The sequence below is a fragment of the Kitasatospora sp. NPDC023176 genome, from assembly GCF_055560495.1.
This window is the reverse complement of the sequence record NZ_JBVHIP010000005.1, coordinates 55823-110653: the sequence shown is the minus strand read 5'-3', so window position 1 is coordinate 110653 and position 54831 is coordinate 55823. Positions and strand designations below refer to the sequence as shown.

Sequence of the window (54831 nt, the reverse complement as noted above, 5' to 3'; positions counted from 1 at the left end):
CAGCACGTTCAGGGTGCCGGTGACGTTGGTGTCCACGTACGAGTGGGGGGCGCGGTAGGAGTACGGGATCGCGATCAGCGCGGCCAGGTGGTAGACCGCCTCGGTGCCCTTGACCAGGCCGTTGACCGAGCCCGGGTCCCGGACGTCGCCGAGGACGATCTCGACCGAGTCCAGCACCTCCGCGGACAGGGTCTCCAGCCAGCCGAAGGAGGAGAAGGAGTTGTACTGGACCATCGCGCGGACGTGGTGCCCGTCGGCGACCAGGGTCTCGACGAGGTGGGAGCCGATGAAGCCCTCGGCTCCGGTAACCGCGACGCTGCTCATGCGTATTCGCTTTCTCGATTTCGGGAGCAGCCGGACGTGTGGTCACGACCGGCCGATGGTGCCTCGGGAGAGGCGGATTCTCAGCGGTGTTGGGTGGTGCGGCCGAGCGCGGGCCCGGCGGTTGCGGTGAGGACGAGTGCGGCCGCCCCGCAGCCGATCAGCTGCAGGACGATCGGGTCCGCACCGGTCAGCAGCCCGACGCTCTCGGCGATCGCGGCGGCCAGACAGATGAGGGCGGTGCTCCAGCTGAACCCGAAGGCGTTCAGCAGCAGCGCCAGCCAGAGCGAGCCGCCCAGGAGCAGCATCGCGCCGAGCTGCGGCACGCCGAGCGACGGGGCGCCCGGCCACAGCACGGTCGCGGCGGCGTCCAGCGCGGCCACGGTGGTGAGGTAGATGAACAGGCAGCCGAGCAGGATCCCGCCGGTGCGGCGGGTGAACTGCCCGCTGGTGTGGCTGATGCGCAGTGCGGCCACGGCCATTGCCCGGTAGCGGAACAGCAGCCACTCGGCCAGGCCGAGACTGAGCGTCAGCGCGATCATGGCCGGGCCGGTCGGAGCCGTCTGGACGTGCGCGCCGTGGGCCGGGGTGTGCACCGCGTGCGAGGCGGCGTGCACGGCCTGGTGGATGGTCTCGCCGAGGCCGGCGATCAGCGTGAGCGCACCGCAGGCCAGCCCGAACAGCAGGTGCGGGACCTCCTGGCGGATCGGCAGCCTCAGCTTCACGCCGCCCCGTTCGCCGCCGCGGGCCGCGACCAGCAGCTCCCGGACGGCCAGGCCGACCGCCAGTGCCACCGAGGCGAGCAGCACCGCCGTACGGACCGGCTGCGGGACGTCGACCGCCAGTACCACGCCCGCGCCGACCGAGGCCGGGGCCAGCGCCAGCAGCAGGAACTTCTCCCGCCCGAGCACCAGCAGCGCGGTGGCCGCGGCCAGGTAGCAGGACTGGCCCGCGGCGAACCAGAGCGCGCCCAGCGGCCCGCCGATCACGTACGCGCAGCCGGAGGCCAGCAGCGCGCCGATCGGGGCGCCCACGGCCAGGCAGACCGCCGCGTCCCGACGGCGCAGCCGGCTCAGCCAGCGGTACGAGCGGTGCGCCAGCGCCTGGTTGAAGCCCCAGCTGACCAGCGTGGCGATGGACAGCGCGAGCATGCCCGAGGGCAGGCCGAATCGCATCCGGGCGGTCGCGAACAGGTTGGCGCCGAGCAGGTAGCCGAGGCCGGGCAGGGCGAACACCAGGCCGCGCACCACGCAGCGCCACGGGTCGGCCCGCCAGGGGTTGGCGAACTCGGAGCTCGGGCCGGGGTAGCGGCGCTCGACCTTCTCGAACAGCTCCTCGGCGACGGTGAACGCGTCGGGGCGGCCGTACAGCAGGGCCGCCTGCTCGTCGGAGAGGCCGTCCGACTCCAGGAAGGCCGCGATCTCGTACGGGTGGACGGCGTCGGCGCAGACGTCCTGCAGGCGCTCGGCGAGCTCGTCCAGCGGGTCGTCGGAGAGGTCGAGCTGCTCGGCGGGGTCGGGCTCGGTGGGCGGGGCGGGGCGGCGGCGCTTCAGCGGCAGGGTGCGCAGCTGCATCGTCCGCTCGGCGCCGCCCTCGTCCGGGACCAGCCTGATCGGGCCACTCATGCGCCCACCTCGCTGCGCTCGGCGGCCCCTTCGCGGTACGCGCGCCTGCTGATGGTTCTCTCGCTTCGCTCGTTCACGCGCCCACCTCGCTGCGCTCGGCGGCCCCTTCGCGGTACGCGCGCCTGCTGATGGTTCTCTCGCTTCGCTCGTTCACGCGCCCACCTCGCTGGGCTCGGGCCGGGCGGCGGTCAGCTGCTGGTCCCAGTCCGGGCTGGGGACCTCGTCGGTGACGGTGACCATCCCGCCGGGCATCCAGCGGGAGGTGCCCAGGAGTTCGGTGTAGATGCCCCGGAAGCCGTCGATGTTCTGGCGGAGCGTGAACTGTTCGATGACCCGCAGCCGGGCGCCTTCGCCGAGCCGGGCGCGCCGCGCGGGGTCGCGCAGCAGCTCGATCGCGGCGGCCGCCATCGGCTCGGGCTCGCGCGGCGGGACGACCAGTCCGGTGTCGCCGACGGCCTCGCGCACGCCGCCGACGTCGGTCGAGATGGTCGCGCGGCCGCAGGACATGGCCTCGATCAGGGTGAACGGGAAGCCCTCGCTGATGCTGGAGAGCATCACCACGTTGCCCGCCGCGTACGCGTCGGTGATGTCGGCGACGCGGCCTTCGAAGGCCACCGAGTCGGCCACGCCGAGCTCGGTGGCCAGGGCTATGCAGCCGTCCCGGTACGCCTCGCCGCCCTTGGGGGTGCCCCCGAAGAGCCGCAGCCGCGCCTCGGGGATCTCCTGGTGGACGATGGCGAAGGCCCGGATCAGCGTCTCCAGGTCCTTGATCGGGTCGACCCGGCCGGCCCAGCTGAGGGTCGGCGTCTCGGGCTCGGGCCCGGCGGGCGGGAAGGCGGCCGGGTCCACCCCGTTGTAGACGGTGCGGATGTGCGTGGACGGGGTGCCGCCGCGCTCCTCCCAACGCCGGTTGTACCGGTTGCCGGGGGTGACCAGGGCGGCCTGCCGGTAGCTCTCCTCGGCGAGCATCCGGTAGAAGCCGAGCAGCAGCGCCTTGACCGGCCAGCGGTACGGGCCGGTGCGGTAGCCGAGGTAGCGCTCGCGCAGGTAGATGCCGTGCTCGGTGAGCAGAAACGGTACGCCGAACTGCTGGGCGGCGATCAGCCCGGGCAGGGTGGCGAGGCCGCCGCTGGCCGCGTGGGCGACGCCGTCGGTCGGCGGGTCGACCGAGAGCGGCCGCAGCGCGTGCTCCAGCAGGTCGGTGGCGTTCAGCGCGTCGTGCATGGTGGGCCGGGAGACCGCTGTGGGCAGGTAGTCACGGGTCCACACGTGCTGGAGGGTGCGCAGGGCGCGCTCGCTGCGCAGCGCCGGGCTGAGCAGCCCGCGCCGGGCGAGGTCGGCGAAGCCGTACAGCTCGGTGCCGAAGTGGGTGGTGTAGACCGGGTCGAGGATGGAGTGCAGGAAGCGCTCGTACGCGTTGAGGAAGCGTCGCATCTCCTTGCCGCGCGGCGGCCGGGCCTCGGAGGCCGGGCCCCACAGCGGTGCGGTGGTGACCGACCGTACGTTGGCGGGCAGTTCCCAGGCCAGTGGTTCCTGGCCGGTTCCGGTGACGGCGATGATGTCGAAGTCGACGTCCGGCATGCCCTGAACGAGTTGGTCGCACCAGACGCTCACGCCGCCGTGCTGGTGCGGGTACGTCCCCTCGGTGAGCAGGGTGACGCGCATCTCCTGTCCCCCCTCCTGTTCTTGCGTCGTTGTCCGGACTGGGTGGCCGGCGCGGGACCCGTGGCGGGGTCGGACCGGGAGACCGGCCCGACCCCGCTACGAGGTGCTAAGGGTTACCGGTTGCCGGAGCGTCCGGTGGTGGCACCGTTGCCCTGGGGCTTGGCGCCCTGGACCACGTCCTTGCCGGGCACCGGGGTGCCGCTGCCGGGGACGAGGGACTGGGCGGGCTTGCGGGTGACGTCGCTCGGGCCCGCCGGGACGGGCGTGGCCACGCCCTGCGGCACGACCTTCTTGTCCGCCGGCGCCGGTGCCGGGACGGACTTGGCCGCCACGTTCGGCGCGACGGCGGCCGGGGCGGCCGGCGCGCTGCCGGAGGGGAGTTGCAGGGTGATGCCGCTCTGCAGGGCGCCCGGGGACGCCCAGCCCGAGAGCGTACCGGCGTAGGCCGAACCGAAGGCGGCCGTCCCGATGGCCATCTTCTGAGCAGTTCCGGTCGGCATGGTGGCCTGGACCTGAACACCGGCCGGCGCGCTGACGGTGACGGTGTTGCCGATCTTGTAGGCGGTGACCTGCCCGGCGGCGACGGCCTTGTTCCAGGCCGCGCGCTTCTGGAACTCCTGGCCGATCTCGCGCTCGCCGAGGTTCACGATCGGGGTGCTGTCGGCGAACAGCGAGCGGTAGTTGCCGAGGATCTTCTCCAGCACCGGGTACAGGATGCGGTCCTCGGAGAGGTTCGACTGGTGCACGAAGTGCGGCCGCGGGTCGTTGTTCAGCACGTGGCCGAGGTCGATCCGGGCCTCCAGCGGCACGATGTACGACTGGTAGCCGGTGGCGGTGTCCAGCGGCTGGGGCAGGCAGGTGGAGTTGGCGTTGTTCTCGCAGACGCCGCTGCCGCCGTTGGCCTTGCTGGTGTAGATCCAGTTGTACTCGTCGGCCTCCTCCTTCGCCGAACCGGCGTTGTAGAAGACGTTCATCGGGTACCGCGGCACCGTCAGCGTGGAGGAGCCGACGGCCCGCTGGCCGGGCTCGCGGGAGGCGTCGCTGCCGGTGAACTTGATGCCGTTGGCGGCCAGCGCCGGCGCCAGGTTCGGGTTGTCGCTGGTCTCCTGCGGGGCGGTGAGCAGACCGGAGTGCTCACCGGTGACGAGCGCCTGCGGGTCGGGCTTGAGGCCGTTGGCGGTGGCCCAGTCGAAGTTCTGCTTGATCTGGGTGGAGATGGTGTTCTGGTCGGTCCAGACGGTGTTGCCCGTCGCGTCCTTGGTGCACTTCCACGGCACCACGGTGACGTCCTGCACGCAGCCCAGGTAGGGGTGGGTGTAGGTGTGGTTGATCCAGCGGTAGCTGTTCTGGTCGGCGATCATCTGGCCGGCGGTCGGGTCCACCGTGGTCTGGTGGTCGGCCTTCCAGTCCTCGCTGCCGCCGCCGTTGAACACCATGTCCAGCGTGAAGTTGTTGGCGGTCTGCCACTGCTTGAGGTACTGCGCGTCGGCCGGCGTCATCCGGATCGGGTTGGCGGTGTCCGGGGTGCCGGGCGGGCAGGTGACGTCACCGGGGGTGCACTTGAGCACGGTGTCCCAGCGGTCGTCGGCCAGGAACACGTCGTCCACGTGGGTGGCGAAGTAGTTGCGGTCGTAGCCGAGGTGGACACCCTGGGTGATCCAGTCGACCATGCCGCGGGCCAGCAACCGGTACTGCTGCTGGTACTGGTTGTAGACGAAGGTGACTACCAGTTCCTTGCGGCCGTCGTGGGTGTACTCGCCGACCAGCGAACCGCGGTTGGTGGTGTTGGGTATCGCCGCGTCGACCAGCGGGACGAAGGAGGCACCGGACGGCAGGTTGGCGAGCGGGGTGGCCAGGTAGCCGTAGCTCTCACTGACGTTGGGGTCGTTGTCCTCGAACGGGACGCTGCCCTTGAGGTACCCGAAGGGACCCGAAGTGCCGGCCGTCGTGGTGGCCGCCTGGAATCCGTCGAGGGTTCCGACGAATCCCGGATTCTGGGCGTAGTTCAGACCCACGGCCGGGCTGGCCCAGGTGTACGCGTCGATCTGCCGGACGTTGAAAGCCGCCTCGTAGGTGGCGATCGCGGTCATCTCGGCGGCGCTGTTGGGGAAGGGGTTTTCGTTGGGCAGCACGATGCCCTGGTACTTGCCCCGGGGCAGTCCGTTCACCGTGTCGCTCAGGAAAGCGGAGTTGATGACGGGGCGGCTGGGGTCATTGAGGCTGACGACCTTGTACGGCGTGCCCTGGCTCTTGAGCTCGGCGGTGATCGCCGCGACGGACGGGCCCCCGTCGTCGATGACCAGGATGGTGAGGTCGATCCTGGGCGGCGTGGTGTCGCCGTGGGCCAGGGTGGTCTGCAGGCCGCTGGCCAGCAGAACTGCCGCTGCGCAGGCGGCAACTCTTCGGGTCGCTCGACCCATGTCTGATCCTCCCCTTGGGCCAGGCGCCGCGCTGTTTCGCGCTCGCCTGCCCGTGTAGCTGTTCGCGGGCAGCAGGCTGCCCGGCGCCCATCCTGGTCGAGGGTCGGCGGTGCGAGGGACCAATTGGGCGAGAGTGCAGCGAACCTGTTACCAACGTTCATGGTGAAGCCATGGAGGCGCTGATTGTGACCGTAACCGGACCGCCCGCGCAAATAATGAATTGAAAATGAAAAACCGGAAGCCGAGTGCTACACCTGGTTACCGACTGTGCGGCTCACACGGCTCTGGGGGGCACCTACACTGTCGTCGTTGCGCACGACACTCTTGCACATCTTGCCGCTCCAATGGGCAGGTTCATGCAATATCAGGCACCGCTGTGCCATGTGACAGTCCGAATATGCAATGGAGGCCTCTGGTGGCTGATCGTCAGATCGCATCCGAGCGAATCGGGAACGTACGGAATGCGCTCCCGGAACCGGACGGAACTGTCCTGGTCGGCCGTAGTCTGGGCCTGCGCGGAGCGGTCAACGCCCGGGATCTGGGCGGCTATCGGACGGTCGAGGGGGCCGCGGTCCGCCGTGGAGCGGCCCTGCGCAGTGATGGCCTGAACCATGTCACCGCCGAGGACCTCGGCCCGCTGGGCGCGCTCGGACTGCGCGCGGTGGTCGACCTGCGCGGCCCCGAGGAGGTCCGCGAGGCCGGTCCGGACCGGCTGCCGGACGGCGTTGCCGTCCATCATCTCCCGCTGCTGGCAACGGACTTCGACATCCACCTGACGCTGCGCGGAGCCCTCGCCGACCGCAGCCCGGACAAGCAGCGCGCCGTGCTCGGCGACGGCCGGGCGGCCGCCATGATGACCGGGCTCTACCGCTGGTTCGTCACCGACCCGGTGGCCCGCGAGCGCTTCGCCGCCCTGCTGCGGCTGCTCGCCGCCCCGGACGGCGTGCCGCTGCTGTTCCACTGCTCGGCGGGCAAGGACCGCACCGGCTGGGCGGCGGCGCTCGTGCTGACCGCACTGGGCGTGGACCGCGAGACGGTGCTCGCCGACTACCTGCTCACCAATGCGCGCTCCGCCGCGGTGGTCGAGCGGGTGCTGGCCGACTTCGGCGGCCGCGGCCTGATGCGCGAGCCCGAGCTCCTCCTGCCGGTCTTCCGGGCCGACCGCGGCTACCTGGACGCGGCCTTCGCGGAGGTCGAGGCCGGCTGGAGCGGCTTCGACGCGTTCTGGCGGGAGGGGCTCGGGCTGGACGCGGACGTGCTGGCCGGGCTGCGCGCCAACCTTCTAGAAGACGGCGGCAGTTGAGCCGGACGGTGGCGGCGGTCAGCCCTCGCTGATCAGCCCCGCGCGGAGCTGGGTGAGCGTCCGGGTGAGCAGCCGGGAGACGTGCATCTGGGAGATGCCGATCTCCTCGCCGATCTGCGACTGGGTGAGGTTGCCGAAGAACCGCAGCATGATGATCCGGCGCTCGCGCGGCGGCAGCTTGGCCAGCAGCGGCTTGAGCGACTCCCGGTACTCCACGCCCTCCAGCGCGAGGTCCTCGTAGCCGAGCCGTTCGGCCAGCGGCCCCTCGCTGTCCTCCTCGCCGGGGCTGGAGTCCAGCGAGCTGGCGGTGTAGGCGTTGCCCACCGCGAGGCCCTCGACCACGTCCTCCTCGCTGACCCCGAGGCAGGCGGCCAACTCGGCGACGGTGGGGGAGCGGTCCAGCCGCTGGGACAGTTCGTCCCCGGCCTTGGTGAGTGCCAGCCGCAGCTCCTGCAGCCGCCGTGGCACCCGGACCGACCAACTGGTGTCCCGGAAGAAGCGCTTGATCTCGCCGACCACGGTGGGCATCGCGAAGGTGGGGAACTCCACCCCGCGTTCCGGGTCGAAGCGGTCGATCGCCTTGATCAGCCCGATCGTGCCGACCTGGACGATGTCCTCCATCGGCTCGTTGCGGCTGCGGAAACGCGCCGAGGCGTACCGGACCAGCGGCAGGTTGAGCTCGATCAGGGTGTCCCGGACGTAGGTGTGCTCCTCGCTGCCCGCTTCCAGTGCGGCCAGCCGCAGGAACAGCGAGCGGGAGAGCGTCCGGGTGTCCAGCCCGGCGCCGGGCGGCGCCTGGGTGGACGTCACCGGGCCGGGCGCCCCGGCGCCGGGCCTTTCGAGAGACGTGGCCCGCTGGAGCGGGATCCGGTCCTCGGCGACCGCCGTACCCTTGGCCTGACCAGCGTGGATCTCCGCAGTGCCCAGCTCTCCGGACATGCACCCACCCCCTTGTGACTGACAGTTGAACGGGGGCCGTCGCACGGAGGTTCCCGGCAGGGGCCCAACCCCCTCCATACCGGAACACGGTCCTCGGCAAACCCGAACGTCGCAAGATGTCACGTCGGAGTAACGCGCTGCAATCTCACTCTTCCCAGGAGTTGCCGGTCCGAAGCCTGGTCAGGATCCGGGAGAGCAGCCGGGAGACGTGCATCTGGGACATCCCCAGTTCGGTGCTGATCTGCGACTGGGTGAGGTTGGCGAAGAACCGCAGCATCACGATCCGCCGCTCCCGCTCGGGGAGTTGGACCAGCAGGTGGCGGACCATGTCGCGGTGCTCGACCTCGACCAGTGCGGCGTCCTCGTAGCCGAGCCGGTCCAGCAGGGCGAGCCCGCCCTCGTGCTCCTGGGCGGCCTCCAGGGAGGCGGCGTTGTAGGCGCGCCCGGCGTCCAGGCAGGCCCGGACGTCCTCCTCCGGGATCCGCAGGCTGGCGGCGATCTCGGGCACCTTGGGGGTCCGCCCGTGCTGCACCGTCAGCTCCTCCATGGCGCCGCTGACCTGGACCCACAGCTCCTGGAGTCGGCGCGGGACGTGCATGGTGCGGACGTTGTCCCGGAAGTAGCGCTTGATCTCGCCCAGGATGGTCGGCAGCGCGTAGGTGGGGAACTGGACGCCCCGGGTCGGGTCGAAGCGGTCGATCGCGTTGATCAGACCGATGGTGCCGACCTGGACGACGTCCTCCATCGGCTCGCTGCGGCTGCGGAAGCGGGTGGCCGCGTAGCGGACCAGCGGGATGTTCACCTCGATCAGGGCGGCCCGGACCCGCTCCCGTTCGGGGGCGTCCGGCGGCAGCTCGGAGAGTCGTTCGAACAGCACCCGGGTGAGTGTCCGGACGTCCATGACGGGGCGGCCGCCGGGGCCGCGAAGCCCGTCCGGACGGAGCTCACCGGCCGGGCTGATGATCGCAGCCAACACGTCGTCCACGGACACGTCACCCCTCCCAAATTCAACAATGGTGGGCCCTGCGGATCGGGTGTCGCGGCTGGTTCGCACCTCGCCATGTCCGGCAAAACCGGTCATAGCATCACAAGGTGGGCACAGGTCGGGCAAGCACCCGGTGGAGGTGTGTTGGTGGGGTGCCCGGGCTTGGCCGGTCCCGCCGGCGAGGCGCCGCAAGGATTGTTCCGGGGCAGACCAAGACGCCCCGTCCGGGGACCGGACGGGGCGGGCGCGGGCCGTCCGGGGGACGGCGGCGGGGTCAGACCTCGATGTCGGCGATCACCCAGGTCGCGAACTCGCGCCACTGGCCGGCCGCGGCCTGGTGCGCGGGGTGGGTCAGGTACGCCTGGAGGGCCGTGCCGTCCTCGACCAGGCTGTTGATCGCGTAGTCGTACGCGATGTCGCGCTCGGTGGTGTTCCAGCCGCACTCCCACTCGCGCAGCTCGGGGATCAGCGAGCCGAGCTCGGCGAACGCCTTGGCACCGGACAGCACGCGCTGCTCGTCCTTGGCGACGCCCTCGTTGAGCTTGAACAGGACCAGGTGGCGGATCACGATGTGCCGCTCCTTACTTGATCAGACCGGTCATGAAGGTGCCGACCGCCTTGGCCGCGTTCGAGATGCCCTCGAAACCCAGCTGGACGAGTTCGGCGGACCGGGCCGGCGAGGTGATGATCGAGTAGAGCACGAAGATGAGCAGGAGGGCCATGCCGATCTTCTTCGCCTGCGCCATCGTGACCTTCCTCCCTGCGGTGGGCCGCCGTCATCCGGGTCCCCGAGCGGCCCTGCAGGGCAGCTTATCCACCGGACGGGCTATCAAGTGTGCGGCGCGTTCGCCCGGCGGGACGAAGGTCCCCGCGAGTGGGGCCTTTCTCCGGATGTCCCGGCGCGGCCCGGACGGCAGGATGGTTGACGTGCCGAGGATCTGGCAGGAATCCCCGGCGTGTGGATCCGGAGCCCCCGCTGTGGGACCGGTGGTCGCGGCTACCCCCCTCGCGGCGCCGGTTGTGGGACTCCGCCGGGGGAGCGGTCAGTCCCCCCGAGCCGCTCCCCCTCCAAGGCTCCGTACGAGCCGGGCCATGGTGGTCATCAGCCCGGAGTACGGGGCCCTTTCCGTGTTCGAGGGGGCGCGGAAACGCCGAGGGCCCGTCCGGATCGGACGGGCCCTCGGGCTTTCTGGCGGTAGCGGTGGGATTCGAACCCACGGTGGAGTTGCCCCCACACACGCTTTCGAGGCGTGCTCCTTTGGCCGCTCGGACACGCTACCGAGGGGAACTCTACCGGACGGGTGGCACGGTCACGAAATCCGTATCGAAGGGCCGTCGCCGGGGCCTCGGCGGTGGGTGTCGAAGAATGCGCGCAGCTGCTCGCCGCACTCCTCGGCGAGGACGCCCCAGATCACCTCGGGCCGGTGGTTGAGCCGGCGGTCGCGCATCACGTCGAAGAGCGAGCCGGCCGCGCCGGCCTTCTCGTCGAGGGCGCCGTAGACCACCCGGTCGATCCGGGACAGCACGATGGCTCCGGCGCACATCGTGCAGGGCTCCAGGGTCACCACCAGGGTGCAGCCGCTGAGCCGCCACTCCCCGAGCCGGTCGGCGGCCTGCCGGATCGCGACCACCTCGGCGTGCGCGGTCGGGTCGCCGACCGCCTCGCGCTCGTTGTGGCCGCGTCCGATCACCTTGCCGTCCGGGCCCAGGACGAGCGCCCCGACCGGGACGTCCCCGGTGGCCGGCGCCAGGGCGGCCTCGGCGATGGCGAGGCGCATCGGCGCCGCCCAGCGGTCGCGGACCGGGTCGGGGCGGACGGGGGCGGGCAGCGGGGGGACGTACGGGACGGTCAGCGGGGTGGATGCGGGCTGCATGGCATCCAGTGTCGGGCATCCGGTGGTGGACACCGGTGCGACCGGGGCCGTTACCGGACCGACTCCAGGACCTCGCCGCAGCCCAGGGCCTCGGCGATCTCCTCCAGGGCGTCGCCCGGCACCGCGCCCTCGCCGCTGAGACCGAGCAGTTCGTCGGCGGCCAGGCCGAACTCGGTGAGCAGGTGGGCGTCGCCGAGCGGGCCGACCGGGACGCCGTCGCGGGCGTCCGCGTCCTCGTCGTCCCGCGCCTCGGTCTCCGACTCCTCGTCCAGCAGGTGGTCCAGGTCGCCGAACTCGCTCTCGCCGGCCTGGTCGACCAGCTCGTCGGTGAGGACGGAGCCGTAGGAGCTGCGGGCCGCGGCGGCGCCGTCCGACACGAAGATCCGCGGGTCGTCCTCACCGTCCACCCGGAGGATGGCGAACCAGGAATCCTCCTGTTCGATGAAGATCAGGACGCTGTCGTCGTCCTGTGCGGAGCCGCGGGCCAGATCGGTCAGATCGGCCAGGGTTTCGACGTCGTCGAGCTCCGTCTCGCTCACATCCCACCCGTCCTCGGTGCGAGCAAGCACTGCAGCGAAGTACGCCACCAGGGACACTCCCAAGATCATCGGTCTCGGCTGTCGGCGCGTTCGGGCAACGCGGAAATCTGGCCGCCCCCGCGCCAGAGGCGATCCGCTTGTTCGGACCGTCCCATCGGAATCGTGACAGAAAGCCCGCCCTCGCGGGGGGTGTTCGGCAGCGCGTCTTTGCAGGTCGTGTCGGAAGGGCCGGGTGGCGGCGGGCGGAACCCGGGCGGGACCGTCCGACGCCGGTCGAATTTTGTTCCGAACGCCCGGAGGAGGGGCGGCCGGGTCGCGACGGGGTCTCGGCGCGGCCGGCGGAGCGGTGTCAGATCCGGAAGGTTCGCATCCGCATCGCTTCGCGCATCCGCCGTTCCTTGGTCCGTCGGGGCTGTACCCGCTCCCTCAGTTCACGGGCTTCGGCGAGCTCGCGCAGGAAGACGGCCCGCCGCCTGCGGCGCTCCGACTCGGTCTCCGGGGGGTCCTGCGGCGGGCCGGCGCGAAGGCCCGCCGCGCCGGCGGGGTCGTCCGCCGAGCCATCCCCGGCCTTCGGGTTGCTCGTCATAAGACGTGACATTCCCCGAACGGCCGGGTTGATACCACAGGAGCCGGTTCCGTCCGGACATCCGGCGTGCGTCACGGCGTGTCACGAAAAGGTGACCGCGGCCGGTGGGCGGCCTGGCACGGCGTGTCGTACAGGCGTCCAGGACCGGGCTAACCTCGGTACATGCGTCTCCACGTCGTCGACCACCCCCTGGTCGCCCACAAGCTCTCCACCCTGCGCGACGAGCGCACCGACTCGCCGACCTTCCGTCGCCTGACCGACGAGCTGGTGACCCTCCTCGCCTACGAGGCCACCCGGGACGTCCGCACCGACGAGGTGGAGATCACCACGCCCGTGGCGGTCACGCTCGGCACCCGGCTCAGCTACCCGCGTCCGCTGGTCGTCCCGATCCTGCGGGCCGGCCTCGGCATGCTGGACGGGATGACCCGTCTGCTGCCGACCGCCGAGGTCGGCTTCCTCGGCATGGTGCGCAACGAGGAGACCCTGGAGGCCTCCACGTACGCCACCCGGATGCCCGACGACCTCTCCGGCCGCCAGGTCTACGTGCTCGACCCGATGCTGGCCACCGGCGGCACCCTGGTCGCCGCGATCAGGATGCTGATCGAGCGCGGTGCCACCGACGTCACCGCCGTGGTGCTGCTGGCCGCGCCCGAGGGCGTCGAGGTGGTGCAGCGGGAGCTGGCCGGCCTGCCGGTCACCGTGGTCACCGCCGCCCTCGACGAGCGGCTGAACGAGAACGGCTACATCGTCCCCGGCCTGGGCGACGCGGGCGACCGGCTGTACGGCACGGCCGGCTGACCACCCTTCCTGCACGACTCCGAACGTCCGAGAGCCCCCGGCACTGCGTCTGCCGGGGGCTCTCCTCGTCCTGCATGGTCAGTACACCTAGCAGCTGCCGGTGGCGCTCGGGGTGGGGGAGGGCTTGATGGCCAGGGCGAGGGCCGCGGCCGCCTGGGTCTCGTCCAGCAGGGCGTTGTAGCTGTCGCCGATCACGAAGTCCACGGTGGTGTCGGCGCGGGCGTCGGCGGTGACGGTGGCCCCGGCGATCTGGGAGCTCACCAGGGTGCCGGCGGCGACGCCGGTCGGGCCGGCGATCACCTGGGCGGTGCCGGGCACCTTCTTGTCCAGCTCGGCGGGCGCGTTGCCGACCTTGCCGATGGTGAAGCCGCGCTTCTTGAGCTCGTCGGCGGTCCGGCCGGCCAGGCCGGCCTTGGTGGTGGCGTTGTAGACGTTCACCGTGACGGCGGAGGGCTGCGGGACGGCGTGCGGGTCGACCGGCGCGCCGGAGGCCGCGGGGGCGCCCGGGGTGGCGCCGGCGGTCGGGGCCGCGAGCGGCTTGCCGGACGGGGCGGCGCAGGCCTGGGCGGCGGCGTTCCTGTCCTTGCCGCGGAAGATGTCGTACAGCTGTACGCCGCCGAGGCCGATCAGGGCCAGGGCGAGCAGCGCCGCGAGTGCGGCGATCACCTTGCGACTCTTCTTCGGGGGCCGGCCCAGCCGCGGATAGGCGTTGCCGGTGACGCGGTACTGCTTCCCCTTGAGGCCTTGGGGAGTCAACATGCTCACGGTCTGTCTCCCCCTCGTGCCAGGGCGGGTCGGGATGACGGGGTGGGCCGGGTAGGAGACGCCCTCAGGTGGGGGCGGATCCCCTGGTCGCGGCCGTAGTCAGCAGCGTAGTGCCGGACAGCTGTGAAGGTACTAAACGATCATCATCTGGAGTACCCCGGTACCCGAAAGGAGGTATCCGGGTACGCGCGGACCGCCCTCCGCCGGGTGGCGAGGGGGCGGTCCTGGGAGCCGGGGTGCGGCCGTCAGTCCATTTCGAGGACACGGGCGTGCAGTACCTGGCGCTGCTGCAGCGCGGCCCGTACGGCCCGGTGCAGCCCGTCCTCCAGGTAGAGGTCGCCGTGCCACTTCACCACGTGGGCGAAGAGGTCCCCGTAGAAGGTCGAGTCCTCGGCCAACAGGGTTTCCAGGTCGAGTTGGCCCTTGGTGGTCACCAGCTGGTCGAGCCGCACCGGGCGTGGGGCGACGTCAGCCCACTGACGGGTGCTCGTCCGGCCGTGATCCGGGTACGGCCGCCCATTGCCGATGCGCTTGAAGATCACACGGAAAGCCTACCGTTCGGACGGCGCGCGGCGCAGCAGCCGCGGCGCCGCCACGCGCACGGGTGCGAGCTGCGGGAGGGCGATTGCGGCTGTTTGATGGGAAATGTCGTGAACATCGCCTGGGCCCGGCCGGGTTCAGGACCAGCTCCCGTCCGCCGATCCCGCCCAGGAGCGTGCCCCGATGCCTTCCGCCACCACCCCGCCGGCCGTCCGGGAGATCGCCGACGGGTACGCCTTCACCGGGCCCGCGCTCGACCTCGGCGCGGCGCTGCTGGACGGCACCGCGTACCCCGACGCGCAGGTGCGCATCCCGCTCGGGGTGCTCAACCGGCACGGGCTGGTCGCCGGGGCCACCGGCACCGGGAAGACCAAGACCCTCCAGCTGATCGCCGAACAGCTCTCCGCCCAGGGCATGCCGGTGTTCCTCGCCGACATCAAGGGCGACGTCTCCGGCATCGCCGCGCCCGGTGCGCCGGGCGACCGCACCGCCGCCCGGGCCGCCGAGGTCGGGCAGGAGTGGACGCCCCGGGGCTGCCCGGCCGAGTTCTACTCGCTCGGCGGGCAGGGCACCGGCATCCCGATCCGGGCCACCGTCACCAGCTTCGGCCCGCTGCTGCTCGCCAAGGTGCTGGACCTGAACGAGACCCAGGAGTCCTCGCTCAGCCTGGTGTTCCACTACGCCGACCGCCAGGGCCTGGAGCTCTACGACCTCAAGGACCTCACCGCCGTCATCGGCCACCTCACCTCACCCGAGGGCAAGGAGGAACTGCGCACCATCGGCGGCCTCTCCGCGGCCACCGCCGGGGTGATCCTGCGGGCGCTCACCGTGCTGGAGAACGAGGGCGCCGGGGCGTTCTTCGGCGAACCCGAGTTCGACACCGCCGAACTGCTGCGCACCACGACGGACGGGCAGGGCCTGGTCTCGGTGCTGGAACTGCCCGCCGTGCAGGACCGGCCGCGACTGTTCTCCACCTTCCTGATGTGGCTGCTCGCCGACCTGTACCAGGAACTGCCGGAGGTCGGCGACCTGGACCGGCCCAAGCTGGTGTTCTTCTTCGACGAGGCGCACCTGCTGTTCAAGGGCGGCTCCAAGGCCTTCCTGGAGGCGATCACCCAGACCGTACGGCTGATCCGCTCCAAGGGCATCGGCATCTTCTTCGTGACCCAGACGCCGAAGGACGTCCCGGCCGAGGTGCTCGCCCAACTGGGCAACCGGGTGCAGCACGCGCTGCGCGCCTTCACCCCGGACGACGCCAAGGCGCTCAAGGCCACCGTCTCGACCTTCCCCCGCTCCTCCTACGACCTCGGCACGGTGCTCACCTCGCTGGGGACCGGCGAGGCCGTGGTCACCGTGCTCTCCGAGAAGGGCGCGCCGACACCGGTCGCGGCCACCAGGCTGCGGGCGCCGCAGTCGTTGATGGGGCCGATCGAGGAGGGAGCGCTGCGGGCGGTGGTGGACGCCTCGCCGCTGACGGCGCGCTACCGGGACGCGATCGACCGGGAGTCCGCGTACGAGAAGCTGGCGGCCCGGGCACCCCGGCCGGAGCCGGCACCGGTCGAGCCCGCCCCGCGTGAGCCCGCGCCGCGTGAGCCCGTGCCGCGTGAGCCCGTGCCGCGGCGGGAGGAGCCGACGGGGGCGGGCGGGCTGCTGGGCTCGCTGCTCAGCAACCCGACCGTGAAGTCCTTCGCCCGCTCGGCCGGGAAGCAGCTCGGGCAGGAGATCTCGCGCAGCCTGTTCGGGACGTCCAAGCGGCGGCGGTGAACCCTCGGGCGGTGAGCTACCGGTCGGTGAGCTTTCCGTCGGCGGGCTATCGGCCGGTGAGCCTTCAGACGGCGGGCTGTCAGCCGGCGAGTGCGGCGCCGATCCGGTCCAGCGAGGACAGCCGCATCAGGCCGTAGTTGTAGAACTCGACCTCGGGGACGCCGAGTTCGCGCAGGGCGGCGATCTTGGCGGCGAGGTTCTCCGGGCCGTCGCAGTCCGAGGCCATCGGGCGCAGGATCACCGCCATCCGCTCCGGGCGGACGCCGTGCAGAGCGAAGGCGGCGAGTTTCTCCCGGACGGCCTCCGGGGTCCTCGCGTAGCCGAGGGTCTCGATCTGGTCGGTGGCCCGTGCGAGGGCGGGCAGGTCGATGCCGGACAGCCAGCCCTTGCCGGGGCCGCCGCCGTCCATGAAGCTCAGCCGCATGCCGTGCCGGCGGGCCTGCTCGGTGAGCTCGGCGGCGAGCGTGGTGACGGTGGCGGCGGAGGCGTCCACGTAGGCGGCGAAGGCGCCGTCGGCGAGGGCGCTCAGGTCGGCCGGCTCGGCGGCGGCGCTCTCGTCGGCCAGGCGGCGGCGCAGTTCGCTCCGTACCGCCTCGGCGACCCGCTCGGCGGGGACGCCCGCGCGGGTGGCAGCGGCGCGGCAGTGCGGACAGAAGCAGACGCCGAGCAGGGCCTCGGTGGTCGGGCCCAGCTCCTCGAAGTAGCGCTCGTGGTGGTAGCCGTGGCGCAGGCCGTGGAAGTGCAGGGACTCGGCGCGGATCGCGTCCACGCCGTACCGGGCGAGTTCCTCGACCAGGGTCAGCGCGTACTCGCGGACCTCCGGGTGGGCCGGGCAGAGCTCGGTGAGGTGGCGGTCGCCGAAGGCGTTCGCCGGGGCGCAGTCCGGGTGGGCGAAGCCGAGCCGGTCGTTGTGGCAGAAGACCGTCCAGGCGTGCAGCTTCAGGCCCCGGCGGCCGGCCTCGGCGGCGGCCTCGGCGAAGGGGTCGCGGTCGCCGATCGCGGTGGACGGCACGGGCGCCAGCCGGCGGCCCCGCCAACGGGCCCGGTCCGGGCGGAAGTAGGCGGTGCCGGGCTCCAGGTAGCGGATCACCCGGCGGGGGTTGTGCGGGAAGACGTCGCGGGCCTCGTGGTAGACGGAGGCCAGGGTGACGCCGCCGACGCCGGCCCGGTCGGTGAGGTTGCCGAAGAAGGTGTCGGCGCCCTCGTCGAGCAGGTCGGTGGCGAAGGCGAGGACGGACGACTCCACGGTGCGGCTCCGGAGCTGGGGGCAGGTGCGTCGTTCACGCTAGCCGCAGGGGTGGGAATGGTCTATACCTGGCTGGTTCGGAAGGCCATTCGGACGGGCCGTTCGGATAGGCCGTTCGGATAGGCCGTTCGGAAGGGCCGTTCGGAAGGGCCGTCCGGATGGGCTAGAGGCCCAGGTCGTCGAGCTCCTTGAGCAGGGCGGCGTTGGGGCTGCCGGGCGAGGGCGCGATGCCGGCGGGCGCCCCGGCGGGGGTGGCGGGCGCGGGCTTCGGCTGCGCCTGGTCGCGGAGCAGGACGGCGGCGGCCAGCCCGCCGATCAGCCCGCCGAGGTGGCCCAGCCAGCTGACGCCGTGGGCGATCGGCAGGATGCCGATCAGGGTGGTCCAGTAGACCGCGGCGACGCCGAGGCCGACGACCGCGTCCAGCACGTTGCGGTCGAGGACCCCGCGCAGCACCACGTAGCCGAGGTAGCCGTAGACCATGCCGCTCGCCCCGGCCGTCACCGTGTTCGGGCTCTCCAGCAGCCAGACCGTGAGTCCGCCGGAGACCGTGATCACCAGGCTGGCCAGCAGGAACTTCCGCATGCCCCGGTAGGCGGCCAGGAAGCCGAGCACGAACAGCGGCCAGGAGTTGGACAGGATGTGGTCCCAACTGAAGTGCAGGAACGGCATGGTGAACATCTCGGGCAGGTCGCCGACCTGCTCCGAGCGCAGGCCGAACTCCCTGGACAGGTCGTAGTCGTCCAGCCAGTTCAGCACCTGTACGGACCAGATGACGGCCTGGATCCCGAGCATGGTGAACAGCGCGCGGCGGGAATCCGAGAACAACTGGGCGAGTTTCGAGACCATGACGTCGACTGTAGGGGCGCCCGGATCGGACGTGCACCCCATTACAGTGACCGGTGTCATCCCGACCGTGAGAGGTGCACCCATGAGTGTTCGTCCGCCGCTGCCGTACGAGTTCCTGCCGCAGGTGCCGTCCTTCCCGCTGAGCAGCCAGGACTTCACCGAAGGCGCCACGCTGGACCGGGAGTTCATCCACGCGGGCGGCAACCTCTCGCCGCAGCTGGCCTGGTCGGGCCTGCCGGAGGGCACCAGGAGCATCGCCGTCACCTGCTACGACCCGGACGCGCCGACCGGCTCCGGCTGGTGGCACTGGCTCGCCCTCAACCTGCCCGCCGACACCGTCGAACTGCCGCGCGGCGCCGGTTCCTCGGACGACAGCCTGCCCGGCGCGGCCTCCTTCCACGGGCGCACCGACTTCCCCGGCAACAAGTACGACGGCGCCGCCCCGCCGCCCGGCGCCCCGCACCGCTACGTGTTCGCGGTGCACGCGCTGGACGTCGAGAAGCTCGACGTCACCGCCGACACCCCGGCGGCCCAGGTGGGATTCCACCTGACCTTCCACACCCTGGGGCGGGCGCTGCTGACCGGCGAGTACGGGGTCTGAGCAAAGCGCTGAACAAAGCCCTGAGCGAAAGCCCAGAGCAAAAGCGCTGGGCAAAAGCGCTGGGCAAAAGCGCTGGGCAGCGCCCTGAGCAATGCCCTGAGCATGCGGGCGAGGGCCTAACTCCCGCTTTCCGCGGCGTGTTCGGCCCTCGCCGCTATCGCGCGCAGGTGGGCGCGCAGCTCCGGGGGCTCGTGCACCTCGAAGTCGCAGTCCAGCATCAGCAGTCCGGCCGCCATCCACTTCAGGGACTCCGCGCGGGCGCGCAGCCGGCAGCTGTGGTCGTCGATCGGCTCGATCTCGTAGTCCCCGGTCCAGGGCATCCAGCCGTCGACCTCGGCGGCGGGGCGGTGGACGGTGGCCACCATGGAGCGGGTCGGTGAGCGGCGCAGCCGGTTGGCCACGAAGACGGCGGCGTCCTCGGCGGGGAGCGGGCGCGGGGTGAAGCGGGCACCGGTGGCGAACGGGTCGGCGATCCGGTCGACCCGGAAGAGCCGCCAGTCGTCCCGGTCCAGGTCGTAGCCGATCAGGTACCAGCGGCGGCCGGTGGAGACGAGGCGTTCGGGTTCGACGTTGCGCCGGGTCTCGGCGCCGTCGCGGTCCCGGTAGGCGAAGCGCAGGCGTTCGTGGTTGGTGACGGCGCCGGCGAGCAGGGTCAGGGCCTCCGGGTCGACGGTCGGGCCGTCCCCGGTGAGCAGGGGCACGGTGGCCTTGTTGAGGGTGCCGACCCGGTGCCGCAGCCGGCTCGGCAGCACCTGGAGCAGTTTGCCGAGGGCCCGTACCGAGGCCTCCTCGATGCCGACCACGGCGTGCCCGGCGGCCGCCCGCAGGCCGACCGCGATGGCCACCGCCTCCTCGTCGTCCAGCAGCAGCGGCGGCATCGCGGTGCCCGCGACCAGCCGGTAGCCGCCGTCCGCGCCCATGGTGGCCTGCACCGGGTAGCCGAGGTCGCGCAGCCGGTCGATGTCGCGGCGGATGGTGCGGGGGCTGACGCCGAGCCGTTCGGCGAGTTCGCTGCCGGGCCACTCGCGCGGGGTCTGCAGCAGGGACAGCAGGTTGAGCAGCCGGGCCGGGGTGTCGGTCATGCCGTCCAGCATGCCGGACGAACTGGGACAGCTCCTGACCTATATCGCCCGTACCGTTCTCCGCGTGGAGAAGCGGACGAGCGAGGAGAGCGGAATGAGTACGGCAGGAGCCGACCGGCGGAGGTGGATCGCGCTGGCGATCGTGATGGTCGCCTCCTTCATGGACCTGGTGGACGTGACCATCGTCAACATCGCCATCCCCAGCATCCAGCAGGACACCGGGGCGTCCTTCAGCGCGATCCAGTGGGTCACCGGCGGCTACGCGCTGGCCTTCGCGGTCGGGCTGATCACCGGCGGCCGGCTGGGCGACATCCACGGCCGCAAGCGGCTGTTCCTGATCGGGATCGGCGGCTTCACGCTCGCCTCGGCGCTGTGCGGGCTGGCCTCCGGCCCGGAGATGCTGGTCGCGATGCGGATCGTCCAGGGCCTGACGGCGGCCCTCATGGTGCCGCAGGTGCTGTCGATCATCCACGCGACCTTCCCGGCCGAGGAGCGCGGCAAGGTCTTCGGGATGTTCGGCGCGGTGGTCGGACTGGGCGCGGTGTCCGGTCCGATGATCGGTGCGCTGCTCACCGAGTGGAACCTGCTCGGCCTCGAATGGCGGCCGATCTTCCTGATCAACCTGCCCGTCGGCATCGCCGGCCTGCTCCTCGGCCGCCGCTTCATCGATGAGTCCAAGGCCGAGCACGCGCTCAAGCTCGACCTGGTCGGCGTGCTCCTGGCCAGCCTCGGCCTGCTGATGCTGATCTACCCGCTGACCCACGGCCGGGAGGCCGGCTGGCCGCTCTGGGGCTACCTGTCGATGGCCGGCAGCCTCCCGGTGTTCCTGCTGTTCGTGGCGTACGAGAAGGCCAAGACGCGGCGGGACGGCTCCCCGCTGGTCGAACTGTCGCTGTTCCGGGTGAAGAGCTTCGCCGCCGGGATCTGCGTGCAGCTGGCCTTCGGCGTCGCGCTCGGCATCTTCTTCCTGGTCTGGACCCTCTACATGCAGGTCGGGCTCGGCTGGAGCCCGCTCAAGGCCGGCAGCACCGGCATACCGTTCTCGCTCGCCGTCTCCACGGCGGCCGGGCTCTCGGTGCAGAAGCTGGTGCCGCGGTTCGGGCGCAAGGTGCTCCAGACGGGCGCGCTGGTGATGGCGGCGGGCGTGCTCACCTACATCTGGGAGGCCGACCGGTACGGGACGGCCATCGCGCCCTGGCAGATGGCGCTGCCGCTGGTCGTGATGGGCCTCGGGATGGGGCTGATCGTCGCGCCGATCACCGACGCGGTGCTGTCCGAGGTGCCGCGCCGGCACGCCGGCTCGGCCTCGGGGCTGATCAACACCGTGCAGCAGATCGGCAACGCGCTCGGGCTCGGGCTGGTGTCGGTCGCCTTCTTCGGGGCGATGGACGACGTGGTCGCGCCGGACAAGCTGGGGACGGCCTTCGGCGGGGCGTTCGTGCACGCGATGTGGTGGGTCGCCGGGGTGCTGCTGGCGGTGTTCCTGCTGATGTTCGCGCTGCCGCGCAAGCGCGGGGTGGCGGTCGAGGACGGCGCCCCGGCCGTTCCGGGGCAGGCGGAGGAGCAGCAGCCCGTGCTGGTCTGAGAGCCGTTCCTCAGGTCGGGGGCCCCGGTCGCACTGCGCGACCGGGGCCCCCGCCGCACACTGGGAGGGTCATGGACCGTACGGCGGTGGACTCCTCGGTGCTGCGCTCGGTCGGGTACGACCCGCGGGCGCGGGTGCTGGAGCTGGAGTTCACCGGCGGGCGGGTGTACCGGTACGCGGACGTACCGGCCCGGGTGCACCGGGAGTTGCTCGCGGCGCGGAGTCACGGGCGGTACTTCCTCCGGTCGGTCCGGGGGCGGTACGCCTACTCGGCGGTGCCGGCCCGCCGGTAGTCGCTGCCGTCCCTGGTCCGGGCCAGGTGCCCGGCCTCGACCAGGTCGCGGCGCAGGGCCGGGGCGTCGTCGTGCACGGTGCGCAGGGCGTCGTTGACCTCGGCCTCGGTGTAGCCGCGCCCGGGCTCGAACAGGGTTTCCGCGAGGTGGGCCAGCAGTTGCTCCCGTCGGGCCGCCTTGCGCGGGACGGTGATCAGGCGGCCGTCGGGGGAGAACAGGCCGGCCACGCTGCGGGCGGCGGGGGTGGGTGCGGTCATACCGGAAGCGTCGCCGGGTGGGGCGGGGTGCGGCAATCGGTTTTCGGGGGCGGGTGGGGTCCATCGGGGCCGCCCGGCGGGTGCCGCGGGTCGGATCAACGGGCGCCGGTGAGGCCCGCGGTGACGGTGCGGGTGGTGGTGCGGGGCTTGGCGGCGGCCTTGGCCTCCTTCGCCGCGCGCTTCATCTCCTGCTTGAACTCCCGTACCAGGATGAGGGAGTCGGGGCCGGTGATGTCGGCGACCGAGCGGTGCGCGCCCTCCTCGCCGTACGCGCCGGCCGCCTCGCGCCAGCCCTCCGGCCGCACCCCGTACTGCTTGCCGAGCAGCGCCAGGAAGATCTGCGACTTCTGCTTGCCGAAGCCGGGAAGGGCGTTGAGGCGGCTGAGCAGTTCCTTGCCGGTGCGGGCGTCCTTCCACAGGGCGGCGGCGTCGCCCTCGTACTGCGCGACGAGGAACTGGCACAGCTGCTGCACCCGCTTGGCCATCGCGGCCGGGTAGCGGTGGACGGCCGGCTTGGCGGAGAGCAGGGCGACGAACTCCTCCGGGCTGTAGGTGGCGATCTCGTGGGCGTCGAGGTCCTTGCGACCGAGGCGCTGGGCGATGGTCAGCGGGCCGGTGAACGCCCATTCCATCGGCACCTGTTGGTCGAGGAGCATGCCGACGAGTGCGGCGAGCGCGCTCCGTCCGAGCAGTTCGTCGGCCTCGGGCTGCTGGGCGAGCCGGACGGTGACGTTCATGAGGTGTGCCCTCCTCGGAGTTGACGTCGGTCGGCGCCCAGTCTGGATGACGCGGAGTGGACGGACACCGTCAACACGCCCGGAGCTGGGGAAGTCTTGGTGTTCCAACCCTTGCCAGAGCTGCTTTGTTCGTTGGCGGAGCGGTTGTTGGGGGTTTCCCGGAGGTGTCGCGGAAACATTTTTGTCCGCGGTGGTCACATTCGGCGCGTGCGCCGGGTCAGTGCTGTGTCCGACCGGATCCGACCGGAACGGACCGACCGGACCGACCGGACCGACTCGACCAGCCACCGAACGGGAGCACTCCAATGTCCGTCGCCCACATCGTCGTCACCGTCCTCGGCGCCCTCATGGTCGGCTTCTCGGCGTACTCCGTCTTCGCCGGCGCCGACTACGTCGTGGGGCCCCTCGCCGAGTACGGCGTCCCGCGCGCATGGTGGACCTGGCTCGGCGTCGCCAAGGCCGCCGGCGCCCTCGGCCTGCTGGCCGGCCTCGCCGTCCCGGCCATCGGCTACGCGGCTGCCGTCGGCATCATCCTCTACTTCCTCGGCGCCGTGATCACCGTCGCCCGCGCCCGCGCCTACGCCCACATCCCCTTCCCGCTGATCTACCTGGCCCCGGCCGCCGCCTCCCTCGCCCTGGGCCTCGCGGCCTGACGGAACCCACCGCCGGCCCCCGTCGCCGGAGAAGTCCGGTCCTCGATGGGCGGGTTGAGGGTGGGCTCCCGGGGTTCGGGCGGGGGTTCGAGCGGGTTGGGTCATCTCATATGACTGTTGGTGTTGTGGCGATGTGAGGGGTGGGTGGCGGGTCATTCTTGATCCCCGACGACGCGTCCAGAAAGGCCAGCCCGCCGTGACCCAGCCGTTCGAACTGCCGTCCTTCTACGTGCCACACCCGGCGCGGCTCAATCCGCATCTGGAGGAGGCCCGGGCCCATTCCTCGGTCTGGGCCCGGGAGATGGGGATGTTGGAGGGGTCGGGGATCTGGGACCAGGCCGATCTGGACGCCCATGACTACGGGCTGCTCTGCGCCTACACCCACCCCGATGCCTCCGCCGAGGCGTTGTCGCTGGTCACCGACTGGTACGTGTGGGTGTTCTTCTTCGACGACCACTTCCTGGACATGTACAAGCGCACCAACGACCGGGTGGCCGGCAAGGCGCACCTGGACCGGCTGCCGCTGTTCATGCCCGCCGATCCGGCCGCGCCGGTGCCCGAGCCGGAGAACCCGGTCGAGGCGGGGCTGGCCGACCTGTGGCGGCGCACGGTGCCGGCGATGGGGGAGGACTGGCGGATCCGGTTCGCGCAGAGCACCCGGAACCTGCTGGACGAGTCGCTGTGGGAGCTCGCCAACATCGACGCGGGGAGGGTCGCCAATCCGGTCGAGTACATCGAGATGCGGCGCAAGGTGGGTGGTGCGCCGTGGTCCGCGCAGCTGGTGGAGTACGCGGCCGGGGCCGAGGTGCCGAAGGAGGTGTCCGGTTCGCGGGCGCTGCGGGTGCTGATGGACGCCTTCTCCGACGCCGTGCACCTGCGCAACGACATCTTCTCGTACCAGCGCGAGGTCGAGGACGAGGGTGAACTGAGCAACGGCATCCTGGTGTTGGAGCGTTTCCTGGAGTGCTCCACCCAGGAGGCCGCCGAGGCGGTCAACGACCTGCTCACCTCGCGGCTGCAGCAGTTCGAGAACACCGTGTTCACCGAACTGCCGGTGCTGTTCGAGGAGTTCGGGATCGATCCGGCCGGCCGGGCCCGGGTGGCGGCGTATGTGAAGGGGCTGCAGGACTGGCAGTCCGGCGGGCACGAGTGGCACATGCGGTCCAGCCGGTACATGAACGGCGGTGGCACGGCGGCGGGTTCGGCGGGCGCGGTGCCGCCGGGCACGGGCGGTGCGGGGCTGCCGGGGTTGCCGGGGCTGTCCGGGGCGGGCAACTGGTGGGACCAGTACGCGATCAACGGGATCGGGACCTCGGCGCTGGACATCCTGCGCAAGGGCGGCGCGAACGCCGGCGCGCCGGCCGTGCGGCGGGCGCGCGCCCACGGGCACGTGCCGTTCCAGCCCGTCGGGCCGTCCTGGCTGCCCGAGTTCCGGCTGCCGTTCGCGCTCACCCTGAGCCCGCACCTGGACGGCGCGCGGGAGCGGGTGGTCGAGTGGGCCCAGCGGGTCGGCCTGCTGGACGCCGCCCACCCCGACGTGCCCGGATCCGGGCTCTGGGACGCCGAGTCGATGCGCGACTACGACCTCGCGCTCTGCGCGGCCGGCCTCCACCCGGACGCCACCGCCGAGCAACTCGACATCGCCTCGGCCTGGTTGGCCTGGGGCACCTGGGCCGACGACTACTACCCGGTGGTCTTCGGCCGCACCCGCGACCTGGTCGGCGCCAAGGCCGCCAACGCGCGGCTGCCGCTGTTCATGCCACTGGACGGCACCCCCGCGCCCGAGTCCGCCCACCCGCTGGAGCGTTCCCTCGCCGACATCTGGGAGCGCACCGCCGGCCCGATGAGCGTCGAGGCCCGGGGCCGGCTGCGGGAGGCCATCGAGGTGATGACGGCGAGCTGGATCTGGGAGCTCGCCAACCAGATCCAGAACCGCGTCCCGGACCCGGTGGACTACCTGGAGATGCGCCGCTCCACCTTCGGCTCCGAGCTCACCACGCTGCTCGCCCGCCTCGGCCACGGCCGGACCGTACCGGAGGAGGTCTACCGGCACGGCTCGATGCGCGCGCTGGAGAACTCGGCGATGGACTACGGCTGCATGATCAACGACCTTTTCTCGTACCAGAAGGAGGTCGAGTACGAGGGCGAGCTGCACAACATCGTGCTGGTGGTGCAGAACTTCTTCGACTGCGACTACCCGTCGGCGGTCCGGATCGTCGACGACCTGATGCACTCGCGGCTGGAGCAGTTCCAGCACGTCGCGCAGAAGGAACTCCCGGTGCTGTACGAGGACTTCGGGCTGACGGCGGACGCCCGGGAGCTGCTCGACGGGTACGTGGTGGAGCTGGAGAACTGGCTCGCGGGCGTGCTGAACTGGCACCGGGAGTGCCGCCGGTACCGCACGGCGGACCTGGAGCGGCACTTCGGCGCCGGGCGGGACCTCGCGGGCGCGGTCCTGGCGCGGGCGTCGGCGGCGGTCGAAACGGCGGGGACGGCTGGGGGCGCCGGGACGGCCGCGGTGCCGACCGGTCCGACCGGCCTGGGCACCACCTCGCTGCGCCCGCCGTGGACCGGCGCCGTCCCGGCGCACTGACCGGGCGTTCCCGGACCCGGGCGTCTCCGGACCCGGGCGTCTCCGGACCCGGGCGTCTCCGGACCCGGGCGCACCCGCGCGGTTCAGCCCGCGCGGGTGCGCCGCGTCGTGGCTAGGCTGGCGAGTCGGGGGCCGCGCGCGCCTTCCGGCGCGCGCCCGCACCGCCGGACACGAGGGCTGAGAGATGGCTGCGCTACCTGAGGGCACACCCTGTTGGGCCGACGCGATGTTCACCGACCTGGAGGGCGCCAAGGCCTTCTACGGCGACGTCCTCGGCTGGACCTTCGGCGAGAGCTCGTCGGAGTACGGCAACTACACCCAGGCGTACTCGGACGGCAAGGCGGTGGCCGCGATCGTGCCGCCGATGCCGGGGACCGAGGCGCAGTCCGCCTGGTGCCTCTACCTGGCCTCGCCGGACGCGGCCGCGACCGCCGAGCGGATCCGCACCAACGGCGGGGAGGTGGTGATGGGCCCGATGCAGGTCGGTGACTTCGGCACCATGGTGATCGCCAGGGACCCGGGCGGGGTGGCGTTCGGCGTCTGGCAGGGCGGGGTCCACGAGGGCTTCGAGAAGCAGGGCGCGCCCGGCGCGTACAGCTGGGCCGAGATCGTCACCCGCGAGCCCGCGAAAGCCGACACCTTCTTCCCGGCGGTCTTCCCGTACGGCGTGCGGAAGATGGACTCCGAGCAGTTCGACTACCGGATGTTCCTGGTCGGCGGCGAGCCGGTGCTGGGCCGGATGGGCGCGGAGGGCGACTTCCTGCCGCCCGAGGCGCCCTCGTACGTGAGCGTCTACTTCGCCGTGGACGACGCCGACGCCGCGATCGAACGGCTGAGGAAGCAGGGCGGCACGGTGTACTTCGGGCCGATGGACAGCCCGTTCGGGCGGTTCGCCGCCGTCGGTGACCAGCAGGGCGCGGCCTTCGGGCTGATCGACCTCGGCCGGACGGTGGGCGCGCGGCCGCCGACGACGGACGTCTGATGGGCGAGCGCGAGGAGCTCGTCGAGACGCTGGACAAGCACCGCGGGCTGCTGCGCCGCACCGTCCGGGACCTCGGTGACGAGCAGGCGGCCCGGCGCACCACGGCGAGCGAGCTGTGCCTGGGCGGGCTGGTCAAGCACGTGGCGGCGGTCGAGGCGCGCTGGGCGCGGTTCATCACCGGCGGCGCGGAGGCGATGCGCGGCGGAGACGACGGGGACGACGGGGACTGGGCGGCGCAGTTCCGGATGGCGGACGGCGAGACCCTGGCCGGCCTGCTCGCCCGGTACGAGGCGGTGGCGCGCGGCACGGACGAGCTGGTCCGGAGCCTGCCCGACCTCGACCTCGCCCACCCGCTGCCGTCGGCGCCCTGGTTCGAGCCGGGGGCGAGCTGGTCGGCCCGGCGGGTGCTGCTGCACCTGATCGCGGAGACCGCGCAGCACGCCGGGCACGCCGACATCATCCGGGAGGCGCTGGACGGGGCGAAGTCGATGGGGTGAGTCGATCGGGCGAAGCCGATGGTGTGAGCGGCGGGTGCCCCGAAGGGGCTCAGGGCACCTCGACGCCGAGCAGCTCGCGCAGCGCCCGGCCCCCGTCCGGGGTGACCCGCAGGGCCCGGCCGGAGCCGATCCGCTCGACCCAGGCGCGGTCCAGCGCGGCCCGGCAGAGCGCGGCGCCCAGCGCGCCGCCGAGGTGACTGCGGCGCTCCGTCCAGTCCAGGCAGCTGCGCACCACCGGGCGCGCGCCCGGGCGGCCGGAGCGCGGCGGCAGTTCGATGGCCTGCGCGGCCAGCCAGGCGTGGCCGCGTCGGGTGATGGCGAGCCCGGCCCGGTCGGTGACCAGGCCGCGGTCGAGCAGGGCGTCGGCGACGGCCACGCCGAGGCGGCCGGCCAGGTGGTCGTAGCAGGTGCGGGCGCGGGCCTCGGCGCTCTGCCGGGTGGCCTCGCGGAGGGTGCGGGGGCCTGGCCGGGCGGATTCACCCGCGGAATGTCCGATGGCTCCGGCCGCGGCCTCGGCGAAGACCGTCAGGTCCTCGATCAGCGTCGCGACGGCGGGGGAGGCCAGCCGGACGTACCGGTGCCGCCCCTGCCGCTCCTCGGTCAGCAGCCCGCCCGCGATCAGCCGGGACAGGTGCTCGCTGGCCGTCGACGGCGCGACGCCCGCCGACCGGGCCAGCTCGCCCGCCGTCCAGGCCCGGCCGTCCAGCAGGGCGGAGCAGAAGGCGGCGCGGGTGGGGTCGGCGAGCAGCGCGGCGAGGGCGGCGAGCGGCGAGCCCCGGTGGTCCACTGGCGTGCGTCCAAGGTCGGGCATGCCCCCATCGTCGCCCCGGCACGGTTCGGCCGGGACCGAAACGACCCGGGGCCACGATGGGGGCATGAGCGATCCGACGCCCCGAGGACTGACCTTCTCCCACGACCAGGACGTGACCGCGGCCCTGGCCGACCCGGCCCTCGTCCCACCGCCGGCCACGCCCGGCCCGTACGGCACGGTGGCCTGGCTGCGGGCCACCGTCGCCCGGTTCAGCGCGGGCGAGCCGCACGCCCGGCGCCGGGCGCTGGTGCTGGCCGACCTGCACCGGCTGGACCTGGTCAAGCTGCGGATCCTGGCCGCGGGCGGCTACCAGCCGGACGTCCGGCTGCGGGTGGTACGGGTGCTGGCGACGATGCTCGGCCTGGCCGATCCGGCGACCGTCGCGCGGGACGTGAAGGCGGTGGCCCGGGCGTACTTCGAGCCGGCCCCGGCCGAGTCGGCCCTGGACGGCCCGGCCCCGGGCGACCCGGAGGCGGATGCGGCGGTGGCCCGGCTGCTGCCCGCCATGGGCGACGAGGACGCGGAGACGGCGGCGAACCGGATCGGCCTGCTGGTGCAGGCCTGCGACGCCACCGCCACCCTCGTCGAGCACGCCCGGCGGCACCCCGACGGCCTGGCCGGCGCCCTGCGGGACGATCCGCCGGTCCGGGTGATGCGCCGGTTCGCGGCCCGGGCGACGGTGGTCGGCGGGGTCGCGGTGCCCGCCGGGGCGCACGTGCTGCTCGACCTCGACGCCGCCCGGGGCCCTGACCGTGAGCCGCCGGCCTTCGGCGCTCCGCCCCGGCTCTGCCCGGGCCGCGCGCAGGCGATGGTGATCGCCGAGGGCATCCTGTACGGCTCCTCCGACCCGTCGGACACCTCCGTGCCGCCCGCCGAGACCCACCTCGACCAGGCCGGACTCGCCGCCCTGATCCCGGAGACGATCGCGCACGTGCTCGCCCTGGCGGACACCTGGACGGACTGGGACGGGCGCCCGGTGGTCAACGCCGACGACCGGACCTACACCCCGCACAAGGTGGTGCGCCGGGTCGCCGACCACCTCCTCGACCATCTGGCCGAGGTGGAGGCCCGCCTGGCCGGCGAACCCGCCGCTGCCGACCACTGGCACGCCTCCAACGTCACCACCCCGGCCGACCTCGTACCGTTCACCGCCGCCGACCTGGACGAGACCCGCAGCCGGCTCACCCGGCTCGGGCGGATCTGGGCCCAGCGGGTGGCCGCGCTGCCGGAGCGGCAGCTGGACGACTCGCCGGGGGCGGGCTGGAGCTTCCGGCAGATCGTCTGCCACCTCGCCAGGACCGCCGCCTACTACGCGGACTCGGTGGGCCCCACCACGAGCAAGGACTCGGTGGGCCCCGCCACGAGCAAGGAGCAGCCGCGATGACCACCACCCCCGCCCCGATGACCGCGTTCACCGCCCTGCACCACCGCCCCGGCCGACCGCTGCTGCTCCCGAACGCCTGGGACCACGCCTCGGCCGCCGCCCTCGCCGCTGCCGGGCACCCCGCGATCGGCACCACCAGCCTGGGCGTGGCGGCCGCCGCCGGACTGCCCGACGGCGCCGCCGCCACCCGGGCGGAGACCGTCCGGCTGGCCCGCCGGCTGGCCCGCCGGCTGGGCCGGGACGGCTTCCTGCTGAGCGTGGACGTGGAGTCCGGGTTCAGTGACGACCCGGCCGAAGTCGCCGCGCTGGCCGTCGAGTTGGCGCGGGCCGGGGCGGTCGGAATCAACCTGGAGGACGGCCGGCCGGACGGCACGCTGGCGCCGTCCGGGGCGCACGCAGCGAAGGTCGCGGCGGTGAAGGCCGCCGTCCCGGAGCTGTTCGTCAACGCCCGTACCGACACCTACTGGTGCGGGTACGGGGACCCCGAGCCGGAGACCGATCGCCGGCTGGCGGCCTATCGGGAGGCGGGGGCGGACGGCGCGTTCGTTCCCGGGCTGAGCGAGCCGGCGGCGATCGCCCGGCTGGCCGGACGGTCGCCCCTCCCGCTCAACATCCTCTGGACGCCGACCGGCCCGGGCCTCGCCGAGCTGGCCGCGCTCGGGGTGGCCCGGGTCAGCCTGGGCTCGCTGCTGTACCGCTCGGCGCTGGCGGCGGCGGTGGCGACGGCCGCCGCGGTGGCCTCGGGCGGGCCGGTCGGGCCGGTGCCCGGCTACGCCGAGGTCCAGGCACTGAGCGGGAGTTGACGGCTGGTCTGGGGCGGTGGTTCAGGACGTGGAGCGCCTCGCCTCGATGCCGTCCAGGATGACGTCGAGGCCGCGGCGGAAGCTGCTGTCCCGGCCGGCCTCGATCTCCCCCGGCACCTCGGTGGTGTACAGCCGGTGCAGTCGCGGGTACGGCCGGGTGGCGTCGACGACGGCGGGCAGCAGCCGGTCCATGAACTCCTGCTCACCCTGGCCGCTCTTGGTCAGCGCGCTCAGCCAGGCGGCCTCCACGGTGGCGGTGCCGATGGTGTAGCCCGTGACGACGCTCATCACGTCGCTGGCCTCGCCGAGGTCGAAGCCGGCCGTCTCCATCAGGACCAGCAGGGCCTCGGAGAGCCGCATCCAGTTGGGGCCGAGGTAGACCATTCCGACGTCGCCGATCACCGAGACCATCCACGGGTGGCGCACGATGGCCGCGCGCATCCCCTCGGTGCACTCGACGATGGCCGCGCGCCAGACCTTCGGGTCCTCGGCGCCCTCGGCCCGGGCGAGCGGGAGTTCGCCGAAGACATGGTCGACGACCAGGGCGAGCAGCTCGTCCTTGTTGGCGACGTGGGTGTAGAGCGAGGTGGCGCCGGCGTTGAGGCGGGCGCCGAGCTTGCGCATGCTCAGCGCCTCGATGCCGTCGGAGTCCAGCAGGGCGAAGGCCTCGGCGACGATCTGCTCGCGACTGAGGGCGGGCTGGGTCCGCCGTTTCTGCGGACGGTTCCACGGCGACGGGAAGTCCGGCTGGGCGTCGGTCCGGTGCTCCGGCGGGGTGTCGTCCTCCGACGTGGCCGTCATCAGGCCCTCCATTCCACATGCCCCCTGGTCGGGTGCGGTCCGTCCAGCATAGGCCCCGGCGCCGCACACCGTACGGCTGTCCGCACACCGTACGGCGGCCCGTACGTTGTGCGGCCATCCGTACATCGTGCGGTCTTGCGAACAGTGTTCGGTGTCCGTACAGTGTTCGGCGTAGCGCACACCGTTCGGTCAGGGACGGTCGAACGGTGTGCGCCATGAGGACTTCCGCGCGGCCTGCCGCCGACGCGAGGACGTGCGCGGGCTGCGGCCGACGCGCCGAACCGAAGGGGGAACGTGGTGGACCGTCAGGCGGATCGTCACCCGCGTCGCTGGCTCATCCTGGTCGTGCTCTGCCTCAGCAGCCTGGTGCTGGTGATCGACAACATGGTGCTCACGGTGTCCATCCCGCCGATCGCGGAGGACCTCAAGGCCGGGGCGCAGGACATCCAGTGGATCATCGACTCGTACATCCTGGTCTTCGCCGGACTGCTGCTGACCTCGGGAAGCCTCTCCGACCGGTTCGGACGGCGAAAAGTGATGATCATCGGGCTGGCGCTGTTCGGCGCCGCCTCACTGGTCGCAGCGGTCGCCTCCAGCCCCGGTGAACTGATCGCCGGCCGCGTGCTGATGGGCGTCGGCGGCGCCCTGGTCATGCCGAGCACCCTGTCCATCCTGATCACCGTCTTCGACGACGAGGAGCGGCCCAAGGCGATCGCCGCCTGGAGCGCGGTGGCCATGATCGGCCTGGTCGGCGGCCCGGTGCTGGGCGGCGCGCTGATCGCCCACTTCTGGTGGGGCGCGGTGTTCCTGCTCAACGTGCCGGTCGCGGCCGTGGCCATCGTCGCGGCGGTCGTGCTGATGCCGGAGTCCAAGGGCCCGTGGCGCAAGCCCGACCTGCCCGGCATGCTGCTCTCCATGGTCGGCATGACCGCCCTGGTCTGGTCGATCATCGTGCTGCCGCGGGACGGCTTCGCCCACGTCAACACCCTCGGCGCGATGGCCCTTGCGGTCGCCGCGCTGACCGGCTTCGGCATCCGTCAGGTCCGCACCGACTCGCCGATGGTCCCGCTCAAGCTGTTCCGCAACCGGGTCTTCACCGGCGCCAGCTTCTCCCTCGTCCTGCTCACCTTCGCCACCGGCGGCCTGATGCTGGTGCTCACCCAGTACCTGCAGTTCGTGCTGGAGTTCTCGCCCACCGACACCGGCCTGGCCTTCATCCCGCTGGCCATCGCCTCGCTCGCCTTCAACGTGATCGGCGCCGCGCTCGGCAAGAAGCTCCCGGCCCGGGTGCTCACCTCGGTCGGCATGGTGATCATCGCCGGCGGCTTCGGACTGCTGGCCACTCTCTCCGTCGGCGACGGCTTCGGCAAGGTCGCCCTCGCCATGCTGGTGCTCGGCATCGGCTCCGGCCTGGGCATGCCCGCCGCCGCCAACGCCCTGATGGGCGCCATCCCCGGCGAGCACGCCGGCGTCGGCTCCGCCCTCAACGACACCATCCAGCAGTCCGGCGCCGCCCTCGGCGTGGCCATCCTCGGCACCGTGCTCTCCAGCACCTACACCGGCGCGATGCCCACCGACGCCCCTGCCCCCGCCCGGCACGCCATCACCGACGCGCTCGCCCTCTCCGCCGGCAACGGCGCCCTGGCCCGGGCCGCCCGGGAGGCCTTCAACACCGCCACCTCCACCACCTTCACGGTCGGCGGGATCGCCGTCCTGGTGGCCGCGGTGCTCACCCTGGTGCTGATGCGGGGCACGCCGGCTGCCGAGGCCGGTGCGGAGCCCGTCGAGGCCGCCGCGGAGCCCGTCGAGCCCGCCGTCGAGGCGGTCGTCTGAGCCCGCTCCGAAGCGGCCGGCCCCCCTGACCGGCCGCCCCCCGCCCCCCGCCGGCCCCGGCTGCCCCGCGCAGCCGGGGCCGGCGGGCCGTCCGGGCCCGCCGGGGGCTCCCGGAACGCGCCGCCCGTCCGGCGCGCGTAGCCTTCGAGCATGCCCAGCCACTACGCGGAGCGCCCGTCCCGGCTGCCCGGGGCGGTGCTGTGGACGAAGGGCGCCGACGCGGCGGACGGCGGTGCGGCGGACGGCGGCGCGGGCGGGCTGGTGCTGCCGGACGGCTGCATGGACCTGCTGTGGACCGAAGGCCGGCTGCTGGTCGCCGGGCCGGACACCCGGGCGTTCCGGCCCGGACCGGGACTGCGCGGACCGTGGGCGGGCATCCGCTTCCGCCCCGGCGCCGGACCGGCCCTGCTCGGCCTCCCGGCGCACGAACTGCGCGACCGCCGAGTCGAGTTGGCCGACCTGTGGCCCGGTGGCGAGGTACGGCGGCTGACCGAACGGACCGACGCCGCCGCCGACCCGGCCGCCGCCCTGGAACAGCTGGCACTGCGCCTGGCGGCCACCACGCGGCCCGAGGACCGGCTGGTACGGGCGGTGGCCGACGCGCTCGCCGCCGGGCACAGCGTCGCGGCCACGGCCGAGGCGGTCGGCCTCGGCGCCCGGCAGCTGCACCGTCGCTCACTGGCCGCCTTCGGCTACGGCCCCAAGACACTGGCCCGGATCCTGCGGCTGCAGCGCGCCCTCGGACTGGCCCGTTCCGGCGTCCCGCTCGCCGAGACGGCGGCCCGGACGGGCTACGCGGACCAGGCGCACCTGGCGCGGGACGTACGGGAGTTGGCGGGGACGAAGGTGACGGCGCTGCTGTGAGAGCGGGCTAGAGGGGTGCGAGCAGGTCGACCCCGTTGCCGTCCGGGTCGCGCAGCGAGGCGTAGCGCTGGCCCCAGAAGGCGTCCCAGGGCTTCAGCTCCCCGTGGTACCCGGCGGCGGTCAGCTCCTGGTACACCGCGTCCACGTGCGCCGGGCTCTGGCAGTGGAACGCCAGCGCCGCCCGTGCGCCGCCGGTCGGCGGCTGCCAGTCGGGGTGGAAGGAGCGGATGGTCGACTCGGCGTCGAGGACCAGCAGCAGGCCGCCGGGCAGCTCCGCCTCGGCGTGCGGCTGCTGCTCGGAGCCCTCGGGGAAGGCGAGCCCCAGCCGCCGGTAGAAGGCCACCGAGGCGGCCATGTCGGAGACGGCGAGACCGATGAAGGCGAACTGCGGTGCGGGGGTGCTGTTCATGTCCGTCACGGTAGGCGGGCCGCGGGCGGGGGTCTTGAACGAATCGGACACCCCGGCCGCCTCGGGTCCGGCCGCTCCCCTCGCGGCCGCTTTGAGGCCGGCCGGTGCCGGGCGGCCCGTTGTCAGCCGCTCCTAGTACTGTCGATCATGGCAACAGTCGTTTCAGCACGGGGGTGTGGCGCATGTTCAGAACGGATCCGGAGACGCCCGACGTCTTCCTCACGCCGGTCGAGGAGGTCTTCATCCGCAGCCACCTCGCCCGGCATTCGGGGCTCGATGCCGACACCTGGACGCTCACCGTCGAAGGCCTGGTGGAGCGGCCGCTGCGGCTGGACTTCCGGGCCCTCCAGGGCCTCCCGCAGCGCCGGTTCACCGCCGTCCACGAGTGCTTCGGCAATCCGCTGCGCCCCACCGTGCCCACCCGGGCCGTCACCAACGTGGACTGGGTCGGGGTCCCGCTCGCCGAGGTGCTGGAGCTGGCCGGGCCGCGCCCGGAGGCCCGGCACGTCTGGCTGGAGGGCGCCGACCGCGGCGACTTCGCGGGGGAGAGCGGTGTGAGCTACCTCAAGGACCTGCCGCTGGAGGAGGCGCGGACCGAGGTGTTCCTCGCGCACCGGATGAACGGTGAGGCGCTGCGCCCCGACCACGGGTACCCCGTGCGGGCGGTGGCGCCCCGGATGTTCGGCACCAACTCGGTCAAGTGGCTGACGCGCGTGGTGCTGGCCGCCGAACGCCCCGAGCACCTCTTCACCACCCGGCTCTACACCCGGGTGCTGCCGGGGGAGAGCGAGGCCCGGCCGGTCCGCGAGAAGGACGTCAGCAGCAAGCTGCTCAGCCCGCCGGACGGCGCCACCGTGCCGGCCGGAGCCGCCGAACTGGCGGGCTACGCCTGGAGTTCCACCGAGGTGACGGCCGTCGAGATCGCCGTGGACGACGGCGACTGGCAGCCCGCCGAGCTGGACGGGCGCGGCCCGCACCCGAGTTGGCAGCGGTTCCGGCTGCGGTACGACCTCGCCGCGGGGCCGCACCGCGTCCGCTGTCGGGCCACCGACTCCGCCGGGCGGGTCCAGCCGCTCGACGGGGACCGGAACGCCGTCCACGAGATACGGGTGACCGCGGCGGTCAGTGGGCGGCCGGCTGGGCGGTGACCGCCGGGCGGACCTTGGCCGGCATCAGGTCGAGGAACTGGTCGGGTGGCGGAAGCTCGCGAAGTGGCCGGCGTTCCGGATCAGCGCGAACTCCTTGACCGGGGCGGTGACGTCGTCGAAGAACCGCTTCGCCGGTGCGGGCGGGGTGAGGACGTCGCCGTCGCCCTGGAAGACGAAGAACGGGATCCGGAACTCCGTCCCCTCCGCCCGCTCGTCGAAGGCCGCGGCCTCCAGCTGGAGCCGCTCGGAGAACTCCATTCCTCGACGGCGTCCAGCTGCTCCTCGACCAGCCCGACCAGCCCGACCAGCCCGACCAGCCCGACCAGCCCGCGCGGCCGGCCCCGGGCGGGGCCGCGCCGGGGGCGTGAGGGCGCCCGGTCAGTACATCCCGAGGTCGGCGATGCCGGGGCGGTCGACGGCCCAGAGGTGGGCGTGGCGGGCCAGGTCGACCCGGGAGCTGAGCCCGACCTTCCGGAAGATGTTGCGCAGGTGGTAGTTGACGGTGTGCGGGGAGCGGTGGATCCGGGAGGCCACCTGCTGGTTGGTGAGGCCCTGGCTGACCAGGTGGGCCACGGTGCGTTCGACGTCGCTCAGGGCGTCGGCGTTCTCCTCGGCCGCGCGGGCGCCCGGGTCGGGGGCGGGCAGGGTGAGCACCGGGGTCGGAGTGGCCGGTACGGCTGCGGCCCGGACGGCTGTCGACGGTGCGGGGCCGGCCGGCCGGGGCCGGGGTGGGGCGTCCGTGACGGTCGCGAAGGGGTCCCGTCGGCGGGAGCGGGCGTCGAGCAGGGCCGCGAGGTCCTCGGCGGCGGCGGTCCGGGCCCAGTGGTGGCCGTGGTCGGTGGCCGCGCGCACCAGGCCGTCCGGGTCGCCGTGCAGCAGGCTGACGGCGTGCCCGGCGGCGGCCGCGAGGGGGGCGATGCCGGGGTTGTCCTCGGCGAGCCGCTCGGCTTCCTGAGCGGCGATCACGGCCCAGTGCGGGTCCCCGGCTTCCAGGGCGGTCCGGACGAACCAGGCGGCGGCGCCCGGTTGGCGGGTGAAGAGCGCGGCCCGCGACGCCGGGTCGGAGTAGCGCGGTTCGAGCTGCTCCAGCGCGGCGTGCGCCCCGTGCCGGGCGGCGGTGACCTGCAGCTCGACCCAGTCGTAGACCGGTGAGGGCATCCGGCCGGCGCCGTCGGCGAGGGCCTGGCGGTAGCGGCGGACGAAGGCCTCGGCGCCGTGGTGGTCGCCGAACCTGAGGGCGAGCTCCCCGAGGGTGGCCAGCAGCGGCGGCACGTACAGCAGGGTGCCCCGGCACATCGCCGCCGCGAGCGCCTGCTGGGCCTCGTCGCGGGCTTCGGCGAGCCGGCCCCGGTGGCCCAGCAGCCGGGCCCGGTGCAGGGCGACGACGGAGTCCATCCCGCCGCCGCCCAGCCCGGTCAGGTCGGCGACGGCGGTCCGTACGGTGGATTCGGCCTCGGCGTGGGCGCCGACGTCGACGAGCCGGTCGGCGAGCACCAGGCGGAGGTAGGCGCGCCAGACCGGCGAGGGCATGGCGCTCGCACCGGCCGCAGCGGACCGGGCCAGCCGCAGCCCTTCGGCGAGGCGTCCGTCGGCGAGCACCAGGTCGGAGAGGACGGCCGTGGCGGCGAGCAGCTCCGCGTCCGGGGTGATCCGCTCGTCGTAGCCGCGCAGCACGGACTCGGCGTGCCGGCGGCCCCGGTCGGCGTCCTGGAAGTACCGGCCGAAGGCGCGTCCGGCCAGGACGGCACTGCGGACGGTGTCCGGCAGTTCGGCCGAACCGGCGGTGCCGCGGCCGAGGATCTCCTCGGCGGTGGCGAGGGCCAGGCGGACGTCCCCGCCGGCCAGCCGCAGTTCGACCAGCAGGCACCGCAGGCGGGCGTTGAGCTCCGCGGGCAGGCCGAGGGTCAGGGCCGTGCCGAGGAGGTCCACGGCGCGGTCGAGGGAGCCGACCGAGGCCAGGGCCCGCAGCAGCCCGAGCGGGTCGGTGACGAGGGCGCGCAGCAGCGCGCCGATCTGGTCGGCGCTGCCCTGGGCGGCGAGCAGGCGGGCGGAACTCAGGAGTGTCGAGTCCGCGCGCTTCTCGGTGATGCCGATGAGTGGGTCGGCGGTGCTGGCGGGCACCGCCGACGGCAGTGACAAGGACAATGGGTTCACACCGCTCTCCCCGTGTCCGCGGCACGCGGGGCGGCCGCGGATCGATCGTCTCGCGCTGGTTCACCACGGCGCCCGGGACGGTGTCAAGTCCCGGGCACGGAAAGGATTCTACGGTCCTTGATCGGCCTTTGGTGTGAACACGCCGTTAAACGTCACGGGACGGAACGTCGGTGTGCGATCCGTGGTCAGGAGGTGTCGCGAGCCTCCAAGTGCGCTCCGTGCGAACGGCGTTCGGCCGAGGCGCTGACGAGGGTGAGCAGCAGGGTCAGCGCCGCGCCGCACAGCACCGCCGCGCCCGGCGCGGCGTTGGCCAGGATCAGCGCGGCGAGCGAGGCGGTGAGGCTGTAACCGACACCCTGCACGGCGTACATGACGGAGTACCCGGCCGCGAGCATCCCGGCCGGCACCCGCTCGCGCAGCGACAGGTTGCGGGTGACCATCACCCCCGACTTGAACGCCCCGGCCAGGACCAGCCCCACGGCGATGCCCACCAGGCCGGGCAGCACCGCGATCAGGGCCACGAACGCCGCCATCGCGACCAGCAGCACCAGACTCTGCGCCCGCGGCCCGCCCGGCCACCGCCGGGCGCCGTACAGCAGACCGCCGACCACACTGGCGACCGAGAACGCGGTCAGCAGCGGGCCCGACCAACTGACCGGCAGCCCACGGGACTCCAGCAGGGCGGGCAGCACCAGCTCGGCGGTGGCCAGCAGGGCCATCGCGGCGGCGCTGGTCAGGTAGACCGGCCAGCCGGCCGCCAACGCCCGCCCCCGGGAGACCTGCCGGCCTGCTTCCTGGTCGGCCTGCTCCTGACCGGTGCCGAGATCCGGCAGCAACCGGACCCCGAACGCGGCCAGCGCGGCGCAGCAGGCGGCGAGTCCGAGCGGCGCGCCGGGCGTCGCGCCCAGGGCCAGGAACGCCACCGCGGCCGGGGCGACCGCCCAGATGCCCTGGGTGAGCGTGGTCTCCACGCTCAGCGCCCGGGGCACGCCGTGCTCCGGCACCGCGGCCACCAGCAGCGCGCGCAGCCCGCCGGCGTGCGCGGCGGGGGCGGCGCCGGCCAGGAACGCCAGCGCCATGGCGAGCGCGGGCGGCGCCGAGCGGCAGAAGGCCAGCCCGGCGAAGGCGGCCGCGCCGCCCAGCAGGCCGAGGGAGAGCTCGCGCCGCAGCCGGGCGCCGTGCAGCCGGGCCCCGAGCAGCGGCGCGCCGACCACCTCGCCCACCACGTACGCCCCGCCGAGCACCGCGCCCAGGGTGTATCCGCCGGAGGTGTCGCGGACCAGGAACACCAGGGCGAGCGGCGCCATGGCGACCGGCAGCTTCGCCGCCAGGGTGACCAGCAGCCAGGGGCGCACCCCGGGGCGGGCCAGCAGCTCCCGGTACCCCATGGCGGGGGGACCGGACCGGTCCTGCTGCCGCACGGCGCCGTCCGCCTTCACGGTGCCTCTCGCGGTGGCTCCCGCGCCGTCGTTCTCGTCGCCCTCACTCACTGGCGTCCTCCTTCCGGACCGGTTCCGCCGGACACCCGTCCTCGCGCCCGTCCTCACTCACCCGCGCTCCCGAACAGGGCGTCCACTTCCTCCTCCAGTACCCGCGCGGCCGCGTCGTCCTCCGCGATCAGGCAGCAGCCGCCGAAACCGCCGGTGCGGCCGTTGTCGTGGACGGTCACCACCACGCCGGTGCGGGTGGCCGGGTCGAAGCCCAGCGAGGTGGCGGTGAGCTTGTCCAGCGTCGTACGGAAGTCGGGGAAGGCGACCCGGCGCTTCTCGATCAGTACCCGCTCGCGGGTGTAGTCGCCGCCGACGAGCTCCTCGCCGATCCGGTGGATGTGCGCGGAGCCGACGACCCGTCCGTTGACCTCGTTGACCAGGATGGTGTCGTCCGGGGTGACGATCGCGTCGACGCTCAGGCTGCCCCGGTAGCCCATCCGGTGGAGGGTCTCGGAGAGCCGCCGGGAGTCGTCCAGGAAGCCGGCGAAGGCGGGCAGCCGCACCGAGGGCGCGGGCACGATCAGCCCGTTGATCACCGGCTTCATCCGCATCTCGCCGTGGCCGACGAGCCGTACGCCCTCGTCGGTGACGAGCAGTTCGGAGTAGATCGCGGGCGACTCGGGGGTGTAGTGCTCCAGGACCACCCGGCCCCGGTGCGGACCGGAGTAGTGCGACCAGCGCCGGTCCAGGTGGGCGGCGAGCGCGGCGCGGTCGGTGATCAGCTCGGTGCCGGTTGCCCCGATCGGGCGTACCCCGGGCACCGGGCTGACGATCTCGTTGCCGATGCCGCCGACGTGGAAGTCCTGCTTGACGATGACCGGCCGACCGGCGCGGATCGCCTCCCAGAGGAACTCCTCCGCCTCCTGCCGGTCGTCGGTGACCGTGCCGAACGGCACCGGGATGCCGTGGCCCACGGCCAGGGCCCGGAAGACGGCCTTGCTGTTCAGCAGGGCGGTGCCGCTCTGCGCGGCGAACGGGAAGCCCGGGGTGTGCTCGTCGAGCCCGAGGGTGCGGGCGAGCCGCACGCTGACCCGGTCGAAGTGGAAGGGCAGGATGGTGCGGACCCCGTGCTCGCGCACGGCGGCCCGCAGCCGGGCGACGAACTCCGGGTCCTCCAGCCGGTCCCGGGAGAGCACGTCCTCGCCGAGGTCGCCGACCGGCGGCACGACGACGGCCCAGGAGCCGCGGTCGATGCCCTTCAGGGCGGCGACGTAGGAGAGGAACTCCTCGTCCAGCCCGACCGGGAGGACGAGGACGTCACCCTCCTCGGCGAGCCAGACCATCCGCTGGGCCTGGCCGGCCACGTAACGGCGGTACTCGGGGGTCAGCGAGCCCAGGTCGCCGATCATCTCGTCGGTCCGCTGGTTGCTCACGATCAGTTTCGGCATGACGGGTCCTCTCCGGGGTGGGGTGGGTGGGTGTTCGTGCGGGGGTGGGTGGTGGCGGTGGCCGTCTCGGACGTGCGTACGGCTCCGGGGGTGGGTCCGATCAAGGCGCGCGTGACGGGCGTACGTCCGGTCAGGGCGCGCGTGACGGGTTCAGGAAGCCCGCACGGCGCCGGCCGGGACGGCGAGCAGCCCGGTCACCGACTCGCGCAGGATGTCGAAGCCGTCGGTGCTCAGGACGGACTCGGGGTGGAACTGCAGCGAGCGGAAGTGCGGTCCGCGCAGGCCGTGCACCTCGCCGCTGCCGGCGTCCCGGCTGACCGTGACGGTCCGGGCCAGGCCCCGGGGTATGAAGTCGTCGCGGTCCGCGAGGGCGGCGAAGCTGTTGTAGAAGCCGACCCGGCGGGGGCGGCCGAACAGGTCGACGACCTGCTGCCGGCCCTGGTTCGGTTGCGACTTGCGGACCAGGGGGAGGCCCAGTTCACCCGCGAGCACCTGATGGCCGAGGCAGACCGAAAGGAACGGCTGCTCCCCGTCGAGGAGTTGGCGGGTGAGCGCGCGGAGCGTGGCGATCTTGGCGTCGCCGACCTCCCGGGGGTCGCCGGGGCCCGGTCCGACCAGCACCAGGTCGGCCTGGTCCAGCTCGATCCGGCCGTCCGTTCCCCGGGTGAGGGCGTCCCAGCGGCGGATCTCCGGTTCCAGTCCGAGGGCGGCGAGTTGATGGCCGATCATCGCGGTGAAGGTGTCCTCGGCGTCGACCAGCAGTACCCGTCCCCGGGCCGGGTCCCCGTCGGCGAGACCGCCCGAGAGCCCACCCGAGAGCCCACCCGAGAGCCCGCCCGGGGCGCCGTCCGGCCGGCTCAGCCAGAACGGCGCCAGCTGGGCGTTGCGCCCGGCCAGTGCGGCCCGGATCCGGGCGTCCTCGGCCCAGGAGGCGGTGCCACCGGCTCCCGGCGCGGCCCCGGCTCCCGGCGCAGGGGCGGCGCCGTCCGGCGTCCCCCGGACGGCCGCGAGCATCCCCGCCGCCTTGGCGTACGTCTCGGCGACCTCGGCCCCGGGGTCGGAGTGCCGGACCAGGGTCGCGCCGACGCCCATCCGCAGCCGGCCGTCCGGGTCGATCCGGGCGGTGCGGATCAGGATCGCCGAGTCCAGCCACCGCCCGCCGGCCGCATCCCGGCCGACCAGGGCCAGCACGCCGCTGTAGTAGCCGCGCCCGCCCGGTTCGTAACGACTGATCAGCTCGCACGCGGACTCCAGCGGGCTGCCGGTGACCGTGGGCGCGAACAGGGTCTCCCGCAGGATGTCCGGCACCGGCCGGGTGCTGCGCCCCTTGATCAGGTACTCGGTGTGGGCCAGCCGCGCCATCGGCTTGAGGTACGGGCCGATGACCCGCCCGCCGTCCTCGCAGATCCGGCCCATCATCTTGAGTTCCTCGTCGACCACCATGAGCAGTTCGTCGGTCTCCTTGCGGTCCGCGAGGAAGTCGAGCAGCCCGGGCACGGACGGCCCGTCGGCGGGGTAGCGGTACGTCCCGCTGATCGGGTTCATCACCACCTCCCCGCCGATCGCGCTGACGTGCCGCTCCGGTGAGGCGCCGACGAAGTAGCGCTCGCCCGCGCGGACCAGGAACGTCCAGTAGGTGCCGCGCTCCTGGGCCAGCAGCCGGCGGAAGACCGACAGTGCGGCCCGCGGGCCGAAGGCGTCGATCTCGGCGACGAAGGGCCGCTCCAGGACGAAGTTGGCGCCGCGCCCGCGCCCGATCTCCTCGGTGAGCACGGTCCGGACGAGTTCGGCGTACGCCTCGTCGTCCAGCGCGAACCCGGCTTCACTGAGCGCCAGTCGGTCGTCCGGAAGCAGTCGCAGCGCGTCCGCGAGGTCGACCGTCTCCTGCTCGGTGATCCGCAGTGCCAGCAGCGGGGCGCCGTCGTCGGGGGCGGCGAAGCCCCGCTCCGCGACCTGCCGGAACGGCACCACGACCAGCAGCTCGTGCCGGGCGCCGGTGGTCTCCTCCGGCCCGTCCCCGAGCGGCAGCTCGGCCAGCGAGGCCACCTCGGCCACCTCGCCGGTCACCACCTCGACCCGGTCGGCCGCGCCGCTCTCCGGCCGGTGCAGCAGGGCGTACGCGGCGGGCTCGCCGCCCGGTGCGAGCAGCCTGCCGAACAGACCTCCCGGGGCCTCGTCGTGCAGCGGCCGGGTGTGCCCGGTCATGGCGCCTCCTGGAACGGCTGGAGCGAGCGGAAGAGGGGATGACGACGACACTTCCGCATGGCCAGGGGGCCCACAACTACTCGAATGCGCAGGTCAATCGAGGAATGCGGCGATCGGGTGGGGCAGACCCACTCGGTCGAGTAGTTCCGCCCGTGTCGAGGCCGCGGCTAGCGTCGAACACGATCACCTTCGCGACGGACCTCCCAGCCAGGGAACAACCGGCCGCAGAACATCCGGCCAGGGAACAACCGGCCACAGAACATCCGGCACGGAACACCCGCCGCCCCTGCACCCCCTGCACCCCGCGAGGATCCCCGAGACCCTCCGAGAGCTCTCCCGAGACCTTCCCGCCACTTCCCCGAGAAAGGGACGCCAGTGTCGGTCGCCCACCAGGACCGTGCCGAAAGGCTCACCGAGGACGAGATATTCCGGGCCCACCGGGGCGGCAAGCTCCGCACCCAGGTGCCCATCACCCCACTGGACGCCCGCGCGCTGTCCGCCATCTCCACCCCGGGCGTCGCCCGGGTCAGCCAGGCCATCGCCGAGGACGGCCGGCTGGCCGCCGACTACACCTGGGCGCACCGGCTGGTGGCCGTCGTCAGCGACGGCACCGCCGTGCTGGGCCTGGGCGACGTGGGTCCGGCCGCCGCACTGCCCGTGATGGAGGGCAAGGCGGCGCTGTTCAAGGCGTTGGGCGGGCTGGACTCCATACCGCTGGTGCTGGACACCCGGGACGTGGACGAGATCGTGGAGACGCTCGTCCGGCTCCGGCCGTCGTTCGGCGCGATCAACCTGGAGGACGTCGCCGCGCCGCGCTGTTTCGAACTGGAACGCGCCCTGGACGCGGCCCTGGACTGCCCGGTGATGCACAACGACCAGCACGGTACGGCCATCGTGGTGCTGGCGGCGCTGCGCAGTTCGGCCGATCTGCTCGGCCGGCCGCTGTCGTCGATGCGGGTGGTGGTCTCCGGCGCCGGCGCGGCGGGCAGCGCGTGCGCCCGGATGCTGGTCGCCGCCGGGGCGGGCGAGGTCGTGGTACTGGACTCGCGCGGTGTCATCCACCGAGGGCGATCCGAACTCACCTCCGCCAAGGCCCAGTTGGCCGACCTGACCAACCCACGAGGACTGCGCGGCGGCCTGGCCGACGTCCTGCCGGGAGCCGACGTCTTCATCGGCGTCTCCTCGGCGACCGTGCCGGAGGAACTGATCGCCGCCATGGCGCCCGGGGCCGTGGTGTTCGCGCTGTCCAACCCCACCCCCGAGATCGCGCCCGAACTGGCCGCCCGGTACGCCTCGGTGGTCGCCACCGGGCGCAGCGACCACCCCAACCAGATCAGCAACCTGCTGGCGTGCCCCGGGATCTTCCGCGGCGCCCTGGACGCCGGGGCGACCCGGATCACCGAGCGGATGATGCTGGCCGCCGCCGACGCCATCGTCGCCCTGGCGGCGGAGGACCTCGCCCCGGACCGGGTGGTCCCGAACGTCCTGGACCCGCGGGTGGCCCCGGGGGTCGCCGCCGCGGTCGCCGCGGCCGCCCGGGAACCGGGTGCCGTACGGGAGCCGCTCGCCGTACGGGAGCCGCTCGCCGTACGGGAGCCGCTCGCTGCCGCCCCGTCCGCCGTCTCCGCCCCGTCCGCCCCGTTCGCCGTCTCCGCCCCGTCCGCCCCGTCCGCCCCGTCCGCCCCGTCCACCGTCTCCGCCGAGGAGCGCTCGTGATCGACCGCAGCGGCACGCTCACCGCACTGGACTCCTTCCGCGCCGCCCTGTCCGAGGAGGAGCTGCTGCCCTACCGCAGCCGTCCCGCCGGGCAGCAACCCGACTGGGGCGACGCCTGGTTGGTCGACAAGGTGCGCGCCGACCTGGCCGCCCTGCCCGCCCTGGTCGCCTGGGACGAGGTGCGCCAGCTGCGCACCCTGCTCGCCGAGGCAGCCGCCGGGCGACTGCTGGTCGTCCAGGCCGGCGACTGCGCCGAGGACCCGGCCGACTGCGGCCCGGAGGCGATCTCCCGCAAGGCCGGACTGCTGGACGCGCTGGCCGGAGTGCTGCGGATGAACACCGGGATGCCGGTCGTCCGGGTCGGCCGGATCGCCGGTCAGTTCGCCAAGCCCCGCTCCCGGCCCACCGAGGTCGTCGACGGCGTCGAACTGCCGGTGTTCCGGGGCCTCATCGTCAACGCGCCCGAGCCCCAGCCGATGGCCCGCCGCCCCGACCCGCTGCGCCTGGTCACCGCCTACCGCGCCGCCGCCCGGGCGATGGCCCAGCTGCGCCGGCACGAGGAGACCTGGTCCCCGCTGCCCGACCCGGTGGTCTGGACGAGCCACGAGGCGCTGCTGCTGGACTACGAACTGCCCCTGCTGCGCCGCTCGTCCGACGGCCGGCTGCTGCTCACCTCCACCCACTGGCCGTGGATCGGCGAGCGGACCCGTGAACCGGACGGCGCCCACGTACGGCTGCTGGCCGACGTGGTCAACCCGGTGGCCTGCAAGGTCGGCCCCGGCTGCACCCCCGCCGAACTGCTGGAACTGTGCCGCACCCTCGACCCGGACCGGGTGCCCGGCCGGCTCACCCTGGTCGCCCGCTTCGGCGCGGGCCGGGCCGCCGACCGGCTGACCGACCTGGTCCGGGCCGTGCGCGAGGCCGGCCACCCGGTGATCTGGCTGTGCGACCCGATGCACGGCAACACCGTCAGCGCGCCCGACGGCCGCAAGACCCGCGCCCTGAGCGCCGTGGTCCAGGAGGTCGGCGAGTTCCTGGCGGCGGTCCGCCGGGGCGGCGGGGTGGCGGCCGGCCTCCACCTGGAGGCGACGCCCGACCCGGTCGCCGAGTGCGTCGCCGACCTCCCGTCCGTCGCCGACGCCGGCCGGCTCGGCCCGTACACCACGCTCTGCGACCCGCGCCTGAACCCGGAGCAGTCCCTCACCGTCGCGGCGGCCTGGCGCCCCTGACCGCCGCCCCCGCCGCCCCTGAGTCCGCCCCCCGCCACCACACCCTGACGAGGCCCGCCTTGAGCATCAGCCCCATTCCGCCGTACCCCATGCCCACCGAACGCGACCTGCCGGAGAGCCGGGTGCCCTGGACCCCGGACCCGGACCGCGCCGTCCTGCTCGTCCACGACATGCAGGAGTACTTCCTGCGCCCGTTCACCGCCGACCGCTCGCCCGCCTCCGAACTCCTGCACAACTGCCGTCTGCTCCGGGCCCGTTGCGCGGACCTCGGGGTCCCCGTCGTCTACACCGCCCAGCCGGGCGACATGGACGACGAACAGCGCGGTCTGCTCAAGGACTTCTGGGGCCCCGGCATGCGCGCCGAGCCGGGCGACCGCCGGATCGTCGCCGCCCTCGCCCCGCAGCCGCACGACCAGGTCCTCACCAAGTGGCGCTACAGCGCCCTGCACCGCTCCGGACTGCTCGACCTGCTCCGCGACAGCGGCCGGGACCAGCTGATCCTGTGCGGCGTCTACGCCCACGTCGGCGTCCTGATGACCGCCGTGGACGCCTTCTCCCACGACGTCCAGCCCTTCCTCATCGCCGACGCCGTCGCCGACTTCTCCCTCGACCGGCACCGCCTGGCACTCTCCTACGCCGCCAACAACTGCGCCGCCGTCACCACCACCCGCAGCGCCCTGCTCGCCCTCGGCGCCGCCCCCGACCGCGCCCCCGCCCCCCTCCCCGTCTCCTGACCCGCCCCCTCCGAAGAAGCACCAAGGCCCGGACCGCCGCACAGCGGTCCGGGCCTCCGCGGTGACCGGGGCGGGCGGCCTCGGCGGTCGCGCGGACGCCGAAGCGGGCGTAGCGGCTGCCGTCGGGGAGGGCGTGGAAGACGACCGGGATCCAGGCGTCCTCGTCGTGGCCGAGAAGGTTCAAGCGACGTTCGAAGCAGCGGGCGGGGTACGGCCGGGTGGGCGCTACCCGGCGGCCGGGCCGGCGCCCGCGCGCAGGGTGAGGACGGTGATCTCGCTCGGGGCGAAGACCCGGAACGGCGGACCCCAGAAGCCGGTGCCCCGGCTGGTGTAGAGCTGGGTCCGCTCCCCGTGCCGGCTCAGGCCGTGCACCACCGGCTGGTCGATCCGGACGAGGAAGTTGAACGGCCAGATCTGGCCGCCGTGGGTGTGCCCGGAGATCTGCAGGTCGATGCCGGCGGCCGCGGCCTGGGGGACGTACTTGGGCTGGTGGGCGACCAGCAGGACGGGCAGTGCCGGATCCGCCCCGGCCAGCGCGTCGACCAGGTTGGCGCGGTGCCCGGCCAGTCCGGAGTGCTCCGCGGTCACGTCGTCCACGCCGGCCAGCACCAGGGAGTCCCCGCCGCCCTCCACCACCACGTGCCGGTTGTGCAGCGGCTCCCAGCCCAGCTCCGCCATGCGGTCCAGCCAGCCCTGGGCCTCCCCGCCGTACTCGTGGTTGCCCGTGACGTAGACCTTGGCCAGCCGGGCCCGGACCGTCCCGAGCGGCGCCGACTGCTCCCGGCGCTGGGCAGGGGTGCCGTCGGCGATGTCGCCGGCGTGGACCACCACGTCCGCGTCCAGCCGGTTGACGGCCTCCGCGACCCGCGCCGACCAGACCGCCCGGTCGATCGGCCCGTAGTGGGTGTCGGCCAGCACCACGACCCGCGTCCCGTCCAGACCGCCGCCCAGCCGCGGCAGATGGACGTCCAGCCGCTTCACCCGGGGCACCCGCATCGCCTCACGGTGCCCCCAGCCCAGCAACCCGGCCGCCACCACGGCCACCGCCGCCGCCACCGTCCTGGCCCGATCGGCGCCCCCGACACCGAGCCCGGCCAGCACCACCCCCACCAGAGCGCCCAGCACCGACCAGGTGAACAGCACCCAGACGACCCCGAGGCTGGTGTCCGCGAAGCGGGCCGCCCGGTCGAGCCGTCGTGGCCCGTGCCCCGCGATCATCAGGAAGGGGAACGACACCATCCAGGCCGCGAGGACGGCCGTGCCGCCCAGGAACACCGGGAACGGCCAGCCGGCCCCGGCGAACAGCGTCCACCACGGCGGCAGGCACAGCGCCACCAGGACGACCACCAGCACGCCCAGCCGCCGCAACCCGCCCCGCCGCCGCGCCCCCCGGCCCGCGTCCCCCGCCGCCCCGCCATCCTCACCCGGGGCCGCGGCCGCCACGGTCCCGGCCTCCCCACCGGTTCCACTCCCACTCACCACGTCGCCCCTCAGCTCGGTTCCCCCCATCATCCGCTCCCCACCGCCCCGGAGACGACGAAGGCCCCGGCCGGCGAACCGGTCGGGGCCTTCGTGACGGCGGAGGATACGGGATTCGGACTCGTGAGGGGTTGCCCCCCACACGCTTTCCCCTTCTCCCGAACGGCGTCCGCCGGGGGTTCACACCCGTGCTGGCCTGCGGCAGCGCGATTCGCTCCGCACCGGCGCCAATCGAACCCTCGTCGATCGGTGGGGCCGAAACGCGGAACGCTCGACCGACGGGGGTTCGGTCGAGCGTTCCGGGGGCCGGGGGGATGGCCCGGGGGAGGGGAGTCGTCAGGACTCCGTGGTCTCGGCGCCGGCCTGCGTGGCGCGGGTCAGTCGATGCAGGCCCACGGCGATGCAGGCGGCGAGGGCGGCGCAGATCCCGACTGCGAGGAAGCCGTTGCCGACGCCGATGGTCATCGCGTCGGCGGCGGCCGCGCCGGACTCCAGCTCGCCGTCCACCGAGGTGGCCAGGACGGTGCCGATCACCGCGATGCCGAGGGCGGCGCCGCTCTCGTTGAAGGTGTTCAGCAGGCCCGAGCCGACGCCCGACTCCTCCGGGCGGACGTGCGCGGTGCCGACCCCGTACAGCGGGACGAAGCAGGTGGGCAGACCGGCTCCGATGACGGTCAGCGCGATGATCGCGACCGCGGTGTTGGACGGTCCGGTGATCAGGACGGCGGCGCCGGCGATCTGGGTGAGTGCGCCGATCAGGTACGTCCCGCCCGGGCCGACCTTGGCGATCAGGTTGGGCACGACTGTGGCGAAGACCAGCGCGGCCAGGCCCATCGGCAGCATCGCCAGACCGGTGGCGAAGGCGCTCATGTCGTGCGCGCCCTGGAAGTAGTTGCTGGCCAGGTAGGAGCTGCCCATCATCACGATCGCGGCGAGCAGCAGGCCCAGGCTGCTGAGCCAGTAGGTCGGGATGCGCAGCAGGTGCAGCGGGAGGAGCGGGTCGGACTTGCCCAGCTCGGTGACGGCAACCACGGCAAGCAGGACCACGGACAGGCCCATGCTGATCCAGGCGGTCGGGGAGGTCATGCCGTCGTGCAGCCGGATCAGGCCGAAGGACAGGCAGGCCAGACCGAGGGTGGCGAGGAACGCGGTGGGCAGCCGCAGCGGGCGGCGGACGTCGGAGCGCATCGGCGCGAGGCTGCGCAGGCCGATGATCCCGGAGGCGAGGCTGATCGGGATGTTGATCAGGAAGGCCCAGCGCCAGCTGGCCGCCGACACGATCAGCCCGCCGAGGACGGCGCCGAGGATGGCACCGATCACGCCGAGGCCGCTCCAGGTGGCGAGGGCGGCCTTGCGCTGCTCCTCGTTCTGGTAGACCGTCACCACGATCGACAGCGCGGCGGCGGACAGCACCGCCGCACCCAGGCCCTGGAGCACGCGGCCGGCGACCAGCAGCTCCTGGTTGCCCGCGACCCCGCACAGGACGGACGCGACGGCGAACAGGACCAGGCCGGACAGGAAGGACCGGCGGCGTCCGATGACATCGGCGAGCCGGCCGCCGAACAGCAGCAGGCTGCCGTACATCAGGACGTAGGCGCTGATCGTCCACTGGAGGGCGGTCTGGTCGGCCGGGAGGTCGGTCCCGATCGAGGGCAGTGCAACGTTGACGACCGTCGAGTCCAGCATCACCATCAGCTGGGCCACGCCGACCGCCGCCATCGGCAGCCAGGAGGCCTTCGGGGGTTCCTGCCCCGGCCCCCGGTCGGGCTCTCGGCCCTCCTCCTGCTTGGCATCCACGAGTGAGATTGCCTCAGTCATCGGTTTCTCCTTTCCGAACGACAAGATACATGCGCATGAATCGACATGCCAGTGGGTGCGGATCTAGACTGCGGAGCGTGGCGAACACTCCTCTGGCCGACCGCTGGCTGTCCCTGCTGCGCGTCTGCGCGCTGATGAACCAGCGGATCGAGCACACGCTGTCCGATGAGTTCGATCTCTGTGTGAGCGCCTACGAGATCATGGAGGTGCTGTGGGCGGAGCAGGAATGGATCCGCCCGGGGGAGGTCGCCTCCCGTACCTCGCGCAGCCAGCCCCAGGTCTCACGCCTGGTGGCGCAGATGGTCGAGGCGGGGTACGTGGACCGCAAGCCCTCCCCGGGCGACGGCCGCGGCTCCCAGATCCGCCTCACCGCCGAAGGGCGGGAGGTCTTCCGGCGGGCCGCCGCGACCGTCGACGGGCAACTGGCGCAGATCGCCGACGAGCGCCCGGACGCCCGCGTCTGGCTGACCTGAGCGGTGCCGCGCGGCGTCAGACGCCGACCGCACCCACCGGGACGCGCTCGGCGAGTGGCCGCGCCGCCGGCCGGTCCCCGTGCCCCGGGGTCACCGGCAGGTGGCTCCGCCCCTGGCCGAGGAACCCGTTGACCGGCCGCAGGTCGGTCACCACGAAGGATCGCCGGAGCCAGCGGTCCTTGCCGTCGTAGCGCGGCGTGAAGTCGGTGCGCCCGTGGACCGCGCGACGGTTGTCCAGGATGACGAGATCGCCCTGCCGCAGCACCAGCCCCTTGAGCGAGCGGCGCATGGCCTCCTCCAGCCGGCCCAGCGCGGCCTGCGCCCGCGCGGTGGTCGCGGTGGTGGCGTTGAAGTCCACCGTGAGGTCGGGGTGCTCGGCACTGCCGGTGAGGATCGGTATGGGCGGGGTCAGCACGCCCACCGAGGCGTCCGGCACGAAGGAGGAGCTGAAGCGGATCCGGAACTCGGGCTGCCGCAGCACCTCCACCGTCTGCGCGTCCAGCAGCGGCAGCACGTCGCCGATCCCGCCGCTGACCGTGGCGGCCACCTCGTCGTGGTCCGCCCGCAGGCAGATCAGGCTGAGGAAGTGCGGGGGGTTGGGGTGGAAGCCGTCCTCGGTGTGCAGCTCCAGCAGGACGGAGCCGCTGTTCTCCTGGCGCTGCTCGGCGCCGCGCTTGGGGCACACGTCCTGGACCAGGCGGCCGCTCTTCTCGTCGCTGTACGAGATGGAGCGGCCCAGCACCGACATGACCATCAGCTGGCTGATGGTGGCCACCGGGACCTCCGACCAGACCGGCTCGTCCTCGGGCCGGTCCGGGGTGGCGGGCAGCTCGCCGACCGGCAGGCCGGTGAGCAGCAGGCAGCCGCCGGGGTTGCTCCGGTCGCGGAAGGCGATCAGAGCTCTTCGTACCGGGGCCGGGAGCGCGGCCGCCGCCAGCTCGACCGCGTGGAGCAGGCCGGCGTCGTGCAGCGAGTGGCCCCGGAAGTCGAGGGCGACGGTCAGCGCGGCCTGCGCGATCTGCTGCGACTCCTCGGCGGTCAGCGCGATGCCGTCGGGGCGGATGTCGGTGTAGGTGAACTCACTGCTCATGTGCTGTCCTCTCGATCGGGATCGGCGTGCCGGCCGCACGAAGGGCCCACTGCCGGCGGGCCCGGTAGGCCGGCGCGGGGGCGAAGCCGTTCCAGGCCTGCTCCCGCGGCAGGAAGGCGAGGAAGCGCGCTCCCTCCACGTACCGCTGGACACGGTCGAGGGCGCGGCGCCCCGGCGTCATCGCGACGCGGTGCACGTCGACCGCGACCGTACGGGGCAAGGTCCGCCCGGAGACCAGGACGTTGACCATGTGCACCGCAAGGGCGCCGAACTGCGTGGCGGCTTCCGCGAGTTGGGGGACGCTGTAGTCGGTCCTGGCCAGCCCGCGGCGCAGCTCGCGATACATCTCGCCGGGGATGTGGGCCCGCGGCGCGATCCGGAAGATGACCTCCCAGGTGTCCAGCCGCTGCTCGTCGCCCGGGAGGAGCTGGCCGTCGAAGATCTCCCGGACCACCCGGTAGTCGAAGCACTGGGCGGCGAGCATCCCCGCCATGTCCCAGGCCGTCACCAGCGGCTTGCGCTGGCGGCAGGCCTCCCGGTGCAGGCTGATCTTCGCGGCCAGCCCCGAGGGAGTGGTGACGTCCACGCCGTCCACGATGACGTCCGCCTGCTCGACCAGGGCTCGGACGTTGGCCTCGGTGATGCCGTCGGGCACCACCTCGGCGTCGACGTGCGGGTTGATCCCGCGCAGCAGCCGGGCGCCGACCGAGGCCTTGTTCAGGCCCAGGTCGTCCACGGTGGCGTTCTGCCGGTTCAGGTTGTTGAGCTCGTACGTGCCGACGTCGGCCAGCACGAAGTGCCGGTAGCCCATGCGGCCGAGCGGCTGCACGGTGGCTCCGCCGATCGAGCCACAGCCGGCGATCAGCAGGCGGGCGCGGCCGATCCGCTCCTGCAGTTCGTCCGGGATCAGACCCTGGTTGCGCTGGGTGAGGCAGGCGTAGAACTGCGCCTCGTCCAGCTCGCGGGCCTGCGTCGGGTTGTCCACGTCGATCGCGGTCATGTTCTGGCCTCCAGGAAGTCGACGAGTCGGGTGCGCACCGAGCCCTGCTGACCGGAGCCGAGGAGCTCCCGCAGGTACTCCAGGGTGGGCCGCAGCGCCCCCTCGTCCGTGAGGATGAACGGGTACGAGCGCTCCTCCTGGTCCCACATCGGGGCGTACAGGTCGGCCGGGTCGGGCGGCACGGGGGTGGTGTCCAGCAGCGTCCGCGCGGCGAAGCCCAGCAGCCGCAGCTGGTTGATCGCCCCTTCGAGCTTGCCGTCCCCCACGACGGCCGCGTTCGGATCGCTGTCCAGCACCTTGAGGCAGCCCGCCGCCCAGGCGAGGTAGACCCACCAGGGGACGGTGACTGCGGCCTGCGATCGGGGCATCGCGTAGTCGCGGACCAGCCGCTTGCCCTCCCACACCAGGGCCGAGGAGGTCTGCGGGCCGAGGTGGTCGGCCAGCGAGAGGGCGTAGTCACGCTCGATGACGAACGGCCGGTGGCCGAGGTCGCCGAGGGGAGTGGGAGAGTGGTCGCGTGCGGCGGCCAGGGTGCCGTAGCCGCGCAGCAGACCGGTGGACCGCTCCACGACCAGGGTGTGGAAGTCCCGCAGCGCGAACTCGTCGTACGGCTCGGTCCGCAGCCCCCGCGCCGCCACCACGGCCGCGTCGACCCACCCGCGCTGGAGATACTGCACCAGGCGGAACCGGTAGACCTGCTCCAGCATCCGCGCCGGCAGCTGCGCGCCGGCGACGGTCAGGACCAGCAGCCCCTCGGGGCTCACCGCGCGGAAGAGCGGATCGCCGGTCAGCGCATCCTCCAGGCCGGGCAGTTCGATCTCGGTGCCGTCGCGCAGAAGCTGCTCGCCGTGACTGCCGGTGAGGGCCGCGGTCATCGGATCTCCGGCACGTCGAACAGCTCACCAGTGATCACCAGGGCGAGCGCCTCGGGGGAGCCCTCGTAGATCCGCGGCCCGTAGGCGTCCCGCAGGACCCGGTCCATGCCATCGCCGCGCTGGAAGGCCTGGGCGCCGATCAGGGCCATCGCGGCGTCGGCGTTGTCGATGGCGGCGCGGTCGGCGACCAGCTTGGCGACGGCCGGTTCGTACGCCGGAGTCGGCAGGATGTTGTCGGCCTTGACCACGGCGTCCAGGTAGAGCGCCCGGGAGGCGGAGACCCGCGCGGCCATGTCGGCGAGCTTGCGCGCGGACATCTGGTGCTCGAACAGCATCCGCCCGCCCTGCCGACGGCTGCCGCTCCACGCGACGGCCCGCTCCAGAGCGTGCCGGGCGATGCCGGTGGACACCGACGCGCAGGTCACCCGGGTCACGTTGCCGATCGCCACATTGAGGTCCCACCCGCCGCGCTCGCCGCCGAGGACGTTCTCCTCGGGCACGCGGGCGTCGGTGAAGACCAGCTCGCCCGCCGGCGCGGTTCGGTATCCGACCTTGTCGTGGATCTCACCGCGGGCCACGCCGTCCTGTTCGAGATCCGTGACGAAGCAGGTCATGCCGGTCGAGCCGGGCGCGCCGTCGAGGTTCGCCATGACCGTCGCGTACGTCGCCACGGGGGCGTTGGTGATGTACCGCTTGGTGCCGTTCAGGAGGAACTCGCCGCCGGAGCGCTTCGCGCTGGTCATCTCCTGGGCGTACGGAGCGTTCTGCGGGAGCACCAGGTCGGTGCCGTTGCGCTCCTCGGCCACGGCGTTGCACGCCAGGACCGGGTCGGCGCCAAGGAACTTCGGCAGGTAGCGCTCCTGCAGGCGGGTGTCGCCGGAGATCAGGATCGGCGTCTGGAACAGATTGGTCGCACCGAAGATCAGGGCCATGCCGGGGTCGGCGGCGGCCAACTCCTCCAGCACGAGCGCGATGGCGACCTGGCTCAGCCCGAGGCCGCCCATCTCCCGCGGGATCGCCATCCGCAGCAGGCCCACCTCGTGGCCGGCGCGGACGGTCTCCCAGTCCACCTGGCCCTTCTCGATGGCGTCGCGCTCGGCGGCGCCGGGCGCCACCTGGTCCTTGGCGAAGGCGACGACGGTCCGCAGGACGTCCGCCTCGTGGGCGGAGAGCAGCGGGTGGTCGGCGGGGGTGTGCGTGACAGGCATGGATGTTCCTTGTCTGGAGAGGGGCTTCTGGGTGACGGGGCGTCCGGGACGCTCGGCGGACCGGGTGTTCAGCGGCCGAGTCCGAAGGTCTCCAGGGCCTGTCCGAAGGCGAAGGTCTGCATCACCGGCCCGTGCGACGACAGTCGGCGGCCGGTGACGGAGCGCAGGAAGGAGCGCCGGCCCGCAGTGATGTCCAGCAAGTCGGACCAGCTGATCCGCAGCACGTGGGTCGGAGCGGCGTCGGTCGCCTGGCCCTGCGGGTCGAGCGTCACCTCGGTGTCGGGCTCGGCGAGCACGAAGCGGACGGTGGCACCGGCGTTCTGCCATGCGGGAGCGGCCTGGGCGGCCGCGCTGAGGGCCGCGACGGTCAGGTCGGATGAAATCGACATAAAGGAACCCCCTGGGAAGTGGTGTTCGTGGGA

52 protein-coding genes and 1 tRNA gene (1 of these 53 running past the window's edge) are annotated in these 54831 nt (G+C 73.1%); 19 read left to right on the top strand and 34 right to left on the bottom strand.

Going from position 1 to position 54831, the window contains the following annotated elements:
- From ACZ3YL_RS10165 to ACZ3YL_RS10150, 4 genes are all read right to left on the bottom strand, one after another.
- Positions 1 to 324, bottom strand: partial view of an SDR family NAD(P)-dependent oxidoreductase gene (locus tag ACZ3YL_RS10165; protein WP_188304854.1) — the 5' portion only. Its footprint begins 669 nt before the window's first position; 324 of the gene's 993 nt are visible here — the first part of the coding sequence; the start codon lies at positions 322 to 324; its stop codon lies beyond the left edge, outside the window.
- Between the two features lie 80 nt (positions 325 to 404).
- A complete protein-coding gene (locus ACZ3YL_RS10160) occupies positions 405 to 1946 on the bottom strand; it encodes a hypothetical protein (protein ID WP_465656561.1) in 1542 nt (513 codons plus the stop codon).
- Between the two features lie 150 nt (positions 1947 to 2096).
- Positions 2097 to 3611, bottom strand: coding sequence for a GT4 family glycosyltransferase PelF (gene pelF / locus ACZ3YL_RS10155; protein ID WP_188304852.1), 1515 nt, complete (start codon positions 3609 to 3611; stop codon positions 2097 to 2099).
- 113 nt (positions 3612 to 3724) lie between these two features.
- Positions 3725 to 6031: a hypothetical protein gene (locus tag ACZ3YL_RS10150; protein WP_465656559.1), complete on the bottom strand. Its 2307-nt coding sequence runs from the start codon at positions 6029 to 6031 to the stop codon at positions 3725 to 3727.
- Between the two features lie 415 nt (positions 6032 to 6446).
- Here ACZ3YL_RS10150 and ACZ3YL_RS10145 point away from each other — a divergent pair, with 415 nt between their 5' ends.
- Entirely contained in the window at positions 6447 to 7334 is an 888-nt protein-coding gene (locus ACZ3YL_RS10145) for a tyrosine-protein phosphatase (protein WP_465656557.1), read from the top strand.
- Positions 7335 to 7352: 18 nt separating this feature from the next.
- Here ACZ3YL_RS10145 and ACZ3YL_RS10140 read toward each other — a convergent pair whose 3' ends face one another.
- The 8 genes from ACZ3YL_RS10140 to ACZ3YL_RS10105 all read right to left on the bottom strand — a co-directional run bounded on the left by ACZ3YL_RS10140 (position 7353) and on the right by ACZ3YL_RS10105 (position 12257).
- Positions 7353 to 8273, bottom strand: a complete 921-nt coding sequence (locus ACZ3YL_RS10140; RefSeq protein ID WP_188304850.1) for an RNA polymerase sigma factor SigF — start codon at positions 8271 to 8273, stop codon at positions 7353 to 7355.
- A gap of 145 nt (positions 8274 to 8418) precedes the next feature.
- Positions 8419 to 9174: an RNA polymerase sigma factor SigF gene (locus tag ACZ3YL_RS10135; protein ID WP_465656729.1), complete on the bottom strand. Its 756-nt coding sequence runs from the start codon at positions 9172 to 9174 to the stop codon at positions 8419 to 8421.
- A 358-nt stretch (positions 9175 to 9532) separates the two neighbouring features.
- Positions 9533 to 9826 (bottom strand): Dabb family protein, encoded by a 294-nt coding sequence (locus ACZ3YL_RS10130; protein ID WP_188304849.1) that lies wholly within the window; start codon positions 9824 to 9826, stop codon positions 9533 to 9535.
- Positions 9827 to 9839: 13 nt separating this feature from the next.
- Positions 9840 to 10004: a hypothetical protein gene (locus ACZ3YL_RS10125; protein WP_188304848.1), complete on the bottom strand. Its 165-nt coding sequence runs from the start codon at positions 10002 to 10004 to the stop codon at positions 9840 to 9842.
- A gap of 444 nt (positions 10005 to 10448) precedes the next feature.
- Positions 10449 to 10538 (bottom strand) — tRNA-Ser (locus ACZ3YL_RS10120).
- A gap of 30 nt (positions 10539 to 10568) precedes the next feature.
- Positions 10569 to 11132 (bottom strand): tRNA adenosine(34) deaminase TadA, encoded by a 564-nt coding sequence (gene tadA / locus ACZ3YL_RS10115; protein WP_188304847.1) that lies wholly within the window; start codon positions 11130 to 11132, stop codon positions 10569 to 10571.
- A gap of 50 nt (positions 11133 to 11182) precedes the next feature.
- Positions 11183 to 11740, bottom strand: a complete 558-nt coding sequence (locus tag ACZ3YL_RS10110; RefSeq protein ID WP_188304846.1) for a tRNA adenosine deaminase-associated protein — start codon at positions 11738 to 11740, stop codon at positions 11183 to 11185.
- Between the two features lie 280 nt (positions 11741 to 12020).
- The gene (locus tag ACZ3YL_RS10105) at positions 12021 to 12257 is read right to left on the bottom strand and encodes a hypothetical protein (RefSeq protein WP_188304845.1); all 237 of its coding nucleotides are present in this window, start codon (positions 12255 to 12257) and stop codon (positions 12021 to 12023) included.
- Between the two features lie 162 nt (positions 12258 to 12419).
- On the opposite strand from ACZ3YL_RS10105, the gene upp reads away from it, so the two are divergent.
- Positions 12420 to 13055 carry a uracil phosphoribosyltransferase gene (upp, locus tag ACZ3YL_RS10100; RefSeq protein WP_188304844.1) on the top strand — a complete coding sequence of 212 codons (636 nt, stop codon included), beginning with the start codon at positions 12420 to 12422 and terminating at the stop codon, positions 13053 to 13055.
- An 87-nt stretch (positions 13056 to 13142) separates the two neighbouring features.
- On the opposite strand, the gene ACZ3YL_RS10095 is transcribed toward upp, so the two are convergent.
- Both ACZ3YL_RS10095 and ACZ3YL_RS10090 read right to left on the bottom strand, forming a co-directional pair.
- The gene (locus tag ACZ3YL_RS10095) at positions 13143 to 13814 is read right to left on the bottom strand and encodes a LytR C-terminal domain-containing protein (RefSeq protein ID WP_223242253.1); all 672 of its coding nucleotides are present in this window, start codon (positions 13812 to 13814) and stop codon (positions 13143 to 13145) included.
- Between the two features lie 251 nt (positions 13815 to 14065).
- Positions 14066 to 14362, bottom strand: coding sequence for a type II toxin-antitoxin system VapB family antitoxin (locus tag ACZ3YL_RS10090; protein ID WP_030273186.1), 297 nt, complete (start codon positions 14360 to 14362; stop codon positions 14066 to 14068).
- Positions 14363 to 14543: 181 nt separating this feature from the next.
- Between ACZ3YL_RS10090 and ACZ3YL_RS10085 the strand changes: the two genes are divergently transcribed.
- Positions 14544 to 16124 (top strand): helicase HerA-like domain-containing protein, encoded by a 1581-nt coding sequence (locus ACZ3YL_RS10085; RefSeq protein WP_465656554.1) that lies wholly within the window; start codon positions 14544 to 14546, stop codon positions 16122 to 16124.
- A 79-nt stretch (positions 16125 to 16203) separates the two neighbouring features.
- Here the strand turns inward: ACZ3YL_RS10085 and ACZ3YL_RS10080 are convergent, their stop codons facing one another.
- Entirely contained in the window at positions 16204 to 17370 is a 1167-nt protein-coding gene (locus ACZ3YL_RS10080; protein ID WP_465656552.1) for a hypothetical protein, read from the bottom strand.
- Between the two features lie 163 nt (positions 17371 to 17533).
- The gene (locus ACZ3YL_RS10075) at positions 17534 to 18217 is read right to left on the bottom strand and encodes a rhomboid family intramembrane serine protease (RefSeq protein WP_188304840.1); all 684 of its coding nucleotides are present in this window, start codon (positions 18215 to 18217) and stop codon (positions 17534 to 17536) included.
- A gap of 82 nt (positions 18218 to 18299) precedes the next feature.
- Here ACZ3YL_RS10075 and ACZ3YL_RS10070 point away from each other — a divergent pair, with 82 nt between their 5' ends.
- Complete coding sequence (locus tag ACZ3YL_RS10070) at positions 18300 to 18818, top strand: YbhB/YbcL family Raf kinase inhibitor-like protein (protein ID WP_188304839.1); 519 nt, start codon at positions 18300 to 18302, stop codon at positions 18816 to 18818.
- 116 nt (positions 18819 to 18934) lie between these two features.
- Here the strand turns inward: ACZ3YL_RS10070 and ACZ3YL_RS10065 are convergent, their stop codons facing one another.
- Positions 18935 to 19900, bottom strand: coding sequence for a helix-turn-helix transcriptional regulator (locus ACZ3YL_RS10065; RefSeq protein ID WP_188304838.1), 966 nt, complete (start codon positions 19898 to 19900; stop codon positions 18935 to 18937).
- A gap of 94 nt (positions 19901 to 19994) precedes the next feature.
- On the opposite strand from ACZ3YL_RS10065, the gene ACZ3YL_RS10060 reads away from it, so the two are divergent.
- Positions 19995 to 21485 carry an MFS transporter gene (locus tag ACZ3YL_RS10060; RefSeq protein WP_188304837.1) on the top strand — a complete coding sequence of 497 codons (1491 nt, stop codon included), beginning with the start codon at positions 19995 to 19997 and terminating at the stop codon, positions 21483 to 21485.
- Between the two features lie 71 nt (positions 21486 to 21556).
- Entirely contained in the window at positions 21557 to 21778 is a 222-nt protein-coding gene (locus ACZ3YL_RS10055; protein ID WP_188304836.1) for a KTSC domain-containing protein, read from the top strand.
- Here ACZ3YL_RS10055 and ACZ3YL_RS10050 read toward each other — a convergent pair.
- Together ACZ3YL_RS10050 and ACZ3YL_RS10045 are read right to left on the bottom strand one after the other, a co-directional pair.
- Positions 21751 to 22035, bottom strand: coding sequence for a DUF2087 domain-containing protein (locus ACZ3YL_RS10050; protein WP_188304835.1), 285 nt, complete (start codon positions 22033 to 22035; stop codon positions 21751 to 21753). The genes ACZ3YL_RS10055 and ACZ3YL_RS10050 overlap by 28 nt on opposite strands.
- Before the next feature lie 95 nt (positions 22036 to 22130).
- Positions 22131 to 22772 carry an HhH-GPD-type base excision DNA repair protein gene (locus ACZ3YL_RS10045; protein ID WP_188304834.1) on the bottom strand — a complete coding sequence of 214 codons (642 nt, stop codon included), beginning with the start codon at positions 22770 to 22772 and terminating at the stop codon, positions 22131 to 22133.
- 305 nt (positions 22773 to 23077) lie between these two features.
- Between ACZ3YL_RS10045 and ACZ3YL_RS10040 the strand changes: the two genes are divergently transcribed.
- From ACZ3YL_RS10040 to ACZ3YL_RS10025, 4 genes are all read left to right on the top strand, one after another.
- Positions 23078 to 23425 carry a DoxX family protein gene (locus ACZ3YL_RS10040; protein ID WP_188304833.1) on the top strand — a complete coding sequence of 116 codons (348 nt, stop codon included), beginning with the start codon at positions 23078 to 23080 and terminating at the stop codon, positions 23423 to 23425.
- A 196-nt stretch (positions 23426 to 23621) separates the two neighbouring features.
- Positions 23622 to 26018, top strand: a complete 2397-nt coding sequence (locus tag ACZ3YL_RS10035) for a terpene synthase family protein (protein WP_465656548.1) — start codon at positions 23622 to 23624, stop codon at positions 26016 to 26018.
- Positions 26019 to 26202: 184 nt separating this feature from the next.
- Positions 26203 to 27000, top strand: coding sequence for a VOC family protein (locus tag ACZ3YL_RS10030; protein WP_465656546.1), 798 nt, complete (start codon positions 26203 to 26205; stop codon positions 26998 to 27000).
- Positions 27000 to 27497, top strand: coding sequence for a DinB family protein (locus ACZ3YL_RS10025; RefSeq protein ID WP_465656545.1), 498 nt, complete (start codon positions 27000 to 27002; stop codon positions 27495 to 27497). The genes ACZ3YL_RS10030 and ACZ3YL_RS10025 overlap by 1 nt, the downstream gene beginning before the upstream one ends.
- Positions 27498 to 27546: 49 nt before the next feature.
- Here the strand turns inward: ACZ3YL_RS10025 and ACZ3YL_RS10020 are convergent, their stop codons facing one another.
- Positions 27547 to 28308, bottom strand: a complete 762-nt coding sequence (locus ACZ3YL_RS10020; RefSeq protein ID WP_465656543.1) for an ArsR/SmtB family transcription factor — start codon at positions 28306 to 28308, stop codon at positions 27547 to 27549.
- 64 nt (positions 28309 to 28372) lie between these two features.
- Between ACZ3YL_RS10020 and ACZ3YL_RS10015 the strand changes: the two genes are divergently transcribed.
- Both ACZ3YL_RS10015 and ACZ3YL_RS10010 read left to right on the top strand, forming a co-directional pair.
- The gene (locus ACZ3YL_RS10015; RefSeq protein WP_465656541.1) at positions 28373 to 29692 is read left to right on the top strand and encodes a cytochrome P450 family protein; all 1320 of its coding nucleotides are present in this window, start codon (positions 28373 to 28375) and stop codon (positions 29690 to 29692) included.
- Positions 29689 to 30495 (top strand): isocitrate lyase/PEP mutase family protein, encoded by an 807-nt coding sequence (locus ACZ3YL_RS10010; protein ID WP_465656540.1) that lies wholly within the window; start codon positions 29689 to 29691, stop codon positions 30493 to 30495. The genes ACZ3YL_RS10015 and ACZ3YL_RS10010 overlap by 4 nt, the downstream gene beginning before the upstream one ends.
- 21 nt (positions 30496 to 30516) lie before the next feature.
- Here the strand turns inward: ACZ3YL_RS10010 and ACZ3YL_RS10005 are convergent, their stop codons facing one another.
- Complete coding sequence (locus ACZ3YL_RS10005) at positions 30517 to 31296, bottom strand: TetR/AcrR family transcriptional regulator (RefSeq protein WP_188304828.1); 780 nt, start codon at positions 31294 to 31296, stop codon at positions 30517 to 30519.
- 297 nt (positions 31297 to 31593) lie between these two features.
- Here ACZ3YL_RS10005 and ACZ3YL_RS10000 point away from each other — a divergent pair, with 297 nt between their 5' ends.
- Both ACZ3YL_RS10000 and ACZ3YL_RS09995 read left to right on the top strand, forming a co-directional pair.
- Positions 31594 to 33129, top strand: coding sequence for an MFS transporter (locus ACZ3YL_RS10000; RefSeq protein ID WP_465656538.1), 1536 nt, complete (start codon positions 31594 to 31596; stop codon positions 33127 to 33129).
- A 150-nt stretch (positions 33130 to 33279) separates the two neighbouring features.
- Positions 33280 to 33993, top strand: coding sequence for a helix-turn-helix domain-containing protein (locus ACZ3YL_RS09995; RefSeq protein ID WP_188307269.1), 714 nt, complete (start codon positions 33280 to 33282; stop codon positions 33991 to 33993).
- 7 nt (positions 33994 to 34000) lie between these two features.
- Here ACZ3YL_RS09995 and ACZ3YL_RS09990 read toward each other — a convergent pair whose 3' ends face one another.
- A complete protein-coding gene (locus ACZ3YL_RS09990; protein WP_465656536.1) occupies positions 34001 to 34402 on the bottom strand; it encodes a VOC family protein in 402 nt (133 codons plus the stop codon).
- Positions 34403 to 34584: 182 nt separating this feature from the next.
- Here ACZ3YL_RS09990 and ACZ3YL_RS09985 point away from each other — a divergent pair, with 182 nt between their 5' ends.
- Positions 34585 to 35550, top strand: coding sequence for a molybdopterin-dependent oxidoreductase (locus ACZ3YL_RS09985; RefSeq protein ID WP_465656535.1), 966 nt, complete (start codon positions 34585 to 34587; stop codon positions 35548 to 35550).
- Between the two features lie 24 nt (positions 35551 to 35574).
- Here the strand turns inward: ACZ3YL_RS09985 and ACZ3YL_RS09980 are convergent, their stop codons facing one another.
- The 5 genes from ACZ3YL_RS09980 to ACZ3YL_RS09960 form a co-directional block, all read right to left on the bottom strand.
- The gene (locus ACZ3YL_RS09980) at positions 35575 to 35808 is read right to left on the bottom strand and encodes a hypothetical protein (protein ID WP_465656533.1); all 234 of its coding nucleotides are present in this window, start codon (positions 35806 to 35808) and stop codon (positions 35575 to 35577) included.
- 120 nt (positions 35809 to 35928) lie between these two features.
- Positions 35929 to 37704: a helix-turn-helix transcriptional regulator gene (locus tag ACZ3YL_RS09975; protein ID WP_188307266.1), complete on the bottom strand. Its 1776-nt coding sequence runs from the start codon at positions 37702 to 37704 to the stop codon at positions 35929 to 35931.
- A gap of 185 nt (positions 37705 to 37889) precedes the next feature.
- The gene (locus tag ACZ3YL_RS09970) at positions 37890 to 39194 is read right to left on the bottom strand and encodes an MFS transporter (RefSeq protein WP_465656530.1); all 1305 of its coding nucleotides are present in this window, start codon (positions 39192 to 39194) and stop codon (positions 37890 to 37892) included.
- 53 nt (positions 39195 to 39247) lie between these two features.
- Positions 39248 to 40582, bottom strand: a complete 1335-nt coding sequence (locus ACZ3YL_RS09965) for a preATP grasp domain-containing protein (RefSeq protein ID WP_465656529.1) — start codon at positions 40580 to 40582, stop codon at positions 39248 to 39250.
- 150 nt (positions 40583 to 40732) lie between these two features.
- Positions 40733 to 42787, bottom strand: coding sequence for an anthranilate synthase family protein (locus tag ACZ3YL_RS09960; RefSeq protein ID WP_465656528.1), 2055 nt, complete (start codon positions 42785 to 42787; stop codon positions 40733 to 40735).
- A 375-nt stretch (positions 42788 to 43162) separates the two neighbouring features.
- Here ACZ3YL_RS09960 and ACZ3YL_RS09955 point away from each other — a divergent pair, with 375 nt between their 5' ends.
- From ACZ3YL_RS09955 to ACZ3YL_RS09945, 3 genes are all read left to right on the top strand, one after another.
- Positions 43163 to 44503 carry an NAD(P)-dependent malic enzyme gene (locus ACZ3YL_RS09955; RefSeq protein WP_465656526.1) on the top strand — a complete coding sequence of 447 codons (1341 nt, stop codon included), beginning with the start codon at positions 43163 to 43165 and terminating at the stop codon, positions 44501 to 44503.
- A gap of 26 nt (positions 44504 to 44529) precedes the next feature.
- Positions 44530 to 45732 (top strand): 3-deoxy-7-phosphoheptulonate synthase, encoded by a 1203-nt coding sequence (locus ACZ3YL_RS09950; RefSeq protein ID WP_465656728.1) that lies wholly within the window; start codon positions 44530 to 44532, stop codon positions 45730 to 45732.
- Positions 45733 to 45821: 89 nt separating this feature from the next.
- The gene (locus ACZ3YL_RS09945; protein WP_188304506.1) at positions 45822 to 46466 is read left to right on the top strand and encodes an isochorismatase family protein; all 645 of its coding nucleotides are present in this window, start codon (positions 45822 to 45824) and stop codon (positions 46464 to 46466) included.
- Between the two features lie 225 nt (positions 46467 to 46691).
- On the opposite strand, the gene ACZ3YL_RS09940 is transcribed toward ACZ3YL_RS09945, so the two are convergent.
- Both ACZ3YL_RS09940 and ACZ3YL_RS09935 read right to left on the bottom strand, forming a co-directional pair.
- On the bottom strand, positions 46692 to 47909 hold the full coding sequence (locus ACZ3YL_RS09940) for a metallophosphoesterase (protein ID WP_317621022.1): 1218 nt from the start codon (positions 47907 to 47909) through the stop codon (positions 46692 to 46694).
- Between the two features lie 372 nt (positions 47910 to 48281).
- Complete coding sequence (locus ACZ3YL_RS09935; RefSeq protein WP_188304504.1) at positions 48282 to 49763, bottom strand: MFS transporter; 1482 nt, start codon at positions 49761 to 49763, stop codon at positions 48282 to 48284.
- Positions 49764 to 49840: 77 nt separating this feature from the next.
- Between ACZ3YL_RS09935 and ACZ3YL_RS09930 the strand changes: the two genes are divergently transcribed.
- On the top strand, positions 49841 to 50236 hold the full coding sequence (locus ACZ3YL_RS09930; RefSeq protein ID WP_188304503.1) for a MarR family winged helix-turn-helix transcriptional regulator: 396 nt from the start codon (positions 49841 to 49843) through the stop codon (positions 50234 to 50236).
- Between the two features lie 16 nt (positions 50237 to 50252).
- Here ACZ3YL_RS09930 and ACZ3YL_RS09925 read toward each other — a convergent pair whose 3' ends face one another.
- From ACZ3YL_RS09925 to ACZ3YL_RS09905, 5 genes are all read right to left on the bottom strand, one after another.
- The gene (locus ACZ3YL_RS09925; protein WP_188304502.1) at positions 50253 to 51326 is read right to left on the bottom strand and encodes a TauD/TfdA family dioxygenase; all 1074 of its coding nucleotides are present in this window, start codon (positions 51324 to 51326) and stop codon (positions 50253 to 50255) included.
- Entirely contained in the window at positions 51316 to 52326 is a 1011-nt protein-coding gene (locus tag ACZ3YL_RS09920; protein ID WP_188304501.1) for a HesA/MoeB/ThiF family protein, read from the bottom strand. Before ACZ3YL_RS09920 ends, ACZ3YL_RS09925 begins: the two co-directional genes overlap by 11 nt.
- Entirely contained in the window at positions 52323 to 53201 is an 879-nt protein-coding gene (locus ACZ3YL_RS09915) for a hypothetical protein (protein WP_465656523.1), read from the bottom strand. Before ACZ3YL_RS09915 ends, ACZ3YL_RS09920 begins: the two co-directional genes overlap by 4 nt.
- On the bottom strand, positions 53198 to 54409 hold the full coding sequence (locus tag ACZ3YL_RS09910; protein ID WP_188304499.1) for an acyl-CoA dehydrogenase family protein: 1212 nt from the start codon (positions 54407 to 54409) through the stop codon (positions 53198 to 53200). The genes ACZ3YL_RS09915 and ACZ3YL_RS09910 overlap by 4 nt, the downstream gene beginning before the upstream one ends.
- Before the next feature lie 68 nt (positions 54410 to 54477).
- Positions 54478 to 54798: a hypothetical protein gene (locus tag ACZ3YL_RS09905; protein ID WP_188304498.1), complete on the bottom strand. Its 321-nt coding sequence runs from the start codon at positions 54796 to 54798 to the stop codon at positions 54478 to 54480.
- Between the last annotated feature and the right edge of the window lie 33 nt (positions 54799 to 54831).

Coding starts and splice junctions, on each gene's coding strand:
- ACZ3YL_RS10095 (WP_223242253.1), bottom strand. CDS start 13,814: ATGTTGACTCCCCAAGGCCTCAAGGGGAAGCAGTACCGCGTCACCGGC.
- ACZ3YL_RS10015 (WP_465656541.1), top strand. CDS start 28,373: ATGAGCGATCCGACGCCCCGAGGACTGACCTTCTCCCACGACCAGGAC.
- ACZ3YL_RS10150 (WP_465656559.1), bottom strand. CDS start 6,031: ATGGGTCGAGCGACCCGAAGAGTTGCCGCCTGCGCAGCGGCAGTTCTG.
- ACZ3YL_RS10105 (WP_188304845.1), bottom strand. CDS start 12,257: ATGACGAGCAACCCGAAGGCCGGGGATGGCTCGGCGGACGACCCCGCC.
- ACZ3YL_RS10010 (WP_465656540.1), top strand. CDS start 29,689: ATGACCACCACCCCCGCCCCGATGACCGCGTTCACCGCCCTGCACCAC.
- tadA (WP_188304847.1), bottom strand. CDS start 11,132: ATGCAGCCCGCATCCACCCCGCTGACCGTCCCGTACGTCCCCCCGCTG.
- ACZ3YL_RS09905 (WP_188304498.1), bottom strand. CDS start 54,798: ATGTCGATTTCATCCGACCTGACCGTCGCGGCCCTCAGCGCGGCCGCC.
- ACZ3YL_RS10085 (WP_465656554.1), top strand. CDS start 14,544: ATGCCTTCCGCCACCACCCCGCCGGCCGTCCGGGAGATCGCCGACGGG.
- upp (WP_188304844.1), top strand. CDS start 12,420: ATGCGTCTCCACGTCGTCGACCACCCCCTGGTCGCCCACAAGCTCTCC.
- ACZ3YL_RS10135 (WP_465656729.1), bottom strand. CDS start 9,174: ATGGACGTCCGGACACTCACCCGGGTGCTGTTCGAACGACTCTCCGAG.
- ACZ3YL_RS09910 (WP_188304499.1), bottom strand. CDS start 54,409: ATGCCTGTCACGCACACCCCCGCCGACCACCCGCTGCTCTCCGCCCAC.
- ACZ3YL_RS09935 (WP_188304504.1), bottom strand. CDS start 49,763: ATGACTGAGGCAATCTCACTCGTGGATGCCAAGCAGGAGGAGGGCCGA.
- pelF (WP_188304852.1), bottom strand. CDS start 3,611: ATGCGCGTCACCCTGCTCACCGAGGGGACGTACCCGCACCAGCACGGC.
- ACZ3YL_RS10160 (WP_465656561.1), bottom strand. CDS start 1,946: ATGAGTGGCCCGATCAGGCTGGTCCCGGACGAGGGCGGCGCCGAGCGG.
- ACZ3YL_RS09980 (WP_465656533.1), bottom strand. CDS start 35,808: ATGGAGTTCTCCGAGCGGCTCCAGCTGGAGGCCGCGGCCTTCGACGAG.
- ACZ3YL_RS09920 (WP_188304501.1), bottom strand. CDS start 52,326: ATGACCGCGATCGACGTGGACAACCCGACGCAGGCCCGCGAGCTGGAC.
- ACZ3YL_RS09945 (WP_188304506.1), top strand. CDS start 45,822: ATGCCCACCGAACGCGACCTGCCGGAGAGCCGGGTGCCCTGGACCCCG.
- ACZ3YL_RS09915 (WP_465656523.1), bottom strand. CDS start 53,201: ATGACCGCGGCCCTCACCGGCAGTCACGGCGAGCAGCTTCTGCGCGAC.
- ACZ3YL_RS10055 (WP_188304836.1), top strand. CDS start 21,557: ATGGACCGTACGGCGGTGGACTCCTCGGTGCTGCGCTCGGTCGGGTAC.
- ACZ3YL_RS10025 (WP_465656545.1), top strand. CDS start 27,000: ATGGGCGAGCGCGAGGAGCTCGTCGAGACGCTGGACAAGCACCGCGGG.
- ACZ3YL_RS10005 (WP_188304828.1), bottom strand. CDS start 31,296: ATGACGGCCACGTCGGAGGACGACACCCCGCCGGAGCACCGGACCGAC.
- ACZ3YL_RS10140 (WP_188304850.1), bottom strand. CDS start 8,273: ATGTCCGGAGAGCTGGGCACTGCGGAGATCCACGCTGGTCAGGCCAAG.
- ACZ3YL_RS10030 (WP_465656546.1), top strand. CDS start 26,203: ATGGCTGCGCTACCTGAGGGCACACCCTGTTGGGCCGACGCGATGTTC.
- ACZ3YL_RS09985 (WP_465656535.1), top strand. CDS start 34,585: ATGTTCAGAACGGATCCGGAGACGCCCGACGTCTTCCTCACGCCGGTC.
- ACZ3YL_RS10065 (WP_188304838.1), bottom strand. CDS start 19,900: ATGACCGACACCCCGGCCCGGCTGCTCAACCTGCTGTCCCTGCTGCAG.
- ACZ3YL_RS10050 (WP_188304835.1), bottom strand. CDS start 22,035: ATGACCGCACCCACCCCCGCCGCCCGCAGCGTGGCCGGCCTGTTCTCC.
- ACZ3YL_RS09965 (WP_465656529.1), bottom strand. CDS start 40,582: ATGCCGAAACTGATCGTGAGCAACCAGCGGACCGACGAGATGATCGGC.
- ACZ3YL_RS10110 (WP_188304846.1), bottom strand. CDS start 11,740: ATGATCTTGGGAGTGTCCCTGGTGGCGTACTTCGCTGCAGTGCTTGCT.
- ACZ3YL_RS09995 (WP_188307269.1), top strand. CDS start 33,280: ATGCCCAGCCACTACGCGGAGCGCCCGTCCCGGCTGCCCGGGGCGGTG.
- ACZ3YL_RS10060 (WP_188304837.1), top strand. CDS start 19,995: ATGAGTACGGCAGGAGCCGACCGGCGGAGGTGGATCGCGCTGGCGATC.
- ACZ3YL_RS10020 (WP_465656543.1), bottom strand. CDS start 28,308: ATGCCCGACCTTGGACGCACGCCAGTGGACCACCGGGGCTCGCCGCTC.
- ACZ3YL_RS10040 (WP_188304833.1), top strand. CDS start 23,078: ATGTCCGTCGCCCACATCGTCGTCACCGTCCTCGGCGCCCTCATGGTC.
- ACZ3YL_RS10070 (WP_188304839.1), top strand. CDS start 18,300: ATGAGTGTTCGTCCGCCGCTGCCGTACGAGTTCCTGCCGCAGGTGCCG.
- ACZ3YL_RS10075 (WP_188304840.1), bottom strand. CDS start 18,217: ATGGTCTCGAAACTCGCCCAGTTGTTCTCGGATTCCCGCCGCGCGCTG.
- ACZ3YL_RS09960 (WP_465656528.1), bottom strand. CDS start 42,787: ATGACCGGGCACACCCGGCCGCTGCACGACGAGGCCCCGGGAGGTCTG.
- ACZ3YL_RS09990 (WP_465656536.1), bottom strand. CDS start 34,402: ATGAACAGCACCCCCGCACCGCAGTTCGCCTTCATCGGTCTCGCCGTC.
- ACZ3YL_RS10045 (WP_188304834.1), bottom strand. CDS start 22,772: ATGAACGTCACCGTCCGGCTCGCCCAGCAGCCCGAGGCCGACGAACTG.
- ACZ3YL_RS09925 (WP_188304502.1), bottom strand. CDS start 51,326: ATGAGCAGTGAGTTCACCTACACCGACATCCGCCCCGACGGCATCGCG.
- ACZ3YL_RS10125 (WP_188304848.1), bottom strand. CDS start 10,004: ATGGCGCAGGCGAAGAAGATCGGCATGGCCCTCCTGCTCATCTTCGTG.